Consider the following 57,671-nt stretch of genomic DNA (forward strand, 5'->3'; position numbering starts at 1 on the left):
TTGTGGTGGTTTGAGTTTTGCGCCGGGGCGGGGGCGCCCTGCCCCCCCCCCCCCACAACTCGGTGTGCGTGAGAACGCGACTCGCTATGTCTGGGCGCGCGACTCGCGGTGTTCTGGGGCGCGACTCGCGGGGGTTAGCGCCAGCTGGGGAGCCACAGTTCTTGTTGCCAGTGGGATTCTGTGATCGAGTCGCCGTTCAGGATGGGCCACAGCCAGACGAAGTTGGCGACGACCAGGCCCACGTAGAGGGAGACGACGAGGAGGCCGGTGCCTCTGCGTTCGTAGCCGTCCTGGGACGTGCCCATGATCTGGCCGAGGACCAGGACTATGCCCAGCACCAGGAACGCGGCCATCGGGGTCGCGTAGAAGAAGTACATCTGGCGGTCGAGGTTGGTGAACCACGGCAGCAGGCACGTCAGGTACGCCACCACGACCGCGGCGAACCGCCAGTCCAGCCTGCCGATCATCCGCCACAGGCTCCAGCCCAGGACCGGCAGCGACACCCACCACATGGCGGGCGTGCCGATCAGCATGGTGGCGCTGACGCACCGCTCCTCACCGCAGGAGACGGTGCCGCTGTCGTAGTAGTACAGCATCGGGCGCAGGCCCATCGGCCACGTCCACGGCTTCGACTCCCACGGGTGCTGGTCGGTCGCCGGGGTCTTGAGGTTCTCGTGGAAGTCCAGCACGTTGCCCGAGTACTGCCACAGCGACCGCAACGCCGTGGGTAGGAAGTCGTACCAGCCGTGGTGGTCCGCCTGGTCGGCGAGGTGCCGGTCGATGCCCGTCTCGGACGTGAACCAGCCCCACCACGTCGCCAGGTACACCAGCAGTGCGATCCCCACCAGCGCCCACAGCCCCGGCAGCACGTCCCGCATGATCGAACCGACCCACGGCCGCGACACACCCGCCGCGCGCCGGGCCGTCGCGTCCCAGAACACCGTCATCAGGCCGAACGCCATGATGAAGAAGACGCCGGACCACTTCGTTCCGCACGCCAGGCCCAGCGACACCCCGGCCATGAACCGCCACCAGCGGAAACCCAGCCACGGCCCGTACGCCGTCTCGGTCGCCCAGCCCTCCCGGACCGCCACCGCCAGCCGTTGCCGCACCTGGTCGCGGTCGAGCAGGAGGCAGCCGAACGCCATCAGCACGAAGAAGGCCAGGAAGATGTCGAGCATGCCCATGCGGCTCTGCACGTGGGACAGGCCGTCGCAGATGAGCAGCACACCGGCGATGCCGCCGAGCAGCGTGGACCTGGTCAACCGCCGCGCGATGCGGATGATCATGAGGATCATCAGCGCGCCCGCGAGCGCGGCGGTGAACCGCCAACCCCAGCCGTTGTACCCGAACAGCCACTCGCCGACCGCGATGAGCTGCTTGCCGAACGGCGGGTGGACGGTCAGCTCGTAGGCCGGGTTGTCCTCGTACCCGCCGTTGCGCAGGATCTCCCACGCCTGCGGCACGTAGTGCTTCTCGTCGAAGACCGGGGTGCCCTTGTCGGTGGGGAAGCCCAGGTTCTGGAGCCGCACGAACCCGCCGAAGACCGCGAGGATGCCCGCCACCAGCCAGCCGCGGAGGCGGTCGGTCGGCATGGGCTTGCCGATCAGGTGGAGCTCGGCGAGGTCGCCTTCGGACAGCGGTCTCCCGTCGGCGCCACCCACGTCGGGGGATACCGCGGCCTGACGGGTGACGGTGAGACTCACGGGCAGAGATGGTAGGCGGCCGGATGTGGCATCCGCGTCGGGATCGCCGAGAAGGGGCGTGTTGACTGTCGGTGATGTCTGAGTGGAGCTTGCGGAGCGAACGTCATGGCTGAGATCAGTGACCGCACGGGAAGGCTCGTGCTCGCGGCGACCCCGCTCGGCGATGCGCGGGACGCGTCCCCGCGGCTCGCGGCGGCCCTGGCGACCGCGGACGTGATCGCGGCGGAGGACACCCGCAAGACCCGCGCGCTGGCCGCGGCCCTCGACGCGACACCCACGGGCAAGGTCGTGAGCTTCTACGACGCGGTCGAGACCAGCCGGATCGGTGGGCTGGTGGCGGCCGTCGCGCAGGGGCGGACGGTCCTGCTGGTCACCGACGCCGGCATGCCCAGCGTGTCCGACCCGGGGTTCCGCCTGGTGGCGGCGTGTGTGGAGAAGGACTTGCCGGTGACGTGCCTGCCCGGCCCGTCAGCGGTGACGACCGCGCTCGCGTTGTCGGGGCTGCCGTGCGAACGGTTCTGCTTCGAGGGTTTCGCGCCGCGCAAGGACGGTGAGCGTCGGCGCTTCTTCGGCGCGCTGGCCGACGAGCCGCGCACGGCGGTGTTCTTCGAGTCGCCGCACCGGATCGCCGCGACCCTGTCGGTGGCGGCCGAGGTGCTCGGCGCGGACCGGCGGGCGGCCGTGTGCCGTGAGCTGACGAAGACGTACGAAGAGGTGCGCCGCGGCGGTCTCGGTGAGCTGGCCGAATGGGCGGCGGACGGCGTGCGCGGGGAGATCACGGTGGTGGTCGAGGGCGCCGCGCCCCGTCGGCGTGAGGTCGGCGACCTGGTCGACGAGGTCCGTGCCCTCGCCGATGGCGGCATGCGGCTCAAGGACGCGGCGGCGCGGGTGGCGGGAGAGCACGGGGTGAGCAAGAAGGCGCTGTACGACGCGGCGGTCGACATTTGACCTGGAGTGCGCTCCAGGGTGTTGGGTGGACGGTGAGACCAACACCGGAGGAGTGAACGTTGGACAAGCGCATGCTGGGCGACCTGGAGGTTTCGGCGCTCGGGCTGGGCTGTATGGGAATGTCGCAGGTCTACGGACCCGCTGACGACACGGAGTCGATCGGGGTCATCCACCGCGCCGTCGAGCTGGGCGTGACGTTCCTGGACACGGCCGACGTCTACGGCCAGGGCCACAACGAGGAGCTGGTGGGCCGCGCCATCGCGGACCGCCGCGACCGGGTCGTGCTGGCGACCAAGTTCGGCATCCGTCGCGTCGTCGGCGGTGGGGTGGTGGAGGTGGACGGCAGCCCTTCGTACGTCCGTGCGGCCGTCGACCGGTCCCTCGCCCGGCTCGGCGTCGACGTGATCGACCTGTACTACCTGCACCGGCGTGACCCGGACGTGCCGATCGAGGACACGGTCGGTGCGATGGGGGAGCTGGTGACCGAGGGCAAGGTCCGGTACCTGGCCCTGTCCGAGGTGAACGCGGAGACGCTGCGGGCGGCGCACGCCGTGCACCCGATCACGGCGTTGCAGTCGGAGTACTCGCTGTTCAACCGCGACCTGGCGGCGACGGTCCTGCCGACGGCGATCGAGCTGGGCGTCGGCGTGGTGCCGTACTCGCCGGTGGGCCGCGGCATGCTGACCGGCGACCTCGACACGATGCGCAACCTGCCGGACGACGACTTCCGCCGTGGCTTGCCGCAGTTCCAGGGCGAGAACCTGGGCCGCAACATCGCGCTGGCGGAGCGGGTGCACGGCGTGGCGCAGACGCTCGGCGTGACGCCCGTGCAGGTGGCGCTCGCGTGGCTGCTGGCGCAGGACGCGCACATCGCGCCGATCCCGGGCACCAAGCGGGTGAAGTACCTGGAGGAGAACGCGGGCGCGGCTGCCGTGCGGCTGACGGAGGACCAGCTGGCGACGATCACGTCGGCGGTGCCGGCCGGTGCCGTGTCGGGCGCCCGCTACACCCCGGAAGGCCTGCTGGCCGTCAACCGCTGACGCCCACGAGTTGTCCACAGCCCACCTGGTTGTCCACAGGCAAGATCGACATCGGGGTGACTGTCGGTGGGCACCGGTAGACTGGCATGGCGGGTGGCCCCCGGGAACGGGTGGGGGTTGACGTTACGTCCTGGGGGCAGGGTGGATTCGCGTTTTCGCTGGTCAGTGGCGTTCTTGTGTGCGGGGCGCCTTCGGGTGCGTGCCGGAGGCGCCCCGCTTCGCTAGGCGTTCTCCTTCTGGAAGGTTCGTGCGCCCCACCACACGGCGAGCACGGTGATCACGAGCAGCACGACGCTGCCGGTGAGCAGCCCGTCCACCGAGAAGTCGCCCCGGAACGACGCCCGCTCGGCGTCCATCACGTGCGCGAACGGGTTGATCCGCGACAGCGCGTACAACCACCGCGGCGCGAGGTCGGTCGTGATCGGGATCAGGATCCCCGTCAACAGCAGCAGCGGCACCGAGATCGTGGTCAGCAGCGCCGGGAACGCCTCCTCGCTGCGCACCAGCAACGCCATCGCGTACGACGCCGACGACAGCGTCACCGCCAGCAGCATCACCATGATCAGGCACAGCAGGACGCCGGCGACCGGCGCTCGCATGCCGAACACGAGGTACGCCACCAGCAACAGCAGCAGTGCCTGGACCAGCAGCTGGACGGTGTCGTGCAGGACGCGCCCCAGCAGCAGCGCCAGCCGTGACACCGGCGTCACCCGCATCCGTTCGACGACCCCGTTCCGCAGGTCGCCGAGCAACGCGAACCCGGCGAACATGCTGCCGAACAGCCCCAGTTGCACGAGCAGCGCCGGCGCGAGGATCTGCCAGCTGTCACCGGGCGGGAAGCCCGGCGTCGACGACACGATCTTCTCCATCAGCGGGCCGAACAGCAGCAGGTACAGCAGCGGCTGCATGATCCCGATCAGCACCCACGCCGGGTTGCGCAGCGAGATCGCCATGTGCCTGCGGAACACGAGCCAGATGTCACGCGCCATCGGAGCCTCCCGGGGTCTCGGCGTCGCGCAGCGTGCGGCCGGTCATGGTCAGGAACACGTCGTCCAGCGACGGCCGCTGCACCTGCAGCGACGTCATCGGGATCCCCTTGCCGTCGAGCGCGCGCAGCAGCTCCGGCAACGCCGTGTCGCCGCGCGGCACGCGGAAGCGGACCTCGTTCTCCACGGTCGTCACGTCGGTGACGCCGGGCAGCCGGGACGCGACCTCGGCGGCGTCGGTGACCGACTCGGCGGGCACCTCGACGGTGACACCGTCGCCGGACACCCGTGCCTTCAGCTCGTCGGGCGTGCCCTCCGCGACGATCCTGCCGTGGTCGATGACGAGGATCCGGTCGCACAGCGAGTCGGCTTCCTCGAGGTAGTGCGTGGTCAGGAACACCGTCACGCCGTGGTCGGCGCGCAGTGACCGGATGTGCTCCCACAGGTTCGCGCGGCTCTGCGGATCGAGACCCGTGGTCGGCTCGTCGAGGAACACCAGCTCGGGGGAGTGGATGAGCCCCAGCGCGATGTCCAGCCGCCGCTTCTGGCCGCCGGACAGCGTGCGCACGAGCCGCTGCTCCAACCCCGCGATGTCCAGCCGCTCCGACAGCTCCGCACCGCGCCGGACCGCGTCCGCCTTGGACAGCCCGTAGAACCGGCCCTGGATCTCGATCTCCTCGATCACCCGGCACTCCGGTGCGGTGCCGCCGCCCTGGGCGACGTAGCCGATCTTCTTGCGCACCCCGACCGGGTTCGCGAGCAGGTCGACGCCGCCGACCTTCGCGGTGCCCGCGGTGGGGCGCAGGAGGGTGGTGAGCATGCGCAGCGTGGTGGTCTTGCCCGCTCCGTTCGGACCGAGGAACCCGACCAGCTCACCCGCGCGGACGTCGAGGTCCACCCCTCGTACGGCCTCGACGGTACGGCCCCGGGACTTGAACGTCCGCGCGAGACCGCGTGCTTCGATCATGTCCATCCCTTCGTAGTCAAGTTTGACTAGAGCGACGACAGCATGGCCCGTCGGGTGCCGCTAGTCAAACTTGATCAGCCGGGTGTGCCGAACGCGACCTCGTCGTCGTCCGCCATCACGTAGTGGCCGGACCCGAGTCGGGCCACCAGCTCCCGCAGCCACCTCTCCTGCGCCTCGATCGACGCCAGCCACAGCCGGTACAGCTCGGTCACGTGCTCCGGCTGGCCCCAGTCCGTCCCGTGTTCGAGCAGGTCCGTGGCGCTCGCGCGCTGCCCGCCGAGCTGGGTGAGCCGGTGCCGCAACAGGCTCAGCGCCTTGTCCCTCGGCAGCGCGGGCAGGAACGTCACCGCCGCGGCGAGCCGGTACGCACCCTGCGCCGAGTCGTCGCTCTCCGCCAGGTACTTCGCGAGCAGGTGCTGGAACTCGGTCTCGCCGTCGTGGGTGAGCCGGTACGCGGTGCGGTCCGGGCCGCCCGGGTGGCCGTCGGTCGACGCCACCTCTAGCAGCTTCTCCGTCTCCATCTTCTTCAGCGCGTGGTAGATCGAACCGGGCGCGACGTTCGCCCACTTGTCCGCCGACCAGGTCAGCAGCTCGCGCCGCACCTGGTACCCGTGCGCGCTGCCGTGCATGCGCACGACCCCGAGCACCAGAAGCCGCGTGGCGGACAAGCGTGCCTCCTCATAACCCGTTCGAAACCGATAGACGCTGCTCCGTAGGCTATTCCGACATGAGCAACCCCGTGCTGACAGCGGTGGCCTGGCCGTACGCCAACGGCCCCCGCCACATCGGTCATGTGTCCGGATTCGGAGTCCCGTCCGACGTCTTCTCCCGGTACATGCGCATGGCCGGGCACAAGGTCCTCATGGTGTCGGGCACCGACGAGCACGGCACGCCGATCCAGGTCCAGGCGGACAAGGAGAACGCGTCGCCGCAGGCCACCGTCGACAAGTACGCCCGCCAGATCGGCGGCGACCTGCAGGGGCTCGGGCTGTCCTACGACCTGTTCACCCGCACCACGACGGGCAACCACTACAAGGTCGTGCAGGACCTGTTCTCCGCGCTGTGGAAGAACGGGTACGTCATCCCGAAGACCCAGCTGGGCGCCATCAGCCCGTCGACCGGCCGCACGCTGCCGGACCGCTACATCGAGGGCACCTGCCCCATCTGCGGTTACGAGTCGGCCCGCGGTGACCAGTGCGACAACTGCGGCAACCAGCTCGACCCCGCCGACCTCAAGAACCCGCGCTCGAAGATCAACGGCGAGGTGCCGGAGTTCGTCGAGACCGAGCACCTGTTCCTCGACCTGCCCTCGTTCGCGGGTGCGCTCGGCACCTTCCTCGGCAGCAGGCAGGACTGGCGGCCGAACGTGCTCAAGTTCAGCCAGAACCTCCTGGAGGACCTCAAGCCGCGCGCGATCACCCGCGACCTCGACTGGGGCGTGCCGATCCCGCTCGACGGCTGGCGGGACAAGCCGATGAAGCGGTTCTACGTGTGGTTCGACGCGGTCATCGGCTACCTGTCGGCGTCGGTCGAGTGGGCGCGCCGGTCCGGCGACGACGACGCGTGGCAGGAGTTCTGGACCAACCCGGACGCCCAGGGCTACTACTTCATGGGCAAGGACAACATCGTCTTCCACTCGCTGATCTGGCCCGCGCTGCTGCTCGGCCAGAACGGCGCCGGTGACAAGGGCGGCGAGCCGGGCGCGTTCGGCACGCTGAACCTGCCGACCGAGGTCGTGTCGAGCGAGTTCCTCAAGATGAGCGGCGCCAAGTTCTCCACCTCCCGCGGCACCGTCATCTACGTGCACGACTTCCTGCGCGAGTTCGGGCCGGACAGCCTGCGCTACTTCATCTCGGTGGCGGGCCCGGAGACCCAGGACGTCGACTTCACGTGGGAGGAGTTCGTCCGCCGCACGAACTTCGAGCTGGCCAACGAGTGGGGCAACCTGGTCAACCGGTCGATCTCGATGGCGCACAAGAACGTCGGCGCCATCCCGAACCCGACCGCGCCCACCGACGACGACGAGACGCTGAAGGCCCTGTCCCGCGGCGCGTTCGAGGTCGTCGGCGCCCACCTGCGCCAGTCGCGGTTCAAGCAGGCCGCGTCGGAGGCCATGCGGGTGGTCAGCGCGGCGAACAAGTACATCTCCGACCAGGAGCCGTGGAAGCGCAAGGACGACCCGGCGCGCCGGGACACGATCCTGCACACCGCGCTGCAGGTCGTGCAGGACGCCAACACGATGCTCACGCCGTTCCTTCCGCACGCGGCGCAGAAGATCCACGAGGCGCTCGGCGGCACCGGTGTGTGGGCGGCGCAGCCGGAGCTTCAGGACGTCGAGGACCTCGACCGGCCCGGCCAGATCAACCCGATCCTGACCGGTGACTACGCCGGTGAGCAGGCGAAGTGGGAGTCGATGCCGATCGAGGTCGGCCGTCCGCTGGAGAAGCCGTCGCCGCTGTTCGCGAAGCTCGACCCGAAGCTCGGCGAGACCGGCCCGGACTGGGCTCCTGTCGTTGACTGAGCGTCGAGGGGAGCGTCCTCCTGTTCCGGAGGCGCTCCCCTTTCCCATTGTCGACGCGCACACCCATCTCGACGCCTGTGGCGCCAAGGACGCCGCTGACGTCGCCGAGATGGTCGACCGGGCCGAGTCGGCCGGTGTCACGCGGGTCGTGACGGTCGCCGACGACCTCGCGGCCGCCCGGTGGGCCGCTCAGGCCGCCACGTGGGATCCCCGCGTGTGGGCGGCGGTGGCCATACACCCGACCCGCACGGCGGCGTTCTCGGACGCCGATCGTGCCGAGATCGAGGAGCTGGCCCGGCAGCCGCGGGTGGTGGCCGTGGGGGAGACCGGTCTCGACTACTACTGGGACTACTCGCCTCCCGAAGCGCAGCACGAGGCGTTCCGGTGGCACATCGACCTCGCCAAGCGGGTCGGCAAGCCGCTGATGATCCACGACCGGGACGCCCACGAGGACATCTACCGGGTCCTCGACGAGGAGGGCGCGCCCGAGAAAGTGGTGTTCCACTGCTTCTCCGGGGACGCGGACTTCGCCCGCCGGTGCGCCGACAAGGGATACGTGCTGTCGTTCGCCGGAACCGTGACCTTTCGCAACGCACACGCCCAACGTGACGCAGCCGCACTCATTCCCAGTTGCCAGATCCTCGTGGAGACCGACGCGCCGTTCCTGACGCCGCACCCGTTCCGCGGCAGGCCGAACGAGCCGTACTGCGCCGCGTACACGCTGCGTGCCCTTGCGCAGCTCAGGAAGGTCGATCCGGCGGAGCTCGCCGCCGAGGTGAACGCGAACGCGGAACGTGTGTTCGATCTTCCGGCGGCTACCCCACGTGAGCCCGGCGGTAGCGAGCGGTGAGGACTGCGATGATCGGGCGACTCCGGCTACTCCATCCGTGCAGTGAGCAGGATCACGACACCCGCGGAAGTGTTTGCGCAACCTGCCTGTCGCCGTTACTGTCCCGTGACCGTACCCCGGGACGAGGTGGTCCAGGGGGCGCCCGCGGTGAGGCCGGTGCAATGTCGGGGACCGGTGGCCAGCCACGGGAAGTCGCAACAACGGAGTGGTTCGCTACGCAAGCTCCGCTCAGACGAAAGCGCGTATGCCGCGCAGTAGATGGGCTCGGCTACGGCCTTCTGGAGGTATCGACCCAGTGACTGGTTCCGGAAACAGACCGGTCGGTAACGGCTTCGCCGACACCGACTGGTTCACCCCGGTCGACACGAACGCCGCTGTGAGCACCGCGGTCCTCGACCTCGAGGACTCGGACTTCCGCAAGTGGCGTGCGGAGTTCCCCGACTTCCACGACCTGCCGGACGTTGACGAGAACGCCTACTCCGGCACCCTGGCGATCACGGACCACGATGTCCGGCTCGCGCTCGGTCCGCAGGCCGACGAGCTCATGGCGGCGGCCGACGTCGACGTCGACGAGCTCATCCGGCTGATCAACGCCGAGACCACCGTTCTCCCCGTCATCCCGGACGAAGCGTCCGGTGGACGTGCGTACGCGCTGCCGCTGACCGAGACCGACGAGGCCCCGCCCGAGGTCGTCACCGGTATCAAGCGCTGGAAGAAGACGGTCCTCAAGGCCACCATCGCCTCGATCCTGGTGTCGCTGATCGGCGGCGGCGCCGCGGCGATCGCGATGAACAAGTCCGTCACCGTCGACATCGACGGCGAGGCACACCAGGTCAGCACGTACGCCGACACGGTCGGCGAGGTGCTCGAGGACGAGGGCATCAAGGTCGGTTCCCACGACGCCCTCTCCCCATCCCCCTCCGCCGCGATCAACGACGACGGCAAGATCGTCCTCCAGCGCGGCCGCCAGCTGCACCTGACCATCGACGGTGAGAAGCGGGACCTGTGGGTTCGCTCCACCACGGTCGGCGAGGCGCTGCAGCAGCTGAACCTCTCGGTCGAGGGCGCGAAGCTCTCCCACGACAAGAACGACGAGATCCCCCTCAACGGGATGGCTCTCGAGATCAAGACCCTCAAGAACATCACGCTCTTCGACGGCGGCAACGCCCCGAAGGCGATGCAGACCACCGCGGTCACCGCCAGTGAGCTGCTGGCCGACCTCAAGCTGTCCCTCGGCCCGGACGACACCATCTCCCCGGCCCAGGACCTGAAGATCACCGACGGCGCCGAGGTCCGCATCACGCGCAACGGCGTCACGGTCGTCAACAAGACCGAGAAGATCGAGCCGCCGGTCGAGGAGGTCGAGGACCCCAACGCCCTCGAGGGCACCGAGACCGTCGTCGAACCGGGTGTCGCCGGCGAGCGCATCGCGACCTACCGGATCACGGTCAAGAACGGCAAGGAAATCGCTCGCGAGGAGATCGGCTCGAAGGTCACCAAGAAGCCGGAGCCGAAGATCGTCAAGGTCGGCACCAAGCAGCCCCCGCAGCCCGTCATCTCCGACGCCGCGGTGTGGGACCAGCTGGCCTTCTGCGAGTCGACCGGCAACTGGTCGATCAACACCGGCAACGGCTTCTACGGTGGTCTCCAGTTCGACAAGCAGACGTGGGACGCCTACGGCGGCACGCAGTACGCGTCCTACCCGCACGAGGCCAGCCGCGAGGAGCAGATCGCGATCGCGACGAAGCTCCGCGACGACCGTGGCGGCTACGGCGCGTGGCCGCACTGCTCGGAAAAGCTCGGTCTGCCGCGGTAGAACCCGGTTCCCCAGCTGTGGGCCGGCTCCTGTTCGGGGAGCCGGCCCACAGTCGTGTTCGGGGTGGCCTCCGGCCCCCGGAACCCAGCGTAACGGCGGGGACCGACAGGAACGGCCGACAGCGGCGGAGCCTGTGGACAACGTGCCGGCCTGTGGACAACCGCCGCTTCACTCGGCAGGAATGTCGGTCCCCCGTGGAAGACTGGACACCGGGGGCCGGAGGCCGCCCCCACCTGGCTACGCTCGCCGGGTGACCGAGGCCGACGTGAGCGCGCTCCTCGGCCCCGCCGACATCCGGCGGCTGGCCGCGGAACTGGACGTCCGCCCCACGAAGAAGCTCGGCCAGAACTTCGTCCACGACCCCAACACGGTCCGCCGCATCGTCGCCGCAGCCGGGGTCGGGCCCGACGACACCGTCCTCGAGGTCGGCCCCGGCCTCGGGTCGCTCACCCTCGCGCTCCTGCCCGCCGTGCGCCGCGTGGTGGCCGTCGAGATCGACCCCGTCCTCGCCGAACGCCTCCCGCGAACCGTCGGCGAACGCGCACCGGACATCGCGGACCGGCTCACGGTCGTCAACGCCGACGCGCTCCGGACCACCGCCGCCGACCTCCACGGCCCGACGGCCCTCGTCGCGAACCTGCCCTACAACGTCTCGGTGCCGGTCGTCCTGCACCTGCTGGCCGAGCTGCCGACCATGACCCGCGCGCTCGTCATGGTCCAGGCCGAGGTCGCCGACCGCATGGCGGCGGGCCCCGGCTCCAAGGTCTACGGCGTGCCGAGCGTCAAGATCGCCTGGTACGCCGAGGCGCGCCGGGTCGCGACCGTGCCGCGCAGCGTCTTCTGGCCGGTGCCCAACGTCGACTCCGCGCTCGTCCTCCTCACCCGCCGCGAGCAGCCCGCGGGTGACCGGCAAGCCGTGTTCGGCGTCGTCGACGCCGCGTTCGCGCAGCGCCGCAAGACGCTGCGGGCGGCGCTCGCCACGTGGGCCGGGTCGGCCGACCGCGCGGCGCGGATCCTGGCCGAGGCCGGGATCGAGCCGACATCGCGCGGCGAAACACTGTCGGTGGACGACTATTCCGCCATCGCCGAGTCCGCACGTAAGGTCCGGCCGTAAGGGATGTGATCTGCCGGATATACGGACTCAAATCCAGGTCCGGCGGTTGCAATCCGGTGGGCATGTCAGGTGTACTACTTAGCGGTATTCCATCCCGAGCGGCCGAGAGACCTGGCTCTGTGACGCCGCAGCAACCACCCGTCGCGGGCAGGTGCTACCGCCAGGAGCGATGGAGGAGTGAGAACGGTGCAGATCCTCACCACCAGGCGAGTCATCGACCAGTGTCGTCGCACGGTCACAGGCTGTCGTCGCATGCGCTCAACCCGCTGAAGCTGATTCGAGCCATCCGACTTCGCTGAGCCCCACCGCCGGGGCCACTCACCTACACGCGCGAGCTGGGGTTCGCGCGCGCCTGGACTGGAGCACATCGTGATCACCGTCGAGAACCTGACCAAGTCGTTCCGAAGTACAACCGGCGCCGTCGTCGCGCTGGATGACATCAACCTGGACGTGCGTGCCGGCGTCATCGCCGGCGTCGTCGGACCGTCGGGGTCCGGCAAGTCCACCCTCGCCCGCGTGCTCGCGCTCCGCGAGCGCCCCGACAGCGGCGTGTTCCGCCTCGACGGGCTGAACACCGCGGCACTCGACCAGCGCAGCTTCCGCGCCGCGCGCGCCCGCATCGGTCTCGTCCCAGCCGGTGACTCGCTCCTCCCGCAGCGCACCGCGGCCGGCAACATCGCGCTGCCGCTCGAGCAGGTCGGCATGGAGGGCCCGCGCCGCCGTGAGCGGGTCGGCAAGCTGCTCGACCTGATCGGCCTCACCGACAAGGCCGCCACCTACCCCGACCAGCTCACCGCCGGTCAGCGGCAGCGGATCGCGATCGCGCGTGCCCTCGTCGGCGAGCCGACCGTCGTGCTGGCCGACGACCCGACGAGCGGGCTCGACGCCACCGGCGCCGCCGGTGTGCTGGCCGTGCTGGACCGCGCCCGCGGCGAGCTGGGCACGACCGTGCTCGTCACCACCTCGGACGCGACGGTGGTCCGCAAGATCGCCGACGACGTCGCCGTGCTCGAGGACGGCCGCGTCATCGAACAGGGCAGGCTGCTCGAGCTCGTGGCGAACCAGGACAGCCAGGTGGCGCGGTCGGTGCTGCCCGCGATCGAGACGACCGCGCCCGGCGACGCCGACGTGGTGCTGGTGGGCTTCGCGTCGATCGGCGCGCTGCTGCCGGAGGCCGGGAGCCGGTTCGGCATCGACATCGCGGTGGCCGGTGGTGGCGTGACCAAGATCGGCGAGACGCCGGTCGCGCGGTTCCGGCTCGGCATCACCGGTGACCGGGTGGACGCGGCGCTCGGCTGGCTGACCGAGCGGGGCGCGTACGTCCAGCGGGCCCTCACCGGACCGCGCGCGGTCGCCGCCGCGTCGGCCGCGTAACGGCCGGTCGGGGCGGGCCGTACGCTTGATTGCGTGCTTGCGGTTGTGCCCCGCCCCGTGACCGTCCGGGTCCCGTCGAAGGTGAACCTGCACCTCGCGGTAGGCGACCTGCGCAGGGACGGTTTCCACGAACTGACGACCGTCTTCCAGTCGCTGTCGCTCACCGACGAGGTGACGGTCGCCGTCGCCGACGAACCCGGTGTCGAGGTCCAGGGTGAGGGCGCGGCCGCGGTCCCGACCAACGGCGCGAACCTCGCGTGGCGTGCCGTGGAGGAGCTGGCGCGGTACGTCGGCCGGGACGTCGGCGAGCTGAAGGTCCGCGTGATGATCCGCAAGGGCATCCCGGTGTCCGGCGGCATGGCGGGCGGCAGCGCCGACGCGGCGGCCACCCTCGTGGGCCTCGCGAACCTGTGGAAACTGGAGATCGGCCGCGACGAGCTGGCCGGGATCGCGGCCAACCTCGGCAGCGACGTGCCGTTCATGCTGCACGGCGGCACCGCGCTGGGCACCGGCCGCGGCGAGTCGATCGTGCCGGTGCTGACGCGGCACACCTTCCACTGGGTGCTCGCGTTCGCGCGCGGCGGACTGGCGACGCCGAAGGTGTACGGGGAACTGGACCGGTTGCGGGCCGAGGGGGAGCCGCCGCGCATCGGTGAGGTCGAGCCGGTGCTGGAGGCGCTCGCGTCCGGTGATCCGCGGCAGCTGGCCCTGCTGCTCGGGAACGACCTGCAGGCGGCGGCGGTGTCGTTGCGGCCGGGGTTGCGGCGGACGTTACGGGCGGGCGTGGCGGCGGGCGCGTTGGCGGGCACGGTGTCGGGGTCCGGGCCGACGTGCGCGTTCCTGTGCGCGGACGCCGACGACGCGTTGCGGGTGGCGGCGGAGCTGTCGGGCGCGGGGGTCTGCCGGACAGTTCGAGTGGTCCACGGCCCGGTCCCGGGAGCGAGAGTGATCGGCGGCGACGACGAACCCCGCTCCGCGCCGCCTCAGGTGCACGCGTGAGCAGTTGTCCACAGGTGGGCTGGTTGTCCACAGGTGACCGCTCGCGGTCCGGTTTTGTCGGTAGGTGCCGGTAGGCTGGCATGGCGGGTGGCCCCCGGGATCGGGTGGGGGTTGAGGTTACGTACTGGGGGATTGTTTTCGCTGGTCAGCAGGGGTTTTGGTGGCCTCTGCTTGGGGTGGTGTCCTCGCCGGACGGGCTGATCTCGGGGAGGGGGCCTGCCAAATTGGGCTTGTTGAGATAGGGCAGGCAGGCCGTCTTTGTGGGGTTGTGCACGTGGCTCGGGCCGGGCGCTGACTAGGCCGGGGTTGTGGGCGGGTGACGTGGTCCTGACTCGGCTCGGTAACGTTGCCGTTCGTGGTCAACCTGGTCAATCTCGAGGCGGTCGCCAAGAGTTACGGTGTGCGGCCGTTGCTCGACGGTGTCTCCCTCGGGGTGGGGGCCGGTGACCGCATCGGTGTCGTGGGGCTCAACGGTGGTGGCAAGACGACCCTCCTCGAGGTTCTCGCCGGGGTCGAGCCGCCGGACTCCGGGCGCGTGAGCCGGGGCAGGAGCCTTCGCCAGGCCGTCGTCACGCAGCGCACCGAGTTGCCCGTCGGCTCCACCGTCCGCAACGCCGTGCTCGACCCGTTGGGCATCACCGCCGAGCACGAGTGGGCCGCCGACCCCCGCGCCCGGTCGATCCTCGGTGGCCTTGGCATCACCGCGTTCGGGCTCGACTCGCCGGTTGCCGACATGTCCGGTGGGGAGCGGCGCCGGGTCGCGCTCGCCGCCGCGCTCGTCCAGGAGCTGGACCTGCTGATTCTCGACGAGCCCACCAACCACCTCGACGTCGAGGGCGTGCGCTGGCTCGCCGACCACCTGCTCGCGCGGGGCACGGCACTCGTCGTCGTCACCCACGACCGGTGGTTTCTCGACACCGTCTGCACCCGGACCTGGGAGGTCGTCGGCGGGCGGGTCGAGCAGTACGAAGGCGGGTACGCCGACTGGGTCTTCGCCCGCGCGGAACGGGCCCGGCTCGCCGCGACGCTCGAGGAGAAGCGGCGCAACCTCGCCCGCAAGGAGCTCGCGTGGCTGCGGCGCGGCCCGCCCGCGCGGACGTCCAAGCCGCGGTACCGGATCGAGGCCGCCGAGGCCCTGATCTCCGACGTGCCGCCGCCGCGGGACTCCGTCGAGCTGCTGGCGTTCGCCAAGCGGCGGCTCGGCCGCACCGTGCTGGAGCTGGAGGACGTCACGCTTCGCGCGGGCGACAAGACGCTCGTCGAGGACCAGACGTGGCGCATCGGGCCCGGCGACCGCATCGGGCTCGTCGGTGTCAACGGGTCCGGCAAGACGACGCTGCTGCGGCTGCTCGCCGGGGAGACCGAACCCGAGACCGGCAAGCGGATCCTGGGGCAGACCGTCCGACTGGCCTACCTGTCGCAGGAGCTGCACGACCTGCCGGGCACGCTGCGCGTGCTGGAGGCGGTCGAGGAGGTCGCGCGGCGCGTCACGCTCGGCAAGCAGGAGATGTCGGCGTCACAGCTCGCGGAGCGGTTCGGGTTCCCGGCCGCCCGCCAGTGGACGCCGGTCAGCGACCTCTCCGGTGGGGAGCGGCGGCGGTTGCAGATCGCGCGGCTGCTCATGGCCGAGCCGAACGTGCTGCTGCTCGACGAACCCACCAACGACCTCGACATCGACACCCTGCAGCAGCTCGAGGACCTGCTCGACTCGTGGCCCGGCACGCTCGTCGTCGTCTCGCACGACCGGTACCTGGTGGAACGTGTCTGTGACACGGTCGTCGCGCTGCTCGGGGACGGGCGGATCACCGACCTGCCCGGCGGCATCGACGAGTACCTGGCCCGCAGGGACGCGGCGATCGCGGCGCCTCCCACGGCGAAGACGCCCGTCGACAAGCCGAAGTCCAGCGCCGCGGAACGCCGTGCCGCGCAGAAGGAGCTGGCGCGGCTGGAACGGCAGCTGGACAAGCTGTCCACCCGCGAGGCCGAGCTGCACGAGGCGCTGGCGGCGGCCGCGACCGACGCGGAGAAGCTGCTGGCGCTGGACGCCGAACTCCGTGCCGTGGTCGCCGAGAAGGCAACTCTCGAGGAACGTTGGCTGGACGTGGCGGACGTGGCCGAATAGTCGCCTATACCCTTTTGGGTATGAGTCGTTTCGTCGACAAGATGGTCGCCACCGCCAATGACGGCGGGCGGCGGCGCGGTGTCACCACGGGCGAGCCGGGCAACGCGGTGCACACCACGTGGGCGCAGGTGCACGAGCAGGCCAGGGCCATGGCGGGTGCGCTCGTCGCACACGGCCTGAGCAGGGGAGAAGCGGTCGCGGTGCTCGCCGCGGCGCCTGCCGCGATCGGCCCGGCCGTGCAGGCCGTGTGGCTGTCCGGCGGCAGCGTGACCATGCTGCACCAGCCGACGCCGCGGTCCGACCTCGCGATGTGGGCCGAGGACACCGTGCGCGTGCTCAACATGATCTCCTCCAAGCTCGTGCTACTCGGTGAGCCGTTCGACCAGCTCGCGCCCGTGCTGGAGCAGCACGGCATCGGCTACCTGCTGATCAGCGACCTGGCCGAGGGCACGCCGCTGGAGTCGTTCGTCGAGGTCGACGAGGACGCGCCCGCGCTGCTGCAGCTGACCAGCGGCTCGACCGCGGAGCCGAAGGCCGTGCGGATCACCCACGGCAACCTGCTCGCGAACATCACCGCGATGGCCGACCGCGCCGAGCTCGACCCCGAGCACGACGTGATGGTGTCGTGGCTGCCGATGTTCCACGACATGGGCATGGTCGGCTTCTACACCACCCCCATGGCGTGGGGGATCGAGCTGGTCAAGGTCACCCCGGTCGACTTCCTGACCGCGCCGCTGCTGTGGGCCAAGCTGATCTCCGACTACGGCGGCACGATCACCGCGGCCCCGAACTTCGCGTACGCGCTGCTCGGCAGGCGGCTCGGGAGCGTCGACAACGACGACGAGTACGACCTGTCGAAGCTGCGGATCGCGCTCAACGGCGCCGAACCCATCGACGAGAAGGCCGTCGCCGCGTTCGTGACCGCGGGCGCCCGCTTCTCGATGCCGGCCGAGTGCGTGTTCCCGGCGTACGGCATGGCCGAGGGCACACTCGCGATCTCCTTCGCGTCGCCCATGATCGGCCTGCGGCTGGACCACCTCGACGCGGTGGCGCTGGAGGAGGAGAACCGCGCGGTGCCGGTCGCCGGCGACGCGCCCGAGGCGGGGCGCCGCACGTTCGCGGTCCTCGGCCCGCCGCTCGACGGCTTCGAGGCCCGCATCGTGCTCGACGGCGCAGTCCGGGCCGAGCGCGAGGTCGGCGAGATCCAGGTCCGCGGCCCGTCGGTGACGCCCGGCTACCTGACCGTCAACGGTCCACTCGCGACACAGGACGCGGACGGCTGGCTCGCGACCGGCGACCTCGGGTACATAGTGGACGGTGAGATCGTCATCTGCGGGCGGGCGAAGGACGTGATCATCCTCGCGGGCCGCAACATCTACCCGACGGACATCGAACGCGCGGCGACCTCTGTGGACGGAGTACGCGCGGGCAACGCGGTCGCGGTCCGCCTCGACGCGGGCACCCGCCGAGAGCGGTTCGCGGTGGTGGTCGAGTCGCGGTTCGCCGGTGACTCGGACAGGGAGAAGTCGCTGCGCAAGGACGTCGGCGCGCGGGTCTTCGAGGCCGTGAACGCCCGCCCGTCGGCGGTGCTGGTGCTGTCGCCGGGGACGCTGCCGAAGACCCCGTCGGGCAAGCTCCGCCGCGCGGCCGCCGGTGAGCAGCTGGCGGACTCGATCAAGGCCGCTTCGTAGCGAGGGCGTCGAGCCACGCCTGCCGGAGCGCGTCGACCGTGCCCCGGTGGTAGCCGCCGGTGGTGGTGACGGCGAAGGTGAGGGTGGCGAGCTGCTCGCGGTCCGGCGAGTTCGCGAGCAGGTTCGCCAACCGCGCCACGTCGGCGGGCACGTACCCCGGTTCGCCGGGCGGCGCGGGCGGGAACGGGAACGCCGGGCGCGCGTCCACAGCGAGTTCTGACGCGGGTTCCGGCGCGGGTTCCGGCAGCGGAGGGTGTTTCGGGGCGTAGTCGGCGAGGGTCTTCGGCGCGGGTGGCTTGTCCAGCGCCGACGTCGAGCCCGCGCGGAAGGCCGACGCCGCCTGCCCGGCCGCCACGGAGGCGTCACCGGCCTCCTCGGTTGTGCTCGGCACCGCCGTGGCGGGGGCCCCGGTGTTGTCGGTGCTCGCGGCTACGCTGGGATTCGGGGGGCCGGCGGCCGCCCGCGTGAGCGGCTGCGTGCCGGGTGACGGCAGCGACGGCGGCAGCGAGAACACCATCGGGTTGGTCTGCTCGGCGGGAGTCGGCGGCGGCACCGGCCGCGGCGCCGCGGGGAACGGCACCCACGCGACGGGGGTGCCCGGCGCAGGCGTGGCGGGGCGCGCGCTGCTCGCCGGGGCCGGAGACTTCGTGTCGGCGGGCGCGCCCTCCCGGCGGCTCAGCTCCTCCACCACGAGGTCGAGGAACTCGTCCACCTGGTCCTCGTGGTAGCCGCGCCGGATGAACGGCGCCGCGTCGAACTCGGCCTGGCGGACGTCCGCCGCGGTCAAGTTGTCCCTGCCCGCGAGGGTGGCCTGCACGCGGTCGAGGAAGTCGTCGACCTGGTCCTCGTTGTAACCGCGCCTGCCCAGCGGCGCCCGGTCGAACGTCACGACGTCGACGACGATCGGGGTCAGTGGCACGTCCATCGGCACTCCCTAGCGGGCGTGGAAGAGGTTCTGCGCCGCCTCCAGGCCCTTGCCCACCAGCGCCTCCGTCGCGTCCGCACAGTGGTCGACGGCCAGTGCCAGTTCCTTGCGTTCGGTCGCCGAGAAGTCCCGCAGCACGAAGTCTGCTGGGTCCATGCGTCCCGGCGGTCGTCCGATGCCGAACCGTACCCGCAGGTAGTCGCGCGTGCCGAGGCTTTTGGAAATCGAGCGCAGGCCGTTGTGGCCGTTCTCGCCGCCGCCGAGCTTCAGCCGGACCGTCGGGTACGGGAGGTCCAGCTCGTCGTGGACGACGACGACGTCGGCGGGAGAGACCTTGTAGAAGCGCGCGGTGCCCACGACCGGGCCACCAGAGACGTTCATGAACGACCGGGGCTTGGCCAGCACCGCGCGGCGGCCGCCAAGGCGGCACTCCAGCACCTCGGCGCCGCCCTTGTGCGCCTTGAACCTGCCGCCGACACGGGCGGCCAGTTCGTCGACCACCAGGAAGCCGATGTTGTGCCGGTTGCCCGCGTAGCGCGGGCCGGGGTTGCCGAGTCCCACGACCAGGACCGGCACGTCAGCGGAAGCGGAAGTCATGTCGGAAACGCTAACCGGGCGGCCCCCGAAGGGACCGCCCGGTCAGGAGAACTCTCAGGCCTCGGCGGCCTCGGGGGCCTCGGCCTCGGTCTCTTCGCCCTCGGCGGCCTCGCCGTCGAGGTCACCGGCGGTCGGGGCCACGTTCACGGCGACGATCAGCGTCTCGGGGTCGGTCAGCAGCTCGGCACCGGACGGCAGCGGCACGTCCTTGGCCAGGACCTGCGTGCCCGCTTCGGCGCCCTCGATGGACACCTCGAACTGCTCCGGGATGTGCAGCGCCTCGACGGACACCTCGACGGTCGTCGCGTCCTGGGTGACCAGCGTGCCGGGCGACGCCTCACCGTTGACGACCACGGGCACCTCGACGTTGACCTTCTCGCCGCGCTGGACGAGCAGCAGGTCGACGTGCTCGATGTAGTTCTTGATCGGGTGGGTGGTGACGGTCTTCGTGAGCGCCAGCTCGCTCTTGCTGTCGATCTCCAGCGTCAGGACGGCGTTCTGGCCGTGCTCACGGACGACGCGGGCGAACTCGATGGCGGGCAGCGCGAGGTGCTTCGGGTCGGAACCGTGACCGTAGAGCACCGCGGGGATCTTGCCTGCGCGTCGCGTGCGGCGCGCGGCGCCCTTGCCGAACTCGGTGCGGGCTTCGGCGGCGAGACGGACCTCGGACACGGTGGTGCACTCCTTGTTGAACAAACGAACCTTGGGGGCGGCGGCGACCTGCGGCGACGGGCATGAGCGCGCGGCAGTCAAGCCGCCGCGTCGATCACGTCGGGCGATGAACGCCCGGCCTCGCCGAGGCAACCCGGATAGTCTACGCGGCCCGTTTTGGCAAGTGCACCAGGGGTGCTCGATGCCCCGTCAGGCGTTGCCGTCGAACAGGCTGGTCACCGAGCCGTCCTCGAAGACTTCCTGGATGGCCCGCGCGAGCAGCGGGGCGATCGACAGCACCGTCATGTTCGGGAAGCGCTTCCCGTCGGGGATCGGGAGCGTGTTGGTGAACACGACCTCCTTCGCCCCGCACTTCGACAGGCGCTCCGGCGCGGGGCCGGACAGCACGCCGTGTGACGCGGCCACGACCACGTCGGCCGCGCCCTCGTCCAGCAGCTGGCCGACGGCCTTCGCGATGGTGCCGCCGGTGTCGACCATGTCGTCGATCACGACGCACAGCCGCCCGCGCACCTCGCCGACCACGCGGTTCGCCACGACCTCGTTGGGCCGCAGCGGGTCACGGGTCTTGTGGATGAACGCGATCGGCACGCCGCCGAGGTCGTCCGCCCACTTCTCCGCGAGCTTCGTGCGGCCCGCGTCCGGGGACACGACCGTCACGTTGTCCGCGCCGTACTGCTCCTTCACGTACTGCGACAGCAGTGTCTGCGCGAACAGGTGGTCGACGGGGCCGTCGAAGAAGCCCTGGATCTGCGCGGTGTGCAGGTCGACGGTCATGATCCGGTCGGCGCCCGCGGTCTTGAACAGGTCCGCGATGAGCCGTGCCGAGATCGGCTCGCGGCCTTTGTGCTTCTTGTCCTGCCGCGCGTACGGGTAGAACGGCATGATCACGGTGATCCGCTTGGCCGACGCCCGCTTCAGCGCGTCGACCATGATCAGCTGCTCCATGACCCACTGGTTGATGGGCTCGCAGTGGCTCTGGATGACGAACGCGTCGCAGCCACGGACCGACTCCTCGAACCGGACGAAGATCTCGCCGTTCGCGAAGTCGTACGCCGACTGCGGCGTGATCGACACGTTGAGGTGCTTCGCGACTTCCTCGGCGAGTTCTGGGTGCGCCCGCCCGGAGAAGAACATCAGGTTCTTCTTCGGCGTTCCGGTCTTGACGGTCATGACTGGTCCTCCGATGACTCGGATGTGATCCCGAGCGCCCGCCGCGCGGCCTCCGCCGCGGGGGTACCCGGTCGCTTGCGCAGCACCCAACCCTCGATGTTGCGCTGCGAACCGGCCGAAACGGCCAGCGCACCCGGTGGCACGTCCTCCCTCAGCACGGCCCCCGCCCCGCTGTACGCGCCGTCCCCCACGTTGACCGGCGCGACGAACATGTTGTCGCTGCCGGTGCGCGCGTGCGACCCGACGGTCGTCCTGCGCTTGGTCACCCCGTCGTAGTTCACGAAGACGCTGGCGGCGCCGATGTTGGAGTACTCGCCGATCGTGGCGTCGCCGACGTACGACAGGTGCGGCACCTTCGTGCCCTCGCCGATCTCGGAGTTCTTGACCTCGACGAACGTGCCGATCTTGCCCTTGTCGTGCAGCACGGTGCCGGGCCGCAGGTACGCGAAGGGCCCGACGTTCGCGCCGTCGCCGATCGTCGACTCGCTGCCGTGCGTGCGGACGACCTTCGCCGCCGCACCGACGCGGACGTCGGTGAGCGTGGTGTCCGGGCCGACGGTCGCGCCCTCGCCGATCGACGTGGTGCCGCGCAGTTGCACGTTCGGCTCCAGCACCACGTCCCGGGCCAGCCGCACGCCGGCGTCGAGCCACACGGTGGCCGGGTCGACCATGGTGACGCCCGCGCGCATCCACTGCTCGGTCAGGCGCCGGTTCATCTCGCGGCCCAGCGCGGCGAGCTGCACGCGGTCGTTGACGCCCTCGACCAGCCACCGGTCGGCGCAGGTCCACGAGCCGCAGCGGTGCCCGTCGCCGCGGGCGATGGCGAGCACGTCGGTGAGGTACTGCTCGCCCTGCGCGTTGTCGGTGGACAGCCGCCCGAGCGCGTCGGCCAGCACGGCCGCGTCGAACGCGTACACACCGGAGTTGATCTCGGTGATGGCCGCCTGCTCCTCGGTGGCGTCCTTCTGCTCGACGATCGCGGCGACCGTGCCGTCGGCGTCGCGCACGATGCGGCCGTAGCCGTGCGGGTTGTCGACCCGTGCGGTCAGCACCGTGACGGCGTTGCCCTTCTCGGCGTGCTCGGCGAGCAGCGCGGACAGGGTCGCGGTGTCGAGCAGCGGCACGTCGCCGTACGTCACGAGGACGGTGCCGGTGAGGTTGCCGGGCAGCTCGTCGAGCGCGCAGCGCACCGCGTGACCGGTGCCGTGCTGCTCCTCCTGGACGGCGACGGTGACGGTCGCGTCGATGCCCTTCTCGACCTCGGTGAGGTGCTCGGTGACGGCGTCCCTGCCGTGGCCGACGACCACCGCCACCCGCGCGGGGCGCAGGCCGGCGGCGGCGCGGACGGCGTGCTCGACCAGCGAGCGGCCCGCGATCCGGTGCAGCACCTTCGGGGTGCGGGACCGCATCCTGGTGCCCTCGCCCGCGGCGAGAATGATCGTGCTGACTTCTCCGAGCCCGGACGAGCCCTCCGGCATGGCAGCCGTCTCCCTTGGCACAAGATCGATTTTCGGAGCCCGGCCGGACCCCGGGACTCGATCCTACGTGCCGTTCGGAAGCACCCACGCAGGGTCGGTCGCGGGCTCCTCCACGGTTTCCGGTGCGTCCGTTTCGTCCCCGGAGACGGCGACCACGTCGTTGCCGCCTTTGCGTTTGGCCTGGTACATGGCGGCGTCGGCGCGGGCGAGCGCGCGGGCGGCGGTTTCACCCGGACGGAGGGACACCACACCCACGGAGAGTGTGACGCCGTGCGAGAGGTCGTGCGGGAGCTGCGCCACGGCGTCCGCGGCGCGGCGCAGCGCGGCGGCCGCGGGCCGCAGCGGCGCACCGGGCAGCAGCACGATGAACTCGTCGCCGCCGTAGCGGGCCACCATGTCCGAGCCGCGCAGCGTGTCGCGGACCGTGCTGGCGATCACGCGCAGCACGTCGTCGCCGTCGGCGTGGGACATGCGGTCGTTGACGCCCTTGAACCCGTCGAGGTCGACCAGCGCGATCGCGAGCGGTTTCCCGCCGACCCGCGCGGACAGCTCCTCGAGCCGTTCGTCCAGCGCACGGCGGTTGGGCAGGCCGGTCAGCGGGTCCTGCAGCGCCTGGCGGGCGATCGCGCCGTGCTTGCGGGACAGCCGCTCGTGCTCGCGGCGGGTGTCGAGCGTGGTCTTGCGGGACAGCCGCTGGTCGGACAGCTGTGCCTCCAGCTCGGAGACGTACAGCTGCAGCGCGCTGGCGGTCCGCTCACCGCCGTCGTCGGCGCCCGCGATGCTGGACAGCCGTGCGAACTCGCGGATCAGGCACAGGTACAGGCCCTGCTCGATGGTCGTCGTGTGCAGGCGTTTCTGCACGGCGCCGAGGGCCTCGACGGCCTCCTCGACGTGCGCGCACTGCTCCAGGCAGCGGGCCAGCGCGATCGCGACGAAGATCAGCTCACGCTGCGGCGCCAGCTCCAGCAGGCCGGCCAGCCGTTCCAGGTGCGCGCTCGACGGGTTCGCGAGCGCGTGCGCCGCGCCGATCACCGGGACCTGCTCGGCGGCCGTCCGGTCGGGCTTGCGCCGGAACAGCGACTCCTTGAACGGCAGCTCGATCCCCTCCGCCATGGCCGCGGCCTCGGCGAAGTGCTGTGCCGCCTCCTCGTCCTGGCCCGCGCGTTCCAGGCGCAGGCCCCAGCCGAGCTGCAGACGGGTGCGGGTGAGCAGGTGCACGGAGATGTCGTGGCTGCCCGCGCCGTTGCGGATGTGCCGGTTCGCCTTCTTCATCACCTGGTCGGCGACCTCGTAGACGCCGAGCTGGGCGAGCACGGTGCCGAGGTCCATCAGCGTGGAGGTCATCAACACGTGCCAGGTGCGGCTGCCGAACATCGGGTCCGGCTCGATCTTCTCGTCGAGCATCGCGAGGCCCACCGCGACCTCGGAGAGCGCGTCGTCCTCCTCGCCGATCATCAGCAGGCGGGTGCCGCGCAGCGCGTGCGCGTCGGCCTCCAGCACGACGAGCTTGTGGTCGCGGGCGTGGGACAGGAACTCGTCGGCCATGTCGCCCGCGGCGGCCGCCGACTCGGTGTCGACGACGCGGATCGCGGTCGCGGCCCGCAGCAGCTGACCGACCAGCCTCGGCTCGTCACGGCGGCGGGTCTGGGCGAGGAGGTGGTCCATCTCGTCGACGTGGCGGGCGAGGTCGCCACGTTCACCCGCTTGGGTGATGGCGAGCAGCTCGCGGGCGCGACCGACCAGCCACGCGTCGGAGCGCTCGTCCAACGCGGGTCGGTCGACGTCGGTACGGATGCCTTCCCGCTCGCCGCCATCCACGTGGCTGTCCACCTTCATCGAAACCAGAAGCCCTGCCCGCCGGGCGCGGACAGCTCCGCCGCCAGGGATCGAACCTGGACCATCAGAACCAAAATCTGAGGTGCTGCCTTTACACCACGGCGGATCGCGGACGGAGTAATCCGTCCACGGTTGGACATCGTGGCATGCATGTCCTCCCGGTGGCAGTGGTACCCGGCCGATCGTAAGGAAGCGCGTCCAAATGGGTGTGACGCGGATCACGGGAGTGGTCCCGCCGATGCTTGGCCTGGTTCATTGGGACACGTAAGTTACGGTTGCGTAGGCGAGGCTCGCCTAACCATCTGGAAGACGGGGTAGCAAGGGATGACGACGACCCTCGACGAGACATCTGGTGGTGCCGCGCCCCAGAAGGGGCCGAAGCCGATCACGGTCGGGCGCCGCAGGAACTACGTCCAGCTGGGGGTGTACATCTTCATCCTCGTGCCCTTCGCCGCGCTCATCGCCGCGGTGCCGCTGGCGTGGGGCTGGGGTCTCACGTGGGTGGACGTGATCCTCGCGTTCGCCTTCTTCTACTTCACCGGGCACGGTGTCACCGTCGGCTACCACCGGTACTTCACGCACGGGTCGTACAAGGCGAAGCGGCCGTTGAAGGTCTTCCTCGCGATCGCGGGCAGCATGGCCGTGCAGGGCCCGCCGATCATCTGGGTCGCCGACCACCGCCGCCACCACGCGTTCTCCGACAAGGAGGGCGACCCGCACTCGCCGTGGCTGTTCGGCACCGGCCCGGTCGCGATCGCCAAGGGCTTCTGGCACGCGCACATGGGCTGGCTGTTCGACCGCGACATCACCAACAAGGAGCGTTTCGCGCCCGACCTGCTCGCCGACAAGGACATCGTGCGGGTCAACAACACGTTCTGGCTCTGGACCGTGCTCACGTTCGGGCTGCCCGCGCTGCTCGGCGGGCTCATCACGTGGTCGTGGTGGGGCGCGCTGACCGCGTTCTTCTGGGCCGGCCTCGTGCGGGTCGCGATCCTGCACCACGTGACCTGGTCGACCAACTCGATCTGCCACATGATCGGCGACCGGCCGTTCGTGTCCCGCGACAAGGCCGCGAACGTGTGGCCGCTCGCGATCCTGTCCTTCGGCGAGTCGTGGCACAACCTCCACCACGCCGACCCGACCTGCGCTCGTCACGGCGTCAAGAAGGGCCAGATCGACACGTCCGCCCGGATCATCTGGTTCTTCGAGAAGTTCGGCTGGGTGCACAGCGTCCGCTGGCCCACCCAGGCACGTCTCGCCAAGATCTCGGCGGGCTCGGACGTCTCGTAGAGCGTAATTGCCCACGGACCGTCGGTGGTTGCCTCTAGGGTGACTGAAATGGCGGTCAGGCGGCGAGCTCGCACGGCGCCTCCTCGACGCGGGGAGGCGCCGGTGCCACGGGTACGCATGACGGGTGAAGAGCGGCGGCAGCAGCTGCTGGACGTGGCGCGGTCCCTCTTCGCCGAGAAGGGCTTCGACGGCGCGTCGATCGAGGAGATCGCACACCGGGCGAACGTGTCCAAGCCGGTGGTCTACGAGCACTTCGGCGGCAAGGAAGGCGTCTACGCGGTCGTGGTCGACCGGGAGATGCACTACCTGCTGTCGTCGATGACCACCGCGCTGGCCGAGGACGCGCACCCGCGGTTGCTGCTCGAACGCGCCGCCGTGGCGTTGCTGGACTACGTCGAGGGCTCCGCGGACGGGTTCCGGATCCTCGTGCGCGCGTCCCCGGTCGCGTCGTCGACGGGGACGTTCTCGTCGTTGCTGAACGACATCGCCTCGCAGGTCGAGGACATCCTCGGGGTGCAGTTCTCCTCCCGAGGGTACGACCCGAAGCTGGCCGCGCTGTACAGCCAGGCACTGGTGGGGATGGTCGCGTTGACGGGGCAGTGGTGGCTCGACTCGCGCAAGCCCCGCAAGGACGAGGTGGCCGCGCACCTGGTCAACCTCTCGTGGAACGGGCTGTCACACCTGGAGAGCGCGCCCGTCCTGCGCGAGGAGCACTGATCGGCGCGGGTCAGCCCAGGTAGGCGTGCAGGCGGGCCGCGCCCTCCAGCATGACGCGGGTCCGTGCGACCAGTGCCGACCGCCGCGTCTCCACCGCCGCCAGCAGCGCGTCGCTGCTGCCGGACTCCCGCAGGCCCGCCAGGATCGGGTGGATCTGCTCCAGGCCGTACCCGTTCTGCCGCAGCATGGTGATCATCCGTGCGTCGCGGATGTCCGCCGAGGAGTAGAAGCGGTAGCCCGTGCCGCGTTCGCGCCGCGGCACCAGCAGGCCCGCCGCCTCCCACACCCGCAGCGCCGACGTGCGGACGCCCAGCACCCGTGCCAGCTCGCCGATCCGCAGGTCCGCGCGCGGTGGCGGCTCGGTCGACGCGACCGCCGCCAGCGCCTCGGCCGTCGCCGCCAGCTTTCGGGTCTGGTCGTGCACGTCCGCGTGTGCCTCGTTCACCAGCGCCAGCGCGGCGGGCACGGCCCCGTCGTGGACCGCGTTCATGATCGCCTTCGCGGCCGCCCAGCCGAAGCCCTTCGTCAGGGCGCGGTAGGTGAGCAGCGCGTCCCGGTGGCGTTCGTCGAGCACCCGGTAGCCGGACTCGGTGCGCGGCGCGGGTGGCAGGACGCCCCAGTCCACGTAGTTGCGGACCTGCTGCGTCGAGACCCCCGCCGCCCGGGCGAGGTCGATCGGCCGCACGTCAGGCGGGGGTGACGCGCAACAGCTTGTCGTCCGTGCCGTTGCTGGTCGTCAGGTACAGGGCGCCGTCGGGGCCGGTCCGTGCCGCACGCAGGCGGCCGAACGTGTCCGTGAACTCCTTGGGCACCGACACGGTCTCGACGTCACCCTGTTCCGTCAGGGACAGCAGGATGACCTTCGCGCCCTTCAGTGCGGTGATCACCAGTGTGCCTTCGAGCGCGCCCCACTGGTCACCCGCCAGGAACGTGGCCGCGCAGACCGCCTCGGTCATGTCGCCCGTCTGCCACTTCGCGGGCACCGCGTCCGGGAACCGTTGCAGGTCGGTCATCTCGACGCTCTCGTCGTAGCCGCCGACCGTGCCGCCCTGCGACGGGTCCCAGCCGTAGTTCCTGCCCGCCTGGATCAGGTTCACCTCGTCGTTCTTGCTGGGCCCGTGTTCGGCGGTGAACACCTGGTCGGAGTCCGGCCGCGGCGCGACGCCCTGGATGTTGCGGTGCCCGTAGGTGTAGACGTACCGCTCGTTGCGGTTCGCCGCGTCGACGAACGGGTTGTCCGGCTTGGGTTCGCCCGTGTCCAGGTCGAGCCGCAGCACCTTGCCGCCCAGGTTCGTGCGGTCCTGCGGGAACGTGCCGTGCGCGGTGTCACCGGTGCCGACCAGGAGCGAGCCGTCGCGGGCGAGCGTGGGACGGCAGCCTGAGTGCCTGCCCGACTGGGCCAGCGGCAGGCCGGTCAGCAGTTCCTTCTCCCGTGTCGCGATCCGGCCGTCCTCGGCGAGGCGCCACGTGACGAGCCGGATGTCGTTCGGCTCCCCGTTCTCCGTGTGGGTCTGGCAGGTCGTGAACCGGCGTGTCTGCGCGAAGTCCGGGTGCACGACGAGCCCCATCAGGCCGCCCTCGCCCTGGACGTGCACGTCGGTCAGGTCCGCCTTCACGGTCGTGACCGTCGCGCCCGGCTTGTTGCTCGACAACAGGGCGATCCGCGCGGGCCGCTGGGACACGAGGACCTTGCCGTCCGGCAGGAACCCGACGTCCCAGCCGTGCGCCAGGCCGCCCGCGACCGTCTCCACCTTCAGCCGCGGCGTCTCCGCGGCGCTCGGCGTGGTCGGCGCGCTCGTGCCGCTGCGCGGAACCTGTCCCGTTCCCGCACGCTCGGCAGGCGCGTCGGTACAGGCGGTGAGCACGGCCAGCGCCGCTCCGACAACGAGAAAACTCGTCCGGGTTCGCATGGGTCCAGAATGCTGCTCCGCGCGTCGCACTGCTGTGTGGTGACGCCGGCGTAGGAGAGGGCGAATGAGCGACGACTGGTGGACAGATCACCGGCAGAACAAGCGGCTCGCGGGGCTCGAGGAGGACCTGAGCTACGTCTCCGCGTCGTTGTCGCAGGCACGGGCGTCGCAGAACCGGCTGAAGGCCGAGCTGTCGAAGGTCAGCGGCTCGCTCGAGCAGCGGCTGAACCGGCTCTCCGCGGCCTTCGACGCGTTCGTGGAGATCAGTGACCTGCGGGTGACGCTCGGGTTGTTCGACTCGCACGGGCGGGTGCGCCACCAGGCCAAACAGTTGCTGGCGGGCTCGGGTGCCGGGGACGTGTCCGACGCGGACGGCTACTGGCTCGCGCCCGCGCTGATCGCGTTGCGCGGCGTGGCCGACGGTGTGGTCGACGAGGAGGCGCTCGCGCTGGCGACGGCCCGCGATCCCTTGCGTGCCTGCGCGTTCCACGTGCTGCTCACGTCGGTGCTCGGTGGCCGCTCGACGGTGCCCTCGCTCGCGCCCGCCATGCCGGCACTGCCCGCCGAGGTGCCGTCCTACCAGCGAGCGGTGTGGCTGCTCGCGGCCGACGGCTTCTTCGGCGCGGACGGGTGGGACCTGGCGCGGGAGCGGTGCGCGGAGTTCGCGACGGGCGTGACCGACGGCTCGCTGGTCAGCGCGCTGCGGGACGTGGCGGCGCCGCGTGCCGCCGTGCAGGTGCCGAAAGAGCTGGACGGCGGCGGTTCCCTGCCGAACTCGCTGCAGGCGTGCGAGAAGCTCGCCGTGCTGCGGACGTGGGTCACCGAGGCGCTGGACGGCTACACGAACGAACCCGACGGCGAGCCCGACGAGCTGGCCCGCACGTCGCTGGAGCTGCTGATCGACGAGGGCAGCCCGGTCGAGCTGCCGCTGCTCGCGCGGGAACGCGAGCTGCGGTCGGTCATCGAGGGCACCGAGACCGCGAAGTCCACGTGGGACAGCCCGGTCGGCACGGCGAGCGAGCTGCTGCGTGCGGACCTCGCGTCGGACCGTCCCAACCGCAGGGCGCTCGCGACGCGGGCGAGCGGATCCGTGTTGGTCACGGTGGCCGAGGAGCTGGCGGAGACGGCACGCGTCGAAGCGCCGTCGTCCCTGGACGTCCGCACCCGGTTCGGCCGCGTGACGATCACCCCGTCCGGTCCCGACGCCACGTCCATGCGGAAGGCACTCGACCTGGCGGAGCGGTCGGCGCTGGTCGACTCCAAGCGCCGGGAGGTGGCGATCGGCGCCGCGGTCGTGGGCGTGATCTTCCTGGTGCTGGGGATCGTCGCCGGATGGGGCTGGCTGTTCGTGGCCGTGGCGGGCCTCGGCACGGCCGTCTACCAGTGGCTTTCCGCGGACAAGGAGCGGCGCAACGCCGTGCTCGCGGGCGAGCACGCGACGAAGTCGCTGGTCACCGACGTGGAGAAGCGGGTGGAGGCGTTCGCCAAGACGCGCCGCGAGCTGCGGGAACGGCAGGCCGCGGTGGACGAGGACCTGACCGCCGTGCGGACGGCGCTGGCGTGAGATCGTGAACGCGTGACGCTGAGGCTGGAGTTCGAGGACGCGGTCGCGACACTGACCATCGACCGCCCGTCGAAGCGCAACGCGATGAGCTACGAGATGTGGTCGGCCGTGCCCGGCCTGCTCGACAAGGTCGCCGCGGACGACGGGGTGCGTGCACTCGTCATCCGGGGCACCGACCACTTCTCCGCGGGCGCCGACATCAGCGAGTTCGCGACGTTGCGTGCCGACGCGGCGGGTGCCGAACGCTACGGCGCGGCCGTCCTCGCCGGTGAACGCGCCATCGCCGACCTGCCGAAACCGACGATCGCCGCGATCAACGGCGTGTGCGTCGGCGGCGGCTGCGAGATCGCGCTGGCCTGTGACATGCGGGTCGCCGCGCCGGACGCCCGCTTCGGCATCACCCCGGCCAAGCTCGGCATCGTCTACAACTTCACGTCCACGAAGCAGCTGGTCGACGTGGTCGGCCCGGCGTGGGCGCGGCAGATCCTGTTCACCGCGGAGATCCTCGACGCCGACACCGCGCTGCGGATCGGCCTGGTCAACGAGCTGACCGAGGACCCGGTGGCCCGCGCGCTGGAGCTGGCGGCGACCATGGCGGCACGTGCGCAGGTCAGCGTCCGCGGCGCCAAACGCATCATCGCCAAGATCACCGAGGGCGAGCACGAGGACGCCGAGGTCCGCGCGTTGTACACGGAGTCGGTGCAGAGCACGGACTACACCGAGGGTGTGGCCGCGTTCCTGGAGAAGCGCACCCCGCGGTTCTAGCCGCGCGGCCGCCCCCGCGAGACGACCCGCCCGCCAACCCTGACCTGCAGTGATCCGCAGCTGCACCGGGTCCACAGGGTGCGCCCCGTCGCGGTCCGGTGCTGGGACAGGACCGTGAACGGATCGATGTCGGGCCAACCGCAGTACGGGCAACGCATGCTTCCAGCAAAGGCGCTGTGGACCGTGTACGTCCACGTTGACTTTCCGAACGACAATGTGAAGCATCGCCTACATGATTGACCTGCGCAGGCTCAAGGTCCTGCGTGCGGTCGCGCACTACGGCACGATCACCGCCGCCGCACGGGCCATGCACTTCACCACGTCGGCCGCCTCCCAGCAGATCCGGCAGCTGGGCCGTGAGCTCGGGGTGGTGCTGCTGGAACCGAACGGCCGCAACGTCCGGCTCACGGAGGCGGCCCGCACCCTGCTGGCGCACGCGGACGCCATCGAGTCCCGGTGGGAACAGGCGGAGGTCGACCTGCGCTCGGCCAAGGACGAGCCCGCGGGGTTGCTGCGCCTGTGCTCGATGCCGACTGCGGTGTCCCGGCTTCTGGTGCCCGTGGTGGCGCCGCTGACCGCGAAGTACCCGAGGCTCACGGTCCAGCTGCGTGAGGTGGAACAGCAGCAGGCGTTCGACCTGTTGTTCTCCGGCGACGTGGACCTGGCGGTCATCGAGGTGACCCCGGCCAACCCACCGCTCACGGATCCCCGCTTCGACCAGCGCCCGCTGACCGACGACGTGTTCGACCTGGTCGTCCCGGCCGACCACCCCAGGGCGGCCGACGAGGAGGCGGACCTGGCCGACTTCGCACGCGACGACTGGATCATCTCGTCGGTTGCCTGCACGTGCCGCGAACACACGCTGGCCGCCTGCGGCGCGGCGGGCTTCACCCCGCACATCGCCCACGACGCGCTGGAGTGGAACGCGATCGCCCACCTGATCGCCCACCACCTCGGCGTGGCCCTCGTGCCGAGGCTCGCCTACCTGCCACCACACCTGCCGGTGACCCGCCTGCGCCTCGCCGACGCGCCGAGCCGCAAGATCATGACCTGCACGCGGGGCGGCGGGTTCGCCAACCCCGCGATCGCCGCTGCCCACGACGCGCTGGTCGACGTGGCCGCGTGAGCACCGGGTCGAAAGGCAGCCGGCTGCGCACGCGCATGAAATCGGTCGCGCCGGGCACGTAGGGTGGACGCCGAGAACCCCTCCGCCGGGCTCGTCCGGGGCAGGGGTGTGTCCGCGCATGACCTCAAGGGGTATCTCCAGTGTCGTTGTCCGGTCTGCTGCGAGCCGTGCTGCCCGACCCCGCCCTGGTCAAGATCGCCGAGTCCGTCGGGGCGACGAGCCTCGAGCTGGAAGGGCCAACCGCCGTCCGACCGCTGGTCACCGCCGCCCTGGCCGCGCGGAAGCACGTCCTCGCGATCACCGCCACCGGCCACGAGGCCGACGATCTCACCGCCGCGCTCCGTGACCTGCTCGGTCCCGACGCGGTCGCCAACTTCCCGTCGTGGGAGACGCTGCCGCACGAACGCCTCTCACCCAGGGCGGACACCGTCGGCCGCCGTCTCGAGGTGCTGCACCGGCTCCGCCGCGGCGGCGACCAGGGGGCGCCGCAGGTCGTGGTCGCCACCGTGCGCAGCCTCATCCAGCCGATGGCCCCCGGCCTCGGCACGCTCGACCCGGTGCACCTGGTGGTCGGCGAGGAGCACGACTTCGACGGCGTCGTCGAGCGCCTCGTCGAACTCGCCTACACCCGTGTCGACATGGTCGAGAAGCGCGGCGAGTTCGCCGTCCGGGGCGGCATCCTCGACATCTTCCCGCCCACCGCCGAACACCCGGCCCGCGTCGAGTTCTGGGGCGACGAGGTGTCGGAGATCCGCTGCTTCTCCGTCGCCGACCAGCGGTCGCTGCCCACCGAGATCACCGAGGTCAACGCCCCGCCCTGCCGCGAGCTGCTGCTCACCGAGGACGTCCGGCAGCGCGCCACGGAGCTCGCCGAGGAGCAGGCCGCCGCCGGCGGTGCCGACGCCCACCTCGCCGAGATGCTCGGCAAGCTCGCCGACGGCATCCCCGTCGAGGGCATGGAGGCCCTGATCCCGGTCCTGTGCGAAGGCGAGCTGGACCTGCTCACCGACGTCCTGCCCGAGGACGCCCACGTCCTCGTCATCGACCCCGAGAAGGTCCGCACCCGCGCCCACGACCTCGTCCGCACCGGCCAGGAGTTCCTGGAGGCGGCGTGGATGGCCGCCGCGGGCGGCGGGTCCGCCCCCCTCGACCTCGGCGCCTCGGCCTACCGCGGCCTCGGCGAGATCGCCCAGCACGCCCGCGACACCGACCACCCGTGGTGGACGCTCTCCCAGCTCACCACCCCCGACGAGCACGTCGTCCAGCTCGACATCGGTGCCGTCGAGGGCTACCGGGGTGACGTCGTCCGCGCATTCACCGACCTCCGCGCCCACATCGCCACCGGCGGTGCGGCCGTGCTCGTCGTGCCCGGCGCCGGCACCGCCCGCCGCGCGGTCGAGCAGCTCTCCGACGCCGACGTCGCGGCCACGTTCGCCGAGGACGGCCTCACCGAGCCCCCGGCGGGCGGCATCGTCACCGTCGTCCGCGGTGCCCTCGAGGAAGGCTTCCTCGCGCCCGAGCTGGCCCTGGTGGTGCTCACCGAGACCGACCTGACGGGCGGCAGGCACGGCACGTCCACCAAGGACCTCTCCGCGAAGATGCCCTCCCGGCGGCGCAACGCGGTCGACCCGCTCGCCCTCAAGGCCGGCGACTACGTCGTCCACGAGCAGCACGGCATCGGCCGCTACGTCGAGATGGTCCAGCGCACCGTCGGTGGTGCGACCCGTGAGTACCTACTGCTCGAATACGCCTCCTCCAAGCGCGGCCAGCCTGGCGACCGCTTGTTCGTGCCCACCGACCAGCTCGACCAGGTGTCCCGGTACGTCGGCGGTGAGCTGCCCACCCTCAACAAGCTCGGCGGCTCGGACTGGAAGAACACCAAGGCCAAGGCCCGCAAGGCGGTCAAGCAGATCGCCGCCGAGCTTGTGCAGCTCTACGCCGCCCGCCAGTCCGCGCCCGGCCACGCGTTCGGCGCCGACACCCCGTGGCAGCGCGAACTCGAGGACGCCTTCCCGTTCACCGAGACCCCCGACCAGATGGCGGCCATCGACGAGGTCAAGGCCGACATGATGCGCAGCGTCCCCATGGACCGCGTGATCTGCGGCGACGTCGGCTACGGCAAGACCGAGATCGCCGTGCGCGCCGCGTTCAAGGCGGTGCAGGACGGCAAGCAGGTCGTGGTCCTCGTGCCCACCACGCTGCTCGCCCAGCAGCACCTCAACACGTTCACCGAGCGCATGGCCTCCTTCCCGGTCACCGTGAAGGGCCTGTCCCGGTTCACGCACGGCCAGGACGCCGACGCGGTCGTCGAGGGCCTCGCCTCCGGCGAGGTCGACGTGGTGATCGGCACGCACCGCCTGCTGCAGACCGGCATCCGCTACAAGGACCTCGGCCTCGTGATCGTCGACGAGGAACAGCGGTTCGGCGTCGAGCACAAGGAGCACATCAAGGCGCTCCGCACCCACGTCGACGTGCTGACGATGTCCGCCACCCCGATCCCGCGCACGCTCGAGATGTCGCTCGCCGGTATCCGCGAGATGTCGACCATCCTCACCCCGCCCGAGGACCGGCACCCGATCCTCACCTACGTCGGCGCCTACGACGACAAACAGGTCGGCGCCGCGATCCGCCGCGAGTTGTTGCGTGACGGACAGGTCTTCTTCGTGCACAACCGAGTCTCCTCGATCGAGAAGGCCGCGCGCCGGATCCGCGAGATGGTGCCGGAGGCGCGGGTGGTGACCGCGCACGGCCAGATGAACGAGGACCGTCTCGAGAAGATCATCGAGGGTTTCTGGACCCGTGAGTTCGACGTGCTGGTCTGCACCACGATCGTCGAGACCGGTCTCGACATCGCCAACGCCAACACGTTGATCGTGGAGCGCGGTGACATGCTCGGCCTCGCCCAGCTGCACCAGCTGCGCGGCCGCGTCGGCCGTGGCAGGGAACGCGGGTACGCCTACTTCCTGTACCCGCCGGAGGCACCGCTCACCGAGACCGCCCACGACCGGCTCGCGACGATCGCCCAGAACACCGAGCTGGGTGCCGGCATGGCGGTGGCCATGAAGGACCTCGAGATCCGTGGCGCGGGCAACATCCTCGGCGCGGAACAGTCCGGGCACATCGCGGGCGTCGGCTTCGACCTCTACGTCCGGCTCGTCGGCGAGGCGGTCGAGGCGTTCCGCAAGCACGCGGGCGCCGAACCCGGAGAGGAGGAGGAAGAGCTCGCCGAGGTGCGGGTCGACCTGCCGGTGGACGCGCACATCCCGCACGACTACGTGCCGGGCGAACGGTTGCGGCTCGAGGCCTACCGCAAGATCGCCGCCGCGGTCGACGTGGACGCGCTCACGGCCGTCGAGGAGGAGTTGAAGGACCGCTACGGCAACCCGCCGCTGCCGGTGCAGCGCCTGTTCGCGGTGGCGGCGTTCCGGCAGAAGTGCCGCGAGCACGGCGTCACCGAGGTGACCCTGCAGGGCAGCTCGATCCGGTTCGCGCCGCTGTCGCTGCGCGACTCGCAGATCGTGCGGCTGAAGCGGCTGCACCCCAAGGCGAACTACAAGCCGGTGAGCGAACTCGTCACCGTGCCGAGGCCGACCGAGGGGGCCGCGGGCGGCCGGATCGGGGCGCCCCCGCTGCGTGACGTGGAGCTGCTGGAGTGGTGCGCGAAGCTCCTGGACGGCCTGGTGATCGCCCCCGCTCCGGTTGGCTAGTGGACTGTGAGAGGCTTGGCGACCGTGACGAGTGTCCTTCGCCGTGCCGTAGCGCCGTTCGCCGCCGTGACCGCGCTGGTCGCGACGCTGACCGCGTGTGGGACCGGGCCAAGCCAGGTCAACTCCGCCGTCATCATCGACGACCACGTCATCTCGGTCGACGACGTGCAGTCCCTGATCGACAAGGTGGTCAAGGAACCGGCTGCCCGGCCGCTCGCCCAGCAGCACAAGCTCGACCTCGTGGCGCGGGAGGTCGTGTCGCAGCTGGTCACCCACGAGCTGCTCATGGAGGTCGCCGAGAAGGAGAACCTCCGGGTCGACCAGGAGCAGCTCGCGCAGCTGCGTGAGCAGGACCCGCTCGCCCAGGAGCTGCCCGCCGACGGCAGCGTGCCCGCCGAGCAGCTGGTGCCCGCGCTGGTGAACCGCGCCCGCGGTTTCGACGCGTACGCGGGCGACAACCTGCTGCTCATCGAGCTGGTGCGGAAGTACGTCGGCCGCGCGGACGTGTCGCTCAACGCCGCATCGCTGAGTGACTACGACGCCGCCAAGAAGCTCGCCGAGCAGATCTCGGCGAACCCGGACCAGGGCGCTTCGCTCATGGAGTCGGCATCCTCCCCGGAGATGCCGCCGCAGCTCGACGTGAGCACCGGCCCCAGCCTCAGCGCGCTCCAGCTGCTGTTGCCGGACGACTCGGTGCTCGTCATCAACCAGCCCGCCACCGACCAGAGCCCGGGCGGCTTCGTCGTCGTGCAGGTGCTGGAAAGCCAGGTCGCGTCGAGCCCGTCGCCCGAGACCGACCTGAGCCAGGTGGACCCGAACCAGCTGCCGTTTCTCGGCAAGTACCTGCTGCGTGAGCACGCGATGAGCAAGAACCTGCGGGTGAGCCCCCGTTACGGCGAGTGGAACGTCGCCGAGATGAAGGTGCTGCCGAAGTCCGAGGCCAGTGTCGCCGGGCTGCTGCTGGTGCCGGGGACCGACAAGCCGTGACACGCGCGGCCGAGGCCACGCCGACGGGAACGGCCGTCGTGCTGCTCGGCCCCGGTGACTCGGTTCCGGTGGCCGCGCTCCCGCTCGTGCGTGCCGCGGCCGCCGTGTACTCGGCAGCGGACGCGCCGTCACCCAAACGGCTCGCGGACGAGGTGCTGTCCGGTCCGATCGTGCTGTTGACCGAGGACCTGGACGAGCCGGCGGCCGTGGAGCTGGTGGCTCGTGGCGCCGAGGTCGTCCGGCCGAAGTCGGGACACGGCTCCGGTCTGCTGGACGCGGTCGCGGTGATGGATCGGCTGCGTTCGCCGGGCGGCTGCCCGTGGGACGTGGAACAGACGCACGACTCGCTGAAGCAGTACCTCGTCGAGGAATGCTTCGAGCTGTTGGAAGCCATCGAGGACGGTGACCGCGCCGCACTGCGCGAAGAACTCGGCGACGTGCTGCTGCAGGTGCTGTTCCACGCCCGGGTGGCGCAGGAGGCACCGGACGCTCCGTTCTCCATCGACGACGTGGCGGCCGAGCTGGTGGCGAAGCTGGTGGGCCGCCACCCGCACGTGTTCGCGGGCGGGGACCCGGCGGTGCGGGACGCACGGACGCAGGAACACCGCTGGGAACAGTTGAAGCAGCAGGAGAAGAAGCGCGCGTCGAGTGTCGACGGCGTGGCGATGGGACAGCCCGCGCTGGCGCTGGCCGCCAAGCTGGTGCAGCGCACCAGGCGTGCAGGCCTGCCCGCGGATCTGCTGCCCGGCTCGCCGCTTTTCGGGGCGGCGGCGCGGTCGAAGCTCGCGGGCGACGATCCGGAGGGTGCGCTGCGCGCGGAGGCCAGGAAGTTCGCGGCGGACGTGCGTGCCGCCGAGGACGCGGCCCGCTCCGCGGGCGTGGACCCGGCCACGATGACCGAACCCGAATGGCGTCGTTTCTGGCCGTCCTGACGGATTCCGCATCGGTCTTGTTCATCGGTGTCATGCCTCCACGATGGGGCTGACGTGCGCCGATGTCACGAAGATGTCCGTACGAATGGGACATTCGCTCGCACTCGTCCGGCGGACTGCCCTTTTTGACCGTCATTTCGTCGGTGATCGCCGCTAACGTGGCGGCCGTGAACGACGCGTACCTCCGATTCCCACACCTCCACGGCGAACTCGTCACCTTCGTGGCCGAGGACGACGTGTGGCTGGCACCGCTCGGCGGTGGCCGGGCCTGGCGGGTGTCCGCCGACCAGGTCACGGTCAGCTCGCCGCGCTTCTCCGCCGACGGCGCGCAGCTGGCATGGACCAGTTGGCGCGACGTCGAGCCGGAGGTGCACGTCGCGCCCGCCGACGGCGGGCCAAGCCGCAGGCTGACGCACTGGGCGGACGTCAACACCGAGGTGGTCGGGTGGACGGCGGCGGGTGAGGTGCTGGCGATCAGCACGGTCGGGCAGCCGAGCATCCGCCGGACGTGGGCGTACGCGGTCGCCCAGGACGGCGGCACGCGGAAGCTGCCGTACGGGCCGGTCGGCGGCATCGCCACCGGGCCGGACGGTGCCGTGCTCCTGCTCGGCGCGACCTCCCGGGAACCGGCGTGGTGGAAGCGGTACCGCGGCGGCACGATGGGCAAGCTGTGGCTCGACGCGGACGGGTCCGGTGAGTTCAGCCGCTTCCTCCCGGACCTCGACGGCAACCTGGCGTCGCCGATGTGGGTGGGCGACCGCATCGCGTTCCTCGCCGACCACGAGGGCGTCGGCGAGCTGTACTCGTGCCTGCCGGACGGCTCGGATCTGCGCAGGCACGCGGTCGACGCCCCCGGGGGTTACTACGCGCGCAACGCGACGACCGACGGGCGGCGGGTGGTCTTCCACCGTGCCGGGCGGCTGTGGCTGGTGGACGGGCTCGACAGCGAGCCGCGCGAGCTGGACATCCGGCTCGGCGGGCCGCGGCTCGCCCGCGCCCCGTACCCGGTGCGGGCGGCGGACGAGCTCGGCGACATCGGGCCCGACCACACCGGCCGGGGCAGCGCCATCGAGGTCCGTGGCACCGTGCACTGGCTGACGCACCGGGACGGGCCGGTGCGTGCGCTGTCCGCAGAGCCGGGGGTTCGGGCCAGGCACCCACGCACGATGGGCGACCAGGTCGTGTGGGTGACCGACGCCGACGGCGAGGAGGCGCTGGAGATCTCGCCGGTCGACGGGGCGGCGGCGGGCACGACCCCGCGCCGGATCGGGGTGGGCGGGCTCGGCAGGGTCCTCGAACTGGCGGCGGCCCCCGACGGGCGGCGGGTCGCGGTGGCGACGCACGACGGCCGGGTGCTGCTCGTCGAGGTGGAGACCGGTGAGCTGCACGAGCTGGTCCACACCACCGACGGCGACCCGTGCGATCTCGCGTTCTCGCCGGACTCGGCGTGGCTCGCGTGGTCGCACCCGGGGCCGAACCCGTTGCGCAACATCAGGATGGCCAACACCACCGATCTGTCCATTGTGGACGTCACGCCGCTTCGGTTCGTCGACTCCGACCCCCAGTTCACGGTCGACGGCAAGCACCTCGCGTTCCTGTCCATGCGCAGCTTCGACCCGGTCTACGACACGCACGTGTTCGACATGTCCTTCCCGTATGGCACCCGGCCACACCTCGTGCCGCTCGCGGCGACCACGCCGTCACCGTTCTCGCCGCAGCTGCGGGGCAGACCGGTCGACGACGAGCCGGACGGCAAGGACAAGGAGAAGGACGGCAGGGACAGCGACGGAGACGACACGCCGCCGCGCACCGCGGTGGACCTGGAGGGGCTCGGCGAACGGGTGGTCGCGCTGCCCGTGCAGGCCGCCAGGTACGGCCATCTCCTCGCGGTGAAGAACGGGCTGGTGTGGCTGCGGTACACGCTGTCCGGGGTGCTCGGCCACGACGGCGACGGTGACGACGACGGCAGCGACAAGACCGTCCTCGAGCGCTACGACTTCGTCAAGCGCAAGCACGAGACCCTGAACGACGGCGTCGACGGCGTGTGGGTGACCGGCGACGGCGAACGGCTGGTGGTGCGCGAGGGTTCGCGGCTGCGGGTGCAGGCGGCGGACGCGAAGCCGGACTCGTCCGACGACGGTGACGACGTGTGGGTGGACCTGTCGCGGGTGCGGGTGCGGGTCGATCCGGCGGCGGAGTGGCGGCAGTCGTTCGACGAGGCCGGGCGGCTGATGCGGGACCACTTCTGGCGCGCGGACATGAGCGGTGTCGACTGGCCGGGCGTGCTGGCGCGATACCGGCCGCTGGTGGAGACCGTCAACTCGCACGACGAACTGGTCGACCTGTTGTGGGAGGTGCAGGGCGAGCTGGGTACCTCCCACGCGTACGTGACGCCACCGGACGGTGGGGTGGAGTCCGCGCGGCGGCTCGGGTTGCTCGGCGCGGACCTGGTGCGCGACGGGGAGGTGTGGCGGGTCGAGCGGATCCTGCCGGGGGAGTCGTCCGACCCGCGGGCACGGTCGCCGTTGCGCGCGCCCGGGGTGGCGGTCCGGGCGGGTGACGCGATCGTCGCGGTCGACGGCAGGCCGGTCGACCCGGTGGTGGGGCCGTTCCCGTTGCTGGCCGGCACCGCGGACAAGCCGGTGGAGCTGGTGATCGCACCTGGTGGCGGGGGCGCGAACCGGAGCGTGGTCGTGGTGCCGCTGTGGGACGACATGCCGCTGCGCTACCACGACTGGGTGGCGGGCAGACGGGCGTACGTGCACGAGACGAGCGGCGGCAGGCTCGGCTACGTGCACGTGCCGGACATGATCGCGAGCGGCTGGGCCGAGCTGCATCGTGACCTGCGGCTGGAGGTCCGGCGGGAGGGCCTGATCGTCGACGTGCGCGAGAACCGGGGTGGGCACCTGTCCCAGCTGGTGGTGGAGAAGCTCGGCCGCAAGATCATCGGCTGGCAGATCACGCGGGACGCGCACGCGGCCGAGAGCTATCCGCACGACGCGCCGCGGGGTCCGGTCGTGGCGGTGGCGAACGAGTTCTCCGGGTCGGACGGGGACATCGTCAACGCGGCGATCAAGGCGCTGGGGATCGGGCCGGTGGTCGGGACCCGGACCTGGGGTGGGGTCATCGGGATCGACATGCGGTACCACCTCGTGGACGGGACGCTGGTCACCCAGCCCCGGTACGCCACGTGGATCGAGGGGCCCGGGTGGGGCGTGGAGAACTACGGGGTCGATCCGGACGTCGAGGTGGTCATGGCGCCGCAGGACCACGCCGCGGGCCGGGATCCACAGCTGGACGCCGCGGTCCGGGTGGCGTTGGAGGCGCTGGAGGTCACACCCGCCGCTGTGCGGCCCGAGTTGCCGCCGTTGGCGTGACCGGCACCAGGACGTTGTGAGGAGGTGGTCGTCAGGACCGGTCGTTCTGGGTGTGCGTGGGCCCGTGTCGCGGGCTCCCCCCCCACTGGGTTGTTCTCGCTTGATTCCTACTGGCGTCGGTGGACACGGGTCTTCTCGGTGTGGCTGTATGGCCGTGTGCGTGGGTTTGAGCGTCAGGTCGAGGAGATGATGCTGGCCAACCAGGCCAACTGGGATCAGCGGACTCCCATTCATCTCGCCAGTTCGTTCTACGGGGTCGACGGATCACGGCCCGCCGAGTCGTGGTTCGCCGAGTACGAATGGGGGGATCTCGGGGAGCTGGACGGGGTTGACCTGCTGCATCTCCAGTGCCACCTCGGGGTGGAGACCGTCGCGCTCGCCCGGCGCGGGGCCCGGGTCGTCGGGCTGGACATTTCGGGGGAGTCCGTTGTCCAGGCCCGTTCCGTCGCGAACCGGCACGGGGTGGACATCGAGTACGTACAGGGCAATGTGTACGACGCCCTCGACGTGCTGGGTGGGCGGACCTTCGACCGGATCTACACCGGGAAAGGGGCCCTGTGCTACCTGCCCGATCTCGACGTGTGGGCGGACGTCGTCAGCCGGTTGTTGCGGCCCGGGGGTTCCTTCTACGTCGTCGAGTTCCACCCGCTGCTGTACGCGCTCGGCGTGGTGCCGCCGGCCGACGGGAGCCAGGAGTTGGTGTTGCGCAACGACTTCCTCTCGGGACGCGGGGCCGAGAAACGGGACGCCACCTACACCTACACGGACGGGCCGCCGCTCACCGAGGCCCGTGTCGCCTACGAATGGCGGCACGAGGTCGCGGCCGTGGTCAACGCGCTCGTCGGCGCCGGGCTGGTGATCGAGCGGCTTCGGGAGACGGCCAAGCTGCCCTGGCCCCGCTGGCAGGGCATGGTCCAGGACGACGACGGGTGGTTCCGCCTGCCCGACGAGGCACCCCGGATCCCTCTGCTGTACGCGGTTTCGGCGCGACGGCCGCTCGAGTAGCCGGTCGAGACCGCCGCGACGAAACGTGTTCGGCACTACACGGAATCCGCCGTCTGTGCAGGTCAGGCATGGTGCACCGGGACCGAAACCGGACGAGTCGCAGCCCTTTTCACCTGGGTGAGCCACACCACGTCGCGGAGATACGTAGCCTGGCGTCGTGTCCTCTCCCGTTCCGACGATCGACCGTCCCACGCCGGAGCCCCCACCCCGCCGTCGGCTGGGTTGGGTGATCCTGGTGGTCGCGGCGTTGGTCGCGGGCGTGACGGTCGTCGTGATCGGCCTCGACCGGCTCTCCACCCCGCCGCCCGCCCCCGTCCCGCCGCCCCCGGGCTTCGCGGTTCCGGAGCTCAACGCGGCCCCCGGCGCCACGGTGCCGACCGCCGCCGCGATCGCGAAGGGTGAAGGCACCGCGACCATCGAGGTGTGGGCCGACCGGCTGTCGGAGAAGACCGAGATCCCGGCACGCAGTCTCGTCGCGTACGCACGGGCGGAGGTCGCGATCCGGTCGAGCGACCCCGACTGCAAGATCAACTGGGCGACGCTGGCCGGCGTCGGCCGGGTCGAGTCGCACCACGGGCGCTACAACGGCACCAGCATCGGTGACGACGGCATCCTGACGCCGCCGATCATCGGCATCCCGCTCGACGGCTCGCCAGGGGTGAAGGCCATCGCCGACACCGACGGCGGGCGCCTCGACGGCGACACCACGTGGGACCGCGCGGTCGGCGCCATGCAGTTCCTGCCGACGACGTGGGCGCGCTGGGGCGTCCGGGAGAACGGCGACGGCGCCTCGCCCGACCCGCAGGACATCGACGACGCCGCGCTGTCGGCCGCCGGCTACCTGTGCGCCTCCGGCGGCGACCTGTCGAGTGCGGCCGGGTGGTGGCAGGCCGTGCTGACCTACAACGAGTCGGTGACCTACGGCCGGAACGTGTTCGACGGCGCGGACGCATACGCCCGCGCCGCCGCGAACCTCTAGCGGTCGCGTTCCACCGACAACCGTGCGCTGACCTCGCCCAGCGCTTCCTGGTACGCGGGGTCGGGGTGCATGGCGACGGCGAGCCGCAGCTGCGTCTGCGCCTCGGCCAGCCTGCTCATCCGTTGCAGCGTCTTGCCCAGCGCGAACAGCGCGTAGTGGTCGGTCGGGTCCAGCTCGATGACGCGGCGGAACGCCTGCTCGGCCCGGCGGAGCTGCGCGGAGATGAGGTAGGCGCGACCGGCCAGCAGATGCACGGACGATTTGTCCGGTTCCGCGTCGAGCACCGGCGCGAGTGCCGCGAGGGCGTCCAGGGGCCGACGTTGCGCCACCAGCGACTCTGCGCGGCGGAACGCCTCGAAGTTGCCCTGGGCGTCTGGAGTCATGGTGGCCTCAACGCTACCCCTGACCGGGGTGTTCTGCGAAGATCCACACGGGTGATCACGCTCCGTTCACCCCCGAGATGCGCGTGCCTCCAACGGGGGAAACCAGCGGCTGGGTACTCTCGTGTCGAGTCATCCCTGAACCGGTTGAGGAGCAAGCACGTGGCGGTAATCGAGCAGGTCGGCGCGCGGGAGATCCTGGACTCGCGTGGGAACCCGACCGTCGAGGTGGAGGTCGCTCTCGACGACGGCACGCTGGCCCGCGCGGCGGTGCCCTCGGGTGCGTCCACGGGTGAGCACGAGGCCGTGGAGCTGCGCGACGGGGATGCGAAGCGCTACTCGGGCAAGGGCGTGGAGAAGGCCGTCGCGGCGGTGCTCGACGAGATCGGGCCCGAGCTCTCCGGCGTGGACGCCGTCGACCAGCGGATCGTCGACCAGAAGCTGGTCGACCTGGACGGCACGCCGGACAAGTCGCGGCTGGGTGCCAACGCCATCCTCGGCGTGTCCCTCGCCGTCGCGAAGGCCGCCGCGGAGACCAGTGGCCTGGAGCTGTTCCGCTACGTCGGTGGCCCGAACGCGCACGTGCTGCCGGTGCCGATGCTGAACATCCTCAACGGTGGCGCGCACGCCGACACCGACGTGGACATCCAGGAGTTCATGATCGCGCCGATCGGCGCGGAGTCCTTCCGCGAGGCCCTCCGCTGGGGCTCGGAGGTGTACCACTCGCTGAAGTCGGTGCTCAAGAGCCGTGGCCTCGCCACCGGCCTCGGCGACGAGGGCGGTTTCGCGCCGTCGCTGAAGAGCAACCGCGAGGCGCTCGACCTGATCGTCGAGGCCATCGAGAAGGCGGGCTACAAGCTGGGCTCGCAGGTCGCGCTGGCCCTGGACGTCGCGGCGACCGAGTTCTACTCCGACGACGCGTACGTCTTCGAGGGCACCAAGCGCAGCGCCGAGCAGATGGCCGCCTACTACGGCGAGCTGCTCGACGCCTACCCGCTCGTGTCGATCGAGGACCCGCTGTCCGAGGACGACTGGGACGGCTGGGTGCGGCTGACCGACGAGATCGGCGAGCGCGTCCAGATCGTCGGCGACGACCTGTTCGTCACCAACCCGGAGCGGCTGGAGGAGGGCATCGCCCGCCGCGCGGCCAACGCGCTGCTGGTGAAGGTCAACCAGATCGGCACGCTGTCCGAGACGCTGGACGCGGTCAACCTGGCCACCTCCTACGGCTACCGCAGCATGATGAGCCACCGGTCCGGCGAGACCGAGGACACCACGATCGCGGACCTGGCCGTCGCCACCGGCGTCGGGCAGATCAAGTCGGGCGCCCCCGCCCGCGGCGAGCGCACCGCGAAGTACAACCAGCTGCTGCGCATCGAGGAGATCCTCGGTGACGCGGCCCGCTACGCCGGTGACCTCGCGTTCCCCAGGTACAACCCGGAGAGCTGAGGCGCATGGCCGACGAGCCCGGACGGGACACCGAACGACGGCGCACCGCCGGTGGCCGGCGCCCGCAGAGCGTGCGCAGGCCACGGGACGGCAGGCCCGCGCGTCCGGTGTCCCCCGGGCGCACGGCCCGCAGCAGGACCGTGCGTGCGGCGGCCACGTTCGGGCTCTCGACCACGCGGCGGGCCGCGGTCTTCGCGATCGTGTTCTGCGCGCTCGCGCTGTCGGTGGCGGTGCCGCTGCGCACCTACCTCGGTCAGCGCGACGACGTGGCACGGCAGGAGCAACTGCAGGCCGAGCTGCGGGCGGAGGTCGACGCGTTGGAGGCGCGGAAGGCCGAGCTGGACGACCCGGCGCAGGTCGAGGCGGAGGCGCGGCGGCGGCTGCGGTACGTGATGCCGGGGGAGACGCCGTACATCGTCGAACTGCCTGAGGGTCAGGCCGAGGGCAGTCAGGAACCGGACAAGAACAAGGTGAACGAAGCGTCGTGGTATCAGCTGCTGTGGAACGCGGTGTCGGGGGAATGACGGTAAGCGAGGCCGACCGCGCCGCCGTGGCCGCACAGTTGGGCAGGCCGCCACGTGCCATTCGGGCGGTGGTGTACCGCTGTCCGAGCGGACATCCGGCCGTGATCCAGACCAGCCCCCAGCTCGAGGACGGCACGCCGTTCCCCACGCTCTACTACCTGACGTGCCCGCGCCTGACGTCGCTGACCAGCACGATCGAGGCGAGCGGGCTGATGAAGGAGATGACCGCGCGGCTCGCCGACGACGAGGAGCTGGCCGCCGCCTACCTTGCGGCGCACCACTCGTACCTGGCTGAGCGGGACGCGATCGAGCCGCTCGGCACCGACGTCAGCGCAGGTGGGATGCCCGGCCGGGTCAAGTGCCTGCACGTCCACGTCGCGCACGCGCTCGCCGTCGGGCCGGGCGTGAACCCGTTCGGAGACGAGACGGTGGAGCTGCTCAAGGCAGACTGGCCGGCCGGGGACTGCGCGTGACCGGGCCCAACTGGTAAACGGCAAGTTTCGTTCCCAGGCCGCCTTCCGCGCCCGAAAGGGCAACCAGGAGGCCCTATAACCACGTCGAGGATGCGTAAGGTTTCCGACTTGACCGTCGGCTGACCCCTTTCTTGTGATGATGGTTCATGAGACGGTGGCAGTCGGAACACAGGCTGCGACGGACGGCGACCTGTCCGTGGGCTCGGCGAAGGGGTTCGGTACTGGTGAGCGCGCGGAACGGAAAAGCAGCTGAGCGGCAGCTGCGGCGACGGCGCAGAAAGCTCGCGGCGGCGACCAGCACGATGCTGCTGGTGGCCGCGGCGGTGGCCGGCGAACCGATCAGTCTGGCCAGCAGCCCCATCCAGGTCGCGGGTGGAGTCGGCGACGGCCTGAACGGCATGACCGATCCCGGCTCGGTGAGCGCCTCCGGCGATGTCGCCGAGGACGACGAGATCGGTGCCGACCTGCTCGACGGCGTCGACGACGACGACAAGGTCTTCCAACTCGGCCGCGACGTGCCCAAGGGCCGGCACCCCATCAACGGCACGATGCTCGAGGCGTACATGCAGGCGGCGACGACCCTCGCGTCGACCCAGCCGAACTGCAAGCTGCACTGGTCGTTGTTGGCGGGCATCGGCAAGGTCGAGTCGAACCACGCGCGCGGCGGCATGCTCGACGGCGCGGGCAACACCGTGCCGCACATCCTCGGCCCGGTGCTGAACGGCGGCGGGTTCGCCGCGATCCAGGACACCGACGGCGGCGCCTACGACGGCGACGCCCGCTGGGACCGCGCGGTCGGGGCGATGCAGTTCATCCCGTCGACGTGGGCGGGTTACGCGGCGGACGGCAACGGCGACGGCCTGCGCAGCCCGCACAACGTCTTCGACGCGACGGTCGCGGCGGGCAAGTACCTGTGCTCCGGCGGTATGGACCTGTCCAAGCCGCAGGACCGCGCGACCGCGGTGTTCCGCTACAACCACTCGAACAGCTACGTGGTCACGGTGCTCGCCTGGGCCGACGCGTACGCGCGCGGCGTGAGCCCGATGGCCGCCGACCCGGTGCCCCCGGACACGGACGCGTACGCGATGGGCCCGCCGTCGCTCGGCAACGTGGCGCCGAGGCCGACCCCGTCGACGAACTCGCCGCGGCCGCCGTCGTCGTCGACCACGACGAAGGTGACGCCGACGTCGACGACCACCACGACGACGACCACCAGCAGCGACGGCACGACGACCACCACGACCACGACGACGACCACCACGACCACCACCACGCCGACGACCACGACGACGACCACGCCGCCGTGCACGACGACGACCACCACCACGACGACGACGACCGACGGTGCGGCGCCGACGACCACGTCGACCACGGAGCCGTGCAGCCCGTCCACGACGCCGACGACCACCGCGGGTGAGGCGTCGGAAACCTCCGTCACGCCGACCGAGGGCGCGCCCGCCAGCTGACCCCTATATATAAGGAAGGACGCGGCCCCGAATCGGGCCGCGTCCTTCCTTATATATAGGGGCTGTCGTCAGGCGGTCTTGTACATGCCGCCGTCGACCACGTAGTCGGCGCCCGTGATCCAGGCCGCGCGGTCCGACGCGAGGAACGCGACGAGGTCCGCGACCTCCTGCGGTTCGCCGACCCGGCCCGCCGTGATGGCCATCGTCTCCGGCAGCACGCGGTCCATCACCTCCTCGGCGGTGGTGCCGAGCTGTGCGGCGAACACGTGCGCGAAGCCGTGCTCCCCGGTCCACATCGGGGTGCGGACCGGACCGGGGGAGACCGTGTTGACGCGGATCGCGGGTGCCAGCTCCTCCGACAGCATCGTGCCGAGGTTGGTGAGTGCCGCCTTCGCCGCGCTGTACGGGGCGATCATGCCGGCGGGCAGCCGTGCGTTCAGCGAGCTGATGTTCACAATCGACCCGCCCTCGCGCATGTGCGGCACCGCCGCGCGGATCGTGCGCACGGCGGAGAAGAACGTGGCGTCGAAGATCCGCTGCCACGACTCGTCGGTGAACGAGAGCACCGAGGCGCCCGGTTCGCTCACTCCGACGTTGTTCACCATCACGTCGATGCCGCTGAACAACTCCATCGCGGCGCTGACCAGGGCGGCCGGGCCGTCCGACGTGGACAGGTCCACGGGGACGACCGTCACCCCGTCGATGTCGGCCGCGGACCGGGCGCCGGCGACCACCGACATCCCTTCCGCCGCAAGCGTTTGCGCGATCGCCAGGCCGATGCCCTTCGTACCGCCCGTGACCAGGGCCGTCCTGCCCTTGAGGTTGAGATCCATGGCGTCAAGACTCGCCCGTCCCCGCACGCGGTGCTGGCGGTAACCCGACCTGGCGTTCCACCTAGGCTTGCCGCATGGCACGAGTAGCGGCGATCGACTGCGGAACCAACTCCATCCGGCTGCTGGTCGCGGACCTGACCGAGCACGAGGACGGGTCCGTTCACCTGCGCGACGTGCACCGCGAGATGCGCATCGTCCGGCTGGGCGAAGGGGTGGACGCGACGAAGCGGTTGTCGGACGCCGCCATCGCGCGCACCAGGGACGCACTCGCCGACTACACGCGGATCTGCGTTCGCAAGGGCGCGGAGCGGGTGCGCATGGTCGCCACGTCCGCCACCCGCGACGCGACCAACCGCGACGAGTTCTTCGCCATGACCAAGGAACTCCTCGGTGTCGAGGCCGAGGTCATCTCCGGCGACGAGGAGGCGCGGCTGTCGTTCACCGGCGCGGTCGGCGACCTCGACCCCGACGAGGGGCCGTTCGTGGTCACCGACCTGGGTGGCGGGTCGACCGAACTGGTCGTCGGCACGTGGGACGGGAAGCGCGCGGAGATCACCGGTGCGCAGTCCGTCGACGTCGGCTGCGTGCGGATCACCGAGCGCTGCCTGCGTACGGACCCGCCCACAGCAGCGGAAATCGCGGCCGCACGCGCGTTCGCGGCGCAGACCCTGCAGCCCGCGTTCGACGCCGTGCCGGTCGCGGAGGCCCGGACGTGGGTCGGCGTGGCAGGCACCATCACCACGCTTTCGGCTCTGGCGCAGGGACTTGCGGAGTACGACTCCGAACGCACGCACCTGTCCCGCCTTTCGCGCGAGCAGATCAGCCGAACGGCCCAGCGACTTCTCGCTGCCACGAAAGAAGAGCGCGCCGCGAACCCGGTCATCCACCCCGGTCGCGTCGACGTGATCGGCGGCGGCGCGCTCATCACCGAGGTGCTCGCGGACAAACTCCCTGGTGTGGACGGACTTCTCGTCTCGGAGCACGACATCCTCGACGGCATCGCGCTTTCCTTGCGGTGAACGGAAGACCGCCGGGAGATGCCACCCGGATGGCGCAATCCCGATCGCGCGCCGTCACCGCGCCACTCCGTAGCGTCCTGTTTGGCCTCTCGGCGGGACGATTGTGATTTCTTTGTGACTCTTGAGCGCCTGGGCCGTGCAACTCCGGACCGTTAACGTCCTCTCACATTCCGGGAGGACGGCCAGGTTTGGAGGAGGAACCCCCATGCGTAGACCGCGCTGGTTGACGGCCGGAGCGATTCCGATTGCCGCTGCGCTCGCCATCACGAGCTGCAGCAGCGGCGGCGAGGAGGAGCCCGGCACGGGTGCCGGTGATCCGGCGAAGAACGAGTCGACCGAGGTCACCGTGTTCGGCACCGAGCCGGAACGGCCGCTGGTCCCCGGGGACACGAGCGAGACCGGTGGCGGCAAGATCATCGACGCGTTGTTCACCGGCCTGATGGACTACGACCCCGTCTCCGGGCAGCCCCGTGAGGCCAACGCGGAGTCGTTCGAGCTGACCGCGCCGGACGAGTACACCGTCAAGCTGAAGGAGGGCTGGACGTTCCACGACGGCACGCCGGTCACCGCCGACAGCTACATCAACGCCTGGAACTACACGGCGTACGGCCCGAACGCGCAGCAGCACGCGACGTTCTTCACGCAGATCCAGGGCTTCGAGGACGTCTGGACGCCGGACCCCGACGGCCCGGACGGGCCGAAGGAGCCCGCGAAGCCGAAGGCCGACAAGCTCTCCGGTCTTACCAAGGTCGGCGACTACGAGTTCAAGATCAAGTTCACGAAGCCGCACGCGATCTTCAAGGACAAGACCGGCTACTCGGCGTTCATGCCGATGCCGGAGTCGTTCTTCACCGACCCGGAGACGTGGAAGAAGAACCCGGTCGGCAACGGTGGCTGGAAGTACGTCGCCCGTGTTCCCAACCAGGAACTGCAGATCGAGCGCTTCGAGGAGTACAAGGGCGACGACAAGCCCAAGATCAAGAAGGTGAAGTTCGTCTTCACCGACGCGGACGCCGCGTACACCCAGATCAAGGGCAACCAGCTCGACTTCCTCGACACCGCGCCGCCGCAGGCGATCGCGGGCAACGTCTGGGAGACCGACCTGCCCGGCCGCGCCAAGGCCTACCCGGTCATGGCGATCCAGGCGCTCGCGTTCCCCTTGTACGACAAGAAGTACCAGAGCGTCGACTTCCGGCACGCGATCTCGATGGCGATCGACCGCGAGCAGGTCACGAAGACGATCTTCGAGGGCAACCGCAGGCCGATCAAGGGCTTCGCCATGGACAAGGTGCCGGGCTACCAGGACGGCGCCTGCGGCAAGTGGTGTGAGTACAACCCGGAGGAGGCCAAGAAGCTCTTCGACAAGTCGGGCTTCACCGGTCCCATCGAGCTCACCAGCAACGCCGACGGTGGACACAAGGAGTGGATCGAGGCCGTCTGCGGCCAGATCGAGGACGCGCTCGGCACCGAGTGCACCTTCGAGCCGGTCCAGGAGTTCGGCCAGATCCGGGACGCCATCAACGCCCGCCAGATGTCGCAGATCTACCGGTCGGGCTGGCTCGCGGACTACCCGCTGATCGAGAACTTCCTGAACCCGATCTACCGCACGGGTGGCTCGTCGAACGACAACGACTACTCCAACCCGGAGGTGGACGCCAAGCTCGCCGCCGCCGACTCCGCGGAGACGACGGAGGACGCGTACCGGCTCTACCACGAGGCGGAGGAGCTGATCGCCGAGGACATGCCGAGCGTCCCGCTGTGGGACACGCCGTCCATCGCGTGCTGGTCGGAGCGGCTGACCAACGTGCGACTGACCCCGAAGCGTGAACTGGACCTCTCGTTCGTCGAGGTCAAGTAACCGCCAGCGGCATGGGTGGGCCGGCATCCGGACCGGGTGCCGGCCCACTCGGGGGTTCGAGGGAGATGACATGGGACGTTACGTCCTCCGCCGTCTGCTGCAACTGGTCCCGGTCTTCGTCGGGACCACGTTCCTGATCTTTTTCCTGGTGTGGGCCGTGCCGGGAGACCCGTTCACCGGCATGTGCGGCGAGCGGCCGTGCCCACCGCAGTTCATCGCGGCGATGACCGACAAGTACAACCTCGACGACAACGTCGTGGTGCAGTACCTGAAGTACATGGGGGCGCTGCTCACCGGTGACTTCGGGCAGACCTACGCCGAGCAGCCCATCGGCGACATGATCGCGAACGCGGCGCCGGTGTCGCTGCGGCTCGCGGTGGTCGCGGTGGCGATCGAGGCGATCATCGGCATCAGCGCGGGCATCATGACCGGCCTGCGCCGCCGGGGGTTCCTCGACAACCTCGTGCTGGTGTCGACGCTGTTCCTGATCGCGATCCCCACGTTCGTCACCGGTTTCGTGATCCAGATCGTGCTCGGCTTCCAGTTGGAGATCCTCACCCCGACCGTCTCGTCCAAGGCGACGTGGGGCGAGCTGCTGATCCCCGGGTTCGTGCTCGGCAGCGTGTCCATGGCGTACGTGTCCCGCCTGACCCGCGCGTCGGTCGCGGAGAACAGGCGCGCCGACTTCATGCGCACGGCGCTCGCCAAGGGGCAGCCGAAACGCCGCATCGTCGGTATCCACCTGCTGCGCAACTCGGCCATCCCGGTGATCACCTTCCTCGGCACCGACATCGGCAACCTGATGGGCGGCGCGATCGTCACCGAGGGCATCTTCGGCATCCACGGTGTCGGCCGGCTGGTGTTCGAAGGGATCCTCGACAAGCAGGGTGCGATCGTGGTCGGTGTCGTCGTGCTGCTGGTGCTCGTCTTCCTGCTGGTGAACCTGTTGATCGACCTCCTGTACGCCGTTCTCGACCCGAGGATCCGCTATGACTGACCCGACGACCGCGGCCGTGGGGACGGCCGCGGACCAGGACGTCTCGGCCTACGTCACGGCGCCAGGACACCAGACCGGGGAACCCGGCAAGCCACGCAGCCTGTGGTCGGACGCCTGGCGGGACCTGCGCCGCAGGCCGCTGTTCATCGTCTCGGGCGCGATCATCCTGCTGCTGGTGGTCGTCGCGGTGTTCCCCGGCTGGTTCACCTCGGTGGACCCCGGGCACAAGGACCTGGACTTCTCGCGGCAGCCGCCGTCCGGGGACGCGTGGTTCGGCTACGACCTGCAGGGCCGCGACGTGTTCGCCCGTGTCGTGTACGGCACCCGCTGGACGTTGCTCGTCGGCGTCGCGGCGAGCGTGCTGACCGTGCTGATCGGCGGGTTCTTCGGCATCCTCGCCGGCTACTTCGGCGGCTGGGTGGACAGCCTCCTGTCCCGTCTCGGGGAGATCTTCTTCGGGCTGCCGTTCGTGCTCGGCGCGATCGTGATCCTGAACCTGGTGCGCAACGCGGAGATCCGCGGCGCGGTGCCGATCGTGTCGGCGGTGGTGGCGTCGATCGCCGTGCTGTCGTGGCCGGTCGCGATGCGGATCATGCGCTCGGCGGCGATCGCGACGAAACAGCAGGACTACGTGAAGGCCGCGCGTGCGCTCGGCGCGTCGCCGTCGCGGGTCATCTTCAAGCACCTGCTGCCGAACTGCCTCGCGCCGGTGCTGGTGTACGCCACGATCGCGCTCGGCGCGTTCATCAGCGCCGAGGCCACGCTGTCGTTCCTGGGCATCGGCCTGCGCGACCCGGCCGTGTCGTGGGGCGTGATGATCTCCGACGCCCGCAACTACGTCCGCGTGGCGCCGCACATGCTGTTGTTCCCGGCGGGTTTCCTGACCGCGACCGTCCTGGCGTTCGTGATGCTGGGCGACGCGGTGCGTGAGGCCCTCGACCCGAAGCTGAGGTGACCGTGTCGGATTCCTACGAGCCGGGTGCGGTGCCGGACGGCCCGCTGCTCGAGGTCGAGGACCTGTTCGTCGAGTTCCGCACGCGGGACGGTGTCGCCAAGGTGCTCAACGGCGTCAGCTACCACGTCGACGCCGGTGAGACGCTCGCGGTGCTCGGCGAGTCCGGGTCCGGCAAGTCCGTGACCGCGCAGGCGATCATGGGCATCCTCGACACACCGCCCGCGGTGGTCACCGGCGGCGAGATCCGGTTCCACGGCGAGAACCTGCTGGCCGCGAGCGACGAGCGGCGCAACGACGTGCGTGCCGAGGGCATCGCGATCATCTTCCAGGACGCGCTGTCCGCGCTGAACCCCGTGTACACGGTGGGTTTCCAGATCGAGGAGCAGCTGCGGGTGCGCCTCGGGATGACCCGCAAGGACGCGCGGGCCAGGGCGATCGAGCTGCTCGACCTGGTGCGCATCCCCAACGCGGCGAGGCGGGTCCGGCAGTACCCGCACGAGTTCTCCGGCGGCATGCGGCAGCGCGCGATGATCGCGATGTCGCTCGCGCTCGACCCGGAGGTCCTGATCGCGGACGAGCCGACGACCGCTCTCGACGTCACCGTGCAGGCCCAGATCATGGACCTGCTCAAGGAGATCCAGGTCGAACGCAAGATGGGGCTCATCCTCATCACGCACGACCTCGGTGTGGTGGCGGAGGTCGCCGACCGGATCGCGGTGATGTACGCGGGCCGGATCGTGGAGCACGCGGACGCCGTGTCGCTGTACCGCAACCCCGGCCACCCGTACACGGCCGCGCTCATGGACTCGCTGCCGCGCCTGGACCAGAAGGGCTCGACGCTCAACACGATCAAGGGCCTGCCGCCGAGCCTGCTGGCCATCCCGCCGGGCTGTCCGTTCCACCCGCGCTGTCCGCGTGCGGTGGAACGGTGCTCGGCCGAGGTGCCGCAGGACCACAGGCTGGGCTTCGGGCGGACATCGAAGTGCCATTTCGCGGAGGAGCTGGTCAGCAATGTCTGAGCCGATTCTCGAGGTCCGCGACCTGGTCAAGCACTTCCCGGTGCGGGTCGGGGTGCTGTTCAAGCACACGGTCGGGCAGGTGCGCGCGGTCGACGGCGTCTCGTTCGACCTGAACAAGGGTGAGACGCTCGGCGTGGTCGGCGAGTCCGGCTGCGGCAAGTCGACGCTCGCGCAGGTGCTGATGCGCCTGGAGCCGCCGACCAGCGGCACGGCCACGTTCAAGGGCCGGGACATGTTCGCCATGCGCGGCGAGGAGCTGCGCAGGTTGCGGCGCAGCATCCAGATCGTGCTGCAGGACCCGTACACGTCGCTCAACCCGCGCATGACCGTCGGCGACATCGTGGGTGAGCCGTTCGAAATTCACCCGGACGTGGCGCCGAAAGGCTCGCGGGCGGGCAAGGTGCGGGAGCTGCTCGACGTGGTCGGGCTCAACCCGGAGCACATCAACCGGTACCCGCACCAGTTCTCGGGCGGGCAGCGGCAGCGCATCGGCATCGCCCGCGCGCTGGCGCTGCGCCCGGACGTGATCGTCTGCGACGAACCGGTGTCCGCACTGGACGTGTCCATCCAGGCGCAGGTGATGAACCTGTTGGGAGAGCTGCAGTCCGAGTTCGGACTGTCCTATGTGTTCATCGCACACGACCTGTCGGTGGTGCGGCACCTCTCTGACCGGGTGGCGGTGATGTACCTCGGCAAGATCGTCGAGATCGGCACCGAGGAACAGATCTACAACCACCCCATGCACCCGTACACACAGGCACTGCTGTCCGCGGTGCCGGTGGCCGATCCGACCGTGCGCGGGCAGCGACAGGTCATCCGCCTTGAGGGTGACGTGCCGAACCCGGTCGATCCGCCATCCGGGTGTCGTTTCCGGACCAGGTGCTGGAAGGCGCAGGAGATCTGCGCGGAAGAGGTACCGGAACTGGTGCCACGCGCCGGGGGGCATCCGAGCGCGTGTCACTTCGCTGAGGAAAGATCGGTCGTGCCCTGAGTGGTACGTGATCGGCGAGGAGGAAGTGCGTGAAACGGAAGTTGGTCCTCGCGGCGCTGCCGGTGGTGCTTGGTGCGGCGGTCGTCGCCGCGCCGGCCACGGCGGCGGCGCAGCCGGAGCTGTCCGGGAAGACCGTCGAGTACAACGTGCTCGCGGCCGACGGCGTCGGCGTGAAAGCGGTCGAGCGGGCGGTCGAGCGGGCGGGCGGTGACGTCACGCGCAGCAACGCCGCCGCCGGACTGCTCACCGTCACCGCGCCCGAGAACGGGTTCACCGAGCGGATGCGCTCGGTGCGGGAGGTGCTGTACGCGAGCAGGTCCGTCACGGTCGGACACTCGCCGGACGCGCGCAAGGCGCGCGTCGCGGACCAGGACGCGGTCGAGAAGGAGAACCGCGGACAGGGCAAGAAGGGCAAGCGCAAGCCCGCCCCCGCGGGCATGGACCCGCTCGACGGGCAGCTGTGGGGCCTCACGTCCGTGCGGTCGGACCTCGCGCGCACCGAGCAGCCCGGTGACCGCCGGGTGAAGGTCGGCGTGCTCGACACCGGTGTGGACGGTTCGCACCCGGACATCGCGCCGAACTTCGACGCGCGGCTGTCCCGCAACTTCACCCACGACATCCCGGTCGACGAGAACGGCAACACCGTCGACGGGCCGTGCGAGTTCAGCGGCTGTGTCGACCCGGCGAACTGGGACGACGGCGGGCACGGCACCCACGTGGCGGGCACGATCGCCGCGGCCGCCAACGGTTTCGGTGTCTCCGGTGTCGCGCCGAACGTGTCCATCGTGAACATCCGCGGCGGCCAGGACTCGGGCTTCTTCTTCCTGCAGCCGGTGGTCGACGCACTCACCTACGCGGGCGACGCCGGTCTCGACGTGGTGAACATGTCGTTCTACGTGGACCCGTGGCTGTACAACTGCGCGGACAACCCGGCGGACACGCCGGAGCAGCAGGCGCAGCAGCGCATGACCCTGACGGCCATGACCCGCGCGCTGAACTACGCGCACGACAAGGGCGTCACCCAGGTGGTGTCGCTCGGCAACAACCACGAGGACCACGGCGACCCGCACGACGACCTGGGGAGCCCGAACTTCCCGGACGGCAACGCACACCCTCGTGACATCGACAACGCGACGTGCCGGGTGATGCCCATCGAGGGCCCGCACTCGATCGGCGTGTCGGCGTACGGCCCGTCGATGGCGAAGGCGGACTACTCGAGCTACGGCCTGGAGCGGATCTCGGTGTCCGCGCCCGGTGGCTGGTTCCGTGACTACTTCGGCACGCCGCGGTTCCGCACGAACGAGAACATGATCCTGTCGACGTACCCGAAGAACGTCGGCATCGCCGAGGGCATGATCGACCCGGCGACGGGTGAGGTCACGCCGGACGGTGTCGCGGCGGGCGTGCAGAAGGCGTGCCAGGGCGACGCGTGTGGGTACTACCAGTTCCTGCAGGGCACGTCGATGGCGTCCCCGCACGCGTCCGGCGTGGCGGCGCTGATCGTGTCCGAGTACGGCGAGTACCGCGGCGGCAAGGCGTCGATGGACCCGGACGACGTGCAGCGCGTGCTCGAGGAGACGGCGTTCGAGCGCCCGTGCCCGACTCCGCGCACGGTCGACTACCTCGACGAGGGCCGCGACGACTCGTTCACGGCGACGTGTGCGGGTGACGCGGAGTTCAACGGCTTCTACGGCCACGGCAACGTGGACGCCTGGGCCGCGGTCACCATGGGTGACAAGTACCTGTAGGTCCCGCACGGAAAACGGGCCGCCACGCGACTCGCGTGGCGGCCCGTTCCATGTGGACGGTCAGCTGGTCCTGCGGCGGCGGGTCACCAGCAGCGCGCCGACTCCCGCCAGCAGCGCGAGCGCCCCGATGACGACGGGCGCGCCGATGCTCGCCCCCGTCGACGCGAGACCGCCGGGAGCCGGGCTGCCCTGCGGTGCGGGCGGCGTGGTCGTCGCGGTGGGTCCGCCGCCGGGGGCACAGTCGGCCGGTCGGCGCGGCAGCTTCGGCGCCGGTGCGTCGCCCCGTTCCACCTCGACGTGGAGCTGAGGCGGGTAGTCACCGATCACCCTCGTGCTCTGCGGGTTGTCGTAGCGCACCTGCCAGCCCTTCGGCGGGTAGAAGTACACGTCGTAGTCGCCGACCGGCACCTGCTTGATCGTGAACCGGCCGTCGGCGTCGGTCGTCGCTTCCACCACGGTCGGGCAGCGGTCGTCGGACACGGCCACGACGCGCACATCGCCGAGCCCCGTCTCGTCGTGGCCGACGAATCCGGAGAGGTTCTCGAGCATGCCCGGCACATCGGCCTCGTCGTGGGCGTTCGGGTTGTGCTCGCTGGTGACGCCTTCGTACCCGAAGTCGCAGCCCACCCACACCCGGCCGTACCGGTACGAGAACTCCGGCATGGGCTCGGTGACGTCGAGTTCGAGCGTGGAGTGGGGTGCGATGTCGACGCCACCATCGCCGAGCGCGCCCCAGCCGGGGCCACGGCCCCACAGTCCGTCGCTGTTGCCGACCCGGTTGCAGTTCG

At 70.6% G+C, this 57,671-nt stretch carries 47 protein-coding genes, 1 tRNA gene and 1 riboswitch (1 of these 49 only partly in view); of the genes, 32 read left to right on the forward strand and 16 right to left on the reverse strand.

The window, feature by feature from the left end:
* Positions 1–134: 134 nt before the first annotated feature.
* Positions 135–1,706 carry a dolichyl-phosphate-mannose--protein mannosyltransferase gene (locus ACIBVP_RS28285; protein WP_396109389.1) on the reverse strand — a complete coding sequence of 524 codons (1,572 nt, stop codon included), beginning with the start codon at positions 1,704–1,706 and terminating at the stop codon, positions 135–137.
* 105 nt (positions 1,707–1,811) lie between these two features.
* Here ACIBVP_RS28285 and rsmI point away from each other — a divergent pair, with 105 nt between their 5' ends.
* Both rsmI and ACIBVP_RS28295 read left to right on the forward strand, forming a co-directional pair.
* Positions 1,812–2,654: a 16S rRNA (cytidine(1402)-2'-O)-methyltransferase gene (gene rsmI, locus ACIBVP_RS28290; RefSeq protein WP_396109390.1), complete on the forward strand. Its 843-nt coding sequence runs from the start codon at positions 1,812–1,814 to the stop codon at positions 2,652–2,654.
* Positions 2,655–2,713: 59 nt separating this feature from the next.
* On the forward strand, positions 2,714–3,694 hold the full coding sequence (locus ACIBVP_RS28295) for an aldo/keto reductase (RefSeq protein ID WP_396109391.1): 981 nt from the start codon (positions 2,714–2,716) through the stop codon (positions 3,692–3,694).
* A gap of 221 nt (positions 3,695–3,915) precedes the next feature.
* Here the strand turns inward: ACIBVP_RS28295 and ACIBVP_RS28300 are convergent, their stop codons facing one another.
* The 3 genes from ACIBVP_RS28300 to ACIBVP_RS28310 all read right to left on the reverse strand — a co-directional run bounded on the left by ACIBVP_RS28300 (position 3,916) and on the right by ACIBVP_RS28310 (position 6,315).
* Entirely contained in the window at positions 3,916–4,683 is a 768-nt protein-coding gene (locus ACIBVP_RS28300) for an ABC transporter permease (RefSeq protein WP_396109392.1), read from the reverse strand.
* Positions 4,673–5,647: an ATP-binding cassette domain-containing protein gene (locus ACIBVP_RS28305; protein WP_396109393.1), complete on the reverse strand. Its 975-nt coding sequence runs from the start codon at positions 5,645–5,647 to the stop codon at positions 4,673–4,675. The genes ACIBVP_RS28300 and ACIBVP_RS28305 overlap by 11 nt, the downstream gene beginning before the upstream one ends.
* A gap of 74 nt (positions 5,648–5,721) precedes the next feature.
* A complete protein-coding gene (locus ACIBVP_RS28310) occupies positions 5,722–6,315 on the reverse strand; it encodes a PadR family transcriptional regulator (RefSeq protein ID WP_396109394.1) in 594 nt (197 codons plus the stop codon).
* A 59-nt stretch (positions 6,316–6,374) separates the two neighbouring features.
* On the opposite strand from ACIBVP_RS28310, the gene metG reads away from it, so the two are divergent.
* From metG to ACIBVP_RS28350, 8 genes are all read left to right on the forward strand, one after another.
* Complete coding sequence (gene metG / locus ACIBVP_RS28315; protein ID WP_396109395.1) at positions 6,375–8,168, forward strand: methionine--tRNA ligase; 1,794 nt, start codon at positions 6,375–6,377, stop codon at positions 8,166–8,168.
* Positions 8,161–9,018, forward strand: coding sequence for a TatD family hydrolase (locus ACIBVP_RS28320; RefSeq protein ID WP_396109396.1), 858 nt, complete (start codon positions 8,161–8,163; stop codon positions 9,016–9,018). The genes metG and ACIBVP_RS28320 overlap by 8 nt, the downstream gene beginning before the upstream one ends.
* Positions 9,019–9,313: 295 nt before the next feature.
* Positions 9,314–10,834 (forward strand): transglycosylase family protein, encoded by a 1,521-nt coding sequence (locus tag ACIBVP_RS28325; RefSeq protein ID WP_396109397.1) that lies wholly within the window; start codon positions 9,314–9,316, stop codon positions 10,832–10,834.
* Between the two features lie 265 nt (positions 10,835–11,099).
* Positions 11,100–11,948: a 16S rRNA (adenine(1518)-N(6)/adenine(1519)-N(6))-dimethyltransferase RsmA gene (gene rsmA / locus ACIBVP_RS28330; RefSeq protein WP_396109662.1), complete on the forward strand. Its 849-nt coding sequence runs from the start codon at positions 11,100–11,102 to the stop codon at positions 11,946–11,948.
* 86 nt (positions 11,949–12,034) lie between these two features.
* Positions 12,035–12,124: riboswitch (SAM riboswitch) on the forward strand.
* 193 nt (positions 12,125–12,317) lie between these two features.
* Positions 12,318–13,322: a methionine ABC transporter ATP-binding protein gene (locus ACIBVP_RS28335; RefSeq protein ID WP_396109398.1), complete on the forward strand. Its 1,005-nt coding sequence runs from the start codon at positions 12,318–12,320 to the stop codon at positions 13,320–13,322.
* Positions 13,323–13,355: 33 nt separating this feature from the next.
* Positions 13,356–14,321 (forward strand): 4-(cytidine 5'-diphospho)-2-C-methyl-D-erythritol kinase, encoded by a 966-nt coding sequence (locus tag ACIBVP_RS28340; RefSeq protein ID WP_396109399.1) that lies wholly within the window; start codon positions 13,356–13,358, stop codon positions 14,319–14,321.
* Between the two features lie 355 nt (positions 14,322–14,676).
* The gene (locus tag ACIBVP_RS28345; protein ID WP_396109400.1) at positions 14,677–16,443 is read left to right on the forward strand and encodes an ABC-F family ATP-binding cassette domain-containing protein; all 1,767 of its coding nucleotides are present in this window, start codon (positions 14,677–14,679) and stop codon (positions 16,441–16,443) included.
* A 20-nt stretch (positions 16,444–16,463) separates the two neighbouring features.
* Positions 16,464–18,134, forward strand: a complete 1,671-nt coding sequence (locus ACIBVP_RS28350) for a fatty acyl-AMP ligase (protein WP_396109401.1) — start codon at positions 16,464–16,466, stop codon at positions 18,132–18,134.
* Here the strand turns inward: ACIBVP_RS28350 and ACIBVP_RS28355 are convergent.
* The 7 genes from ACIBVP_RS28355 to ACIBVP_RS28385 all read right to left on the reverse strand — a co-directional run bounded on the left by ACIBVP_RS28355 (position 18,118) and on the right by ACIBVP_RS28385 (position 24,918).
* Positions 18,118–19,059 (reverse strand): DivIVA domain-containing protein, encoded by a 942-nt coding sequence (locus tag ACIBVP_RS28355; protein WP_396109402.1) that lies wholly within the window; start codon positions 19,057–19,059, stop codon positions 18,118–18,120. The genes ACIBVP_RS28350 and ACIBVP_RS28355 overlap by 17 nt on opposite strands.
* 9 nt (positions 19,060–19,068) lie before the next feature.
* A complete protein-coding gene (gene pth, locus ACIBVP_RS28360; protein ID WP_396109403.1) occupies positions 19,069–19,656 on the reverse strand; it encodes an aminoacyl-tRNA hydrolase in 588 nt (195 codons plus the stop codon).
* 54 nt (positions 19,657–19,710) lie between these two features.
* Positions 19,711–20,328, reverse strand: coding sequence for a 50S ribosomal protein L25/general stress protein Ctc (locus ACIBVP_RS28365; protein WP_396109404.1), 618 nt, complete (start codon positions 20,326–20,328; stop codon positions 19,711–19,713).
* Positions 20,329–20,517: 189 nt separating this feature from the next.
* Positions 20,518–21,498, reverse strand: a complete 981-nt coding sequence (locus tag ACIBVP_RS28370; RefSeq protein ID WP_396109405.1) for a ribose-phosphate diphosphokinase — start codon at positions 21,496–21,498, stop codon at positions 20,518–20,520.
* Positions 21,495–22,976: a bifunctional UDP-N-acetylglucosamine diphosphorylase/glucosamine-1-phosphate N-acetyltransferase GlmU gene (glmU, locus tag ACIBVP_RS28375; protein ID WP_396109406.1), complete on the reverse strand. Its 1,482-nt coding sequence runs from the start codon at positions 22,974–22,976 to the stop codon at positions 21,495–21,497. Before glmU ends, ACIBVP_RS28370 begins: the two co-directional genes overlap by 4 nt.
* A gap of 63 nt (positions 22,977–23,039) precedes the next feature.
* Positions 23,040–24,812: a GGDEF domain-containing protein gene (locus ACIBVP_RS28380; protein ID WP_396109407.1), complete on the reverse strand. Its 1,773-nt coding sequence runs from the start codon at positions 24,810–24,812 to the stop codon at positions 23,040–23,042.
* 35 nt (positions 24,813–24,847) lie between these two features.
* Positions 24,848–24,918: transfer RNA gene (locus tag ACIBVP_RS28385), tRNA-Gln, on the reverse strand.
* A gap of 218 nt (positions 24,919–25,136) precedes the next feature.
* On the opposite strand from ACIBVP_RS28385, the gene ACIBVP_RS28390 reads away from it, so the two are divergent.
* On the forward strand, positions 25,137–26,102 hold the full coding sequence (locus ACIBVP_RS28390) for an acyl-CoA desaturase (RefSeq protein ID WP_396109408.1): 966 nt from the start codon (positions 25,137–25,139) through the stop codon (positions 26,100–26,102).
* Positions 26,103–26,219: 117 nt separating this feature from the next.
* Positions 26,220–26,819: a TetR family transcriptional regulator gene (locus ACIBVP_RS28395; RefSeq protein WP_396109663.1), complete on the forward strand. Its 600-nt coding sequence runs from the start codon at positions 26,220–26,222 to the stop codon at positions 26,817–26,819.
* A 10-nt stretch (positions 26,820–26,829) separates the two neighbouring features.
* Here ACIBVP_RS28395 and ACIBVP_RS28400 read toward each other — a convergent pair whose 3' ends face one another.
* Positions 26,830–27,504: a MerR family transcriptional regulator gene (locus ACIBVP_RS28400; protein ID WP_396109409.1), complete on the reverse strand. Its 675-nt coding sequence runs from the start codon at positions 27,502–27,504 to the stop codon at positions 26,830–26,832.
* 1 nt (position 27,505) lies between these two features.
* Complete coding sequence (locus ACIBVP_RS28405; protein ID WP_396109410.1) at positions 27,506–28,729, reverse strand: PQQ-dependent sugar dehydrogenase; 1,224 nt, start codon at positions 28,727–28,729, stop codon at positions 27,506–27,508.
* A 64-nt stretch (positions 28,730–28,793) separates the two neighbouring features.
* Between ACIBVP_RS28405 and ACIBVP_RS28410 the strand changes: the two genes are divergently transcribed.
* The 9 genes from ACIBVP_RS28410 to ACIBVP_RS28450 all read left to right on the forward strand — a co-directional run bounded on the left by ACIBVP_RS28410 (position 28,794) and on the right by ACIBVP_RS28450 (position 43,171).
* A complete protein-coding gene (locus ACIBVP_RS28410) occupies positions 28,794–30,293 on the forward strand; it encodes a hypothetical protein (RefSeq protein WP_396109411.1) in 1,500 nt (499 codons plus the stop codon).
* Between the two features lie 12 nt (positions 30,294–30,305).
* Complete coding sequence (locus ACIBVP_RS28415; protein ID WP_396109412.1) at positions 30,306–31,058, forward strand: enoyl-CoA hydratase/isomerase family protein; 753 nt, start codon at positions 30,306–30,308, stop codon at positions 31,056–31,058.
* Positions 31,059–31,290: 232 nt separating this feature from the next.
* Positions 31,291–32,184, forward strand: coding sequence for a LysR family transcriptional regulator (locus tag ACIBVP_RS28420; RefSeq protein WP_396109413.1), 894 nt, complete (start codon positions 31,291–31,293; stop codon positions 32,182–32,184).
* Between the two features lie 146 nt (positions 32,185–32,330).
* Entirely contained in the window at positions 32,331–35,891 is a 3,561-nt protein-coding gene (mfd, locus tag ACIBVP_RS28425) for a transcription-repair coupling factor (RefSeq protein WP_396109664.1), read from the forward strand.
* Positions 35,892–35,915: 24 nt separating this feature from the next.
* Positions 35,916–36,878: a hypothetical protein gene (locus tag ACIBVP_RS28430; RefSeq protein ID WP_396109414.1), complete on the forward strand. Its 963-nt coding sequence runs from the start codon at positions 35,916–35,918 to the stop codon at positions 36,876–36,878.
* The gene (locus ACIBVP_RS28435; protein WP_396109415.1) at positions 36,875–37,810 is read left to right on the forward strand and encodes a MazG family protein; all 936 of its coding nucleotides are present in this window, start codon (positions 36,875–36,877) and stop codon (positions 37,808–37,810) included. Before ACIBVP_RS28430 ends, ACIBVP_RS28435 begins: the two co-directional genes overlap by 4 nt.
* A gap of 167 nt (positions 37,811–37,977) precedes the next feature.
* Positions 37,978–41,187, forward strand: coding sequence for a PDZ domain-containing protein (locus tag ACIBVP_RS28440; protein ID WP_396109416.1), 3,210 nt, complete (start codon positions 37,978–37,980; stop codon positions 41,185–41,187).
* 156 nt (positions 41,188–41,343) lie between these two features.
* Positions 41,344–42,192, forward strand: a complete 849-nt coding sequence (locus ACIBVP_RS28445; protein ID WP_396109417.1) for a class I SAM-dependent methyltransferase — start codon at positions 41,344–41,346, stop codon at positions 42,190–42,192.
* A 157-nt stretch (positions 42,193–42,349) separates the two neighbouring features.
* Positions 42,350–43,171: a lytic transglycosylase domain-containing protein gene (locus tag ACIBVP_RS28450; RefSeq protein WP_396109418.1), complete on the forward strand. Its 822-nt coding sequence runs from the start codon at positions 42,350–42,352 to the stop codon at positions 43,169–43,171.
* On the opposite strand, the gene ACIBVP_RS28455 is transcribed toward ACIBVP_RS28450, so the two are convergent.
* Complete coding sequence (locus ACIBVP_RS28455) at positions 43,168–43,554, reverse strand: tetratricopeptide repeat protein (RefSeq protein WP_396109419.1); 387 nt, start codon at positions 43,552–43,554, stop codon at positions 43,168–43,170. The two genes, ACIBVP_RS28450 and ACIBVP_RS28455, sit on opposite strands and share 4 nt — an antisense overlap.
* A gap of 159 nt (positions 43,555–43,713) precedes the next feature.
* Here ACIBVP_RS28455 and eno point away from each other — a divergent pair, with 159 nt between their 5' ends.
* The 4 genes from eno (at position 43,714) to ACIBVP_RS28475 (ending at position 47,463) form a co-directional block, all read left to right on the forward strand.
* Entirely contained in the window at positions 43,714–45,000 is a 1,287-nt protein-coding gene (gene eno, locus ACIBVP_RS28460; RefSeq protein ID WP_396109420.1) for a phosphopyruvate hydratase, read from the forward strand.
* 5 nt (positions 45,001–45,005) lie between these two features.
* Positions 45,006–45,524, forward strand: coding sequence for a septum formation initiator family protein (locus ACIBVP_RS28465; RefSeq protein ID WP_396109421.1), 519 nt, complete (start codon positions 45,006–45,008; stop codon positions 45,522–45,524).
* A complete protein-coding gene (locus tag ACIBVP_RS28470; RefSeq protein ID WP_396109422.1) occupies positions 45,521–45,997 on the forward strand; it encodes a DUF501 domain-containing protein in 477 nt (158 codons plus the stop codon). Before ACIBVP_RS28465 ends, ACIBVP_RS28470 begins: the two co-directional genes overlap by 4 nt.
* A 224-nt stretch (positions 45,998–46,221) precedes the next feature.
* Entirely contained in the window at positions 46,222–47,463 is a 1,242-nt protein-coding gene (locus ACIBVP_RS28475; RefSeq protein ID WP_396109423.1) for a lytic transglycosylase domain-containing protein, read from the forward strand.
* A 68-nt stretch (positions 47,464–47,531) separates the two neighbouring features.
* Here the strand turns inward: ACIBVP_RS28475 and ACIBVP_RS28480 are convergent, their stop codons facing one another.
* A complete protein-coding gene (locus tag ACIBVP_RS28480; RefSeq protein ID WP_396109424.1) occupies positions 47,532–48,296 on the reverse strand; it encodes an SDR family oxidoreductase in 765 nt (254 codons plus the stop codon).
* 74 nt (positions 48,297–48,370) lie between these two features.
* Between ACIBVP_RS28480 and ACIBVP_RS28485 the strand changes: the two genes are divergently transcribed.
* The 7 genes from ACIBVP_RS28485 to ACIBVP_RS28515 all read left to right on the forward strand — a co-directional run bounded on the left by ACIBVP_RS28485 (position 48,371) and on the right by ACIBVP_RS28515 (position 56,883).
* Positions 48,371–49,315 carry an exopolyphosphatase gene (locus ACIBVP_RS28485; RefSeq protein WP_396109425.1) on the forward strand — a complete coding sequence of 315 codons (945 nt, stop codon included), beginning with the start codon at positions 48,371–48,373 and terminating at the stop codon, positions 49,313–49,315.
* Between the two features lie 205 nt (positions 49,316–49,520).
* Positions 49,521–51,173 carry an ABC transporter substrate-binding protein gene (locus ACIBVP_RS28490; RefSeq protein ID WP_396109426.1) on the forward strand — a complete coding sequence of 551 codons (1,653 nt, stop codon included), beginning with the start codon at positions 49,521–49,523 and terminating at the stop codon, positions 51,171–51,173.
* A 70-nt stretch (positions 51,174–51,243) separates the two neighbouring features.
* Positions 51,244–52,170, forward strand: coding sequence for an ABC transporter permease (locus tag ACIBVP_RS28495; protein ID WP_396109427.1), 927 nt, complete (start codon positions 51,244–51,246; stop codon positions 52,168–52,170).
* Positions 52,163–53,125 (forward strand): ABC transporter permease, encoded by a 963-nt coding sequence (locus tag ACIBVP_RS28500; RefSeq protein ID WP_396109428.1) that lies wholly within the window; start codon positions 52,163–52,165, stop codon positions 53,123–53,125. Before ACIBVP_RS28495 ends, ACIBVP_RS28500 begins: the two co-directional genes overlap by 8 nt.
* Positions 53,126–53,154: 29 nt before the next feature.
* Positions 53,155–54,144, forward strand: coding sequence for an ABC transporter ATP-binding protein (locus tag ACIBVP_RS28505; protein WP_396109665.1), 990 nt, complete (start codon positions 53,155–53,157; stop codon positions 54,142–54,144).
* The gene (locus ACIBVP_RS28510) at positions 54,137–55,135 is read left to right on the forward strand and encodes an ABC transporter ATP-binding protein (protein WP_396109429.1); all 999 of its coding nucleotides are present in this window, start codon (positions 54,137–54,139) and stop codon (positions 55,133–55,135) included. The genes ACIBVP_RS28505 and ACIBVP_RS28510 overlap by 8 nt, the downstream gene beginning before the upstream one ends.
* 29 nt (positions 55,136–55,164) lie before the next feature.
* Positions 55,165–56,883 (forward strand): S8 family peptidase, encoded by a 1,719-nt coding sequence (locus ACIBVP_RS28515; RefSeq protein WP_396109430.1) that lies wholly within the window; start codon positions 55,165–55,167, stop codon positions 56,881–56,883.
* Positions 56,884–56,943: 60 nt separating this feature from the next.
* Here ACIBVP_RS28515 and ACIBVP_RS28520 read toward each other — a convergent pair whose 3' ends face one another.
* Positions 56,944–57,671, reverse strand: the end of a protein-coding gene (locus ACIBVP_RS28520) for a carboxypeptidase-like regulatory domain-containing protein (protein ID WP_396109431.1). 979 nt of this gene lie beyond the right edge of the window; only the last 728 of its 1,707 coding nucleotides appear in the window; the start codon falls outside the window, past its right edge; it ends in the stop codon at positions 56,944–56,946.

Origin of the sequence: Actinophytocola sp. NPDC049390, from assembly GCF_044466355.1 — a bacterium.
Classification (GTDB): domain Bacteria; phylum Actinomycetota; class Actinomycetes; order Mycobacteriales; family Pseudonocardiaceae; genus Actinophytocola.

Excerpts from the sequence above, each read along its gene's own strand:
- rsmI (WP_396109390.1), top strand. The coding sequence starts at position 1,812 with ATGGCTGAGATCAGTGACCGCACGGGAAGGCTCGTGCTCGCGGCGACC.
- ACIBVP_RS28300 (WP_396109392.1), bottom strand. The coding sequence starts at position 4,683 with ATGGCGCGTGACATCTGGCTCGTGTTCCGCAGGCACATGGCGATCTCG.
- ACIBVP_RS28305 (WP_396109393.1), bottom strand. The coding sequence starts at position 5,647 with ATGATCGAAGCACGCGGTCTCGCGCGGACGTTCAAGTCCCGGGGCCGT.
- metG (WP_396109395.1), top strand. The coding sequence starts at position 6,375 with ATGAGCAACCCCGTGCTGACAGCGGTGGCCTGGCCGTACGCCAACGGC.
- ACIBVP_RS28350 (WP_396109401.1), top strand. The coding sequence starts at position 16,464 with ATGAGTCGTTTCGTCGACAAGATGGTCGCCACCGCCAATGACGGCGGG.
- ACIBVP_RS28355 (WP_396109402.1), bottom strand. The coding sequence starts at position 19,059 with ATGGACGTGCCACTGACCCCGATCGTCGTCGACGTCGTGACGTTCGAC.
- pth (WP_396109403.1), bottom strand. The coding sequence starts at position 19,656 with ATGACTTCCGCTTCCGCTGACGTGCCGGTCCTGGTCGTGGGACTCGGC.
- ACIBVP_RS28370 (WP_396109405.1), bottom strand. The coding sequence starts at position 21,498 with ATGACCGTCAAGACCGGAACGCCGAAGAAGAACCTGATGTTCTTCTCC.
- glmU (WP_396109406.1), bottom strand. The coding sequence starts at position 22,976 with ATGCCGGAGGGCTCGTCCGGGCTCGGAGAAGTCAGCACGATCATTCTC.
- ACIBVP_RS28380 (WP_396109407.1), bottom strand. The coding sequence starts at position 24,812 with ATGAAGGTGGACAGCCACGTGGATGGCGGCGAGCGGGAAGGCATCCGT.
- ACIBVP_RS28390 (WP_396109408.1), top strand. The coding sequence starts at position 25,137 with ATGACGACGACCCTCGACGAGACATCTGGTGGTGCCGCGCCCCAGAAG.
- ACIBVP_RS28395 (WP_396109663.1), top strand. The coding sequence starts at position 26,220 with ATGACGGGTGAAGAGCGGCGGCAGCAGCTGCTGGACGTGGCGCGGTCC.
- ACIBVP_RS28405 (WP_396109410.1), bottom strand. The coding sequence starts at position 28,729 with ATGCGAACCCGGACGAGTTTTCTCGTTGTCGGAGCGGCGCTGGCCGTG.
- ACIBVP_RS28410 (WP_396109411.1), top strand. The coding sequence starts at position 28,794 with ATGAGCGACGACTGGTGGACAGATCACCGGCAGAACAAGCGGCTCGCG.
- ACIBVP_RS28420 (WP_396109413.1), top strand. The coding sequence starts at position 31,291 with ATGATTGACCTGCGCAGGCTCAAGGTCCTGCGTGCGGTCGCGCACTAC.
- ACIBVP_RS28455 (WP_396109419.1), bottom strand. The coding sequence starts at position 43,554 with ATGACTCCAGACGCCCAGGGCAACTTCGAGGCGTTCCGCCGCGCAGAG.
- ACIBVP_RS28465 (WP_396109421.1), top strand. The coding sequence starts at position 45,006 with ATGGCCGACGAGCCCGGACGGGACACCGAACGACGGCGCACCGCCGGT.
- ACIBVP_RS28470 (WP_396109422.1), top strand. The coding sequence starts at position 45,521 with ATGACGGTAAGCGAGGCCGACCGCGCCGCCGTGGCCGCACAGTTGGGC.
- ACIBVP_RS28480 (WP_396109424.1), bottom strand. The coding sequence starts at position 48,296 with ATGGATCTCAACCTCAAGGGCAGGACGGCCCTGGTCACGGGCGGTACG.
- ACIBVP_RS28485 (WP_396109425.1), top strand. The coding sequence starts at position 48,371 with ATGGCACGAGTAGCGGCGATCGACTGCGGAACCAACTCCATCCGGCTG.
- ACIBVP_RS28490 (WP_396109426.1), top strand. The coding sequence starts at position 49,521 with ATGCGTAGACCGCGCTGGTTGACGGCCGGAGCGATTCCGATTGCCGCT.
- ACIBVP_RS28495 (WP_396109427.1), top strand. The coding sequence starts at position 51,244 with ATGGGACGTTACGTCCTCCGCCGTCTGCTGCAACTGGTCCCGGTCTTC.
- ACIBVP_RS28500 (WP_396109428.1), top strand. The coding sequence starts at position 52,163 with ATGACTGACCCGACGACCGCGGCCGTGGGGACGGCCGCGGACCAGGAC.
- ACIBVP_RS28510 (WP_396109429.1), top strand. The coding sequence starts at position 54,137 with ATGTCTGAGCCGATTCTCGAGGTCCGCGACCTGGTCAAGCACTTCCCG.